Origin of the sequence: Dactylosporangium roseum, from assembly GCF_025264685.1 — a bacterium.
Taxonomy (GTDB): domain Bacteria; phylum Actinomycetota; class Actinomycetes; order Mycobacteriales; family Micromonosporaceae; genus Dactylosporangium; species Dactylosporangium roseum.
Window position 1 is genome coordinate 6,248,680 of record NZ_CP073721.1, and the last position, 55,988, is coordinate 6,304,667.

Here is a 55,988-nt window from a genome sequence, read left to right on the forward strand (position 1 = left end):
ATGGCGTCCCAGACCTGGTCCGGGGTGGCCGCGAGGGTGATGTCGTGGGTCAGCTCGAACGGGTGGCCGGGCGTCGAAGGCGTCGGCTGGTCGGTGGACGGCTCGTGCGCGGTCATCTCAGGACTCCCTGGTCTCGATCTCGGTCTGGGTCTGGTCGGCTTGGGGCTTGATGCTCGGATGGATGGCGACGATGACCCGGTGGTCGCGTCCGCCGGGGGCGTTCTCGTCGTGGTAGCGGCTCACCAGCGCGGTGACGGCCGCGGTCAGTTCCCCGGCGAAGGCGGCCCGGTCCGCGGCGGAGGCGAACCGCACCGTCCCGTCGAGCGTGAACGTGGCGACCGGCTTGCCGGCGCGGGCGGCGCCGGTGATGAGCTGGCCGACCTCCTTGACGAGCCGCGCGGCGACGGCGAGCAGCCAGCGCGCGGACAGCCTGTCGGGTGAGCGGCTGGGATCGGGCTGGACGGCGGCGAGCGCGGCGGGCGAGATCACGAACGACGCGGCGGTCGCCCGCAGCACCCGCTCGGTGACGTTGCCCTTGCGCCGCTCCTCGACCAGCTCGACGAGGCCGTGCGACTCGAGGGTCTTCAGGTGGTAGTTCACCTTCTGCCGAGGCAGACCGACGATCGCCGCGAGGCTCGTCGCCGAGTGCGGCTCCGCCAGCAACGCCAGCAGCCGCGCCCGGATCGGGTCGAGCGCGACCTCCGCCGCCCCGGCCTCTTCGATGACTCCCACCTCGAACATGCCCTTACGCTACGTACCGACAACCAATCTTGTCAAGACAACAAAAGTTGTCGGTGCGCTTTCACTCGGGGATGACTCGCGCCCCGGCCCGATCCCGGAGCGTTTCGGCCGCCTGGACGCAAGGCCGCGACAGCCGAGCCGCGCGATCGCCCGCCCCGGCGTTGCACTACGGAACGGTGACGCACAGTGAGGCCGTGCGGTCGCCGTCCACCCGGCGTTGCACTACCGGACGGTGACGCGCAGTCGTGCGGGCGGCGTCTGCCGCTCACGGTCGCCGCTGGACCGGGGCGGCGACGTTCCGGGCCGGCGACTCCATGACCCCATGATCATGGGAAAGAGCTGGCTATCGGGGCAGCCACATCTTTCCCATGATCATGGGGTCGAGTGGCCTGGCGGCGGGTTGCGGCGGAACGCGCGCCAGGCAGCACACCCCGGCGGCGACATCCCCGAGCCCCGCGCCCGAATTGTCGGTCTTGTTCGGGGCGGCAAGCGCCCGCCGGCTCAACTCGCGGCTTGTGGCTGTCCGACCGAAACACTCCACGACAACGCACCGGACCACCCCGCTCCGTCGCGGTACGCCGACCTCGCCACCGCGCACAAGCGGTCCCGCGAATCGGTGTGTTCTAGGCTCGGTCCGGGCGCTACCGGGGTATAGAGGACGGCAGCGCCCCAATCGAGCACCGAGGAGACGCGCATGACGCACGAGACCGAAAGCTGGGACCCGGATCCGCACGACGAGGGTCAGCTATCCGCCCAGGACACGCTGTCCGACCGCGGGCTCGAGGACTCCCTCGACGAGGGCTACTCGCCGCCGGAGAAGCCGCGTGGTCTCAACACGTTCGGTGTCACGCAGGCGGAGGCTCAGCGGGGCGAGTCGCTGGACCAGCGGATCGCCCAGGAGGAGCCCGACCCGGCCAGCCGGCTCGACCTCGACGAGTACGAGGCCACCACCGAGTCCGGCGAGTTCTTCGACGCCGACCAGGTCGGCGACCGGCGTGCCGGCCGGCTCGTGGCGCCCGACGAGGGCTACGGCGGCGACGAGGAGAAGGACGAGATCGGCTCGGACGTGGGCATCGACGGCGGCGCCGCCTCGGCCGAGGAGGCCGCCATGCACATCGTGGACGACCGTTCCCGCTGAGCCGCACCGACCGCGTCTACCGCCAGGTGCGCGACGCGATCCTCGACGGCCGGCTGCGGCCCGGCGCCATCACGGCCGACGACCTGCCGGTGGCGCTCGACCTGCTGGCGGACGCGCTCGCCTCGTCCGCCCGATCCACTGTCGCCTCGTCCGCTCCGTGCTCGCCCATGGTCCGGACGCCGGACAGCGGACCGCGACCGGGCCCCGCTACGGTGGGCGCATGCTTGTCCGCCGCGCCGTCGTCCTCGCCGCGCTCGCGGCCTCGCTGACCGCCTGCGGGTCGAAGCCCGCCGCCAAGCCGCAGGCCGCCCCGTCGGCGCCGGCCGGGTCCGAGGCAGCCTCGCCGTCGGCACCCGCCGCCGGGGAGTCCGCCCCGCCCGCCGCGCCCGCGGCCACCGGGCTACCGACGATCACGTACACCAAGGCCGCGACCGGCTTCCCGGCCGATCCCGAGCAGTCCTCGACGGCCCAGCTCACCGAGGGCCTGCAGCTCACGGCCAAGAGCCCGGTCTACGACGCGCCCGGCGGGCAGGCGCGGGCCTACCTGACCCCGCATATCAGCGGCGTCGACCTGGTCATGCCGATCGTGGCACGGCGCAATGGCTGGGTCGCGGTCCTCCTGCCCTCGATCAACCGCAGCATCGGCTGGCTCCCCGCCGGCAACTGGGCCACCCGCCCCCTGCGCGACCAGCTCGTCGTGCGCCGCGGCGCGTTCACGCTGACCTGGCTCCGCGACGGCGCCCCGCAGCAGACCTGGACGGTCGCGATCGGCACCGACCGCACCCCGACCCCGCTCGGCCGTACGTTCGTGATCGCCCGGTCGGCCCTGCCGAGCAAGGTCTATGCCGGCCTCGACGTGCTGGCCCTCGGCGCGGTGCCCGACGACAAGGAGGCCGTGGCGGCGGGCCTGGCGGACGCTCACACCGGCATCCACGCCTGGCACCGCAACGAGTTCGGCATCCGCAGCTCCAACGGCTGCGTCCGCATGCCCCCGCCCGCGCAGCAGGTCCTGCTGGCGCAGATCCCGCCCGGCACCAGCGTCGTCGTCCTCCCCTGACCACCGGGCCGCGCACTCCCGGCCGAGGGATCGGCGTCACTGTTCACACGCGCTTCACGTGACGCGGCTTATCGTTGGGTGGGTGATCCGCACAGTGGCACTGATTGGTATCGACGGCGCCGGCAAGAGCACCCAGGCACGGTGGCTCGCCGACTGGCTGGCCGTGACGGGGACCCCGGCGCGGTACCACCGCAACGCGGCCGGCCGGGTCTTCTTCGGCCGGGTGGCGCAGCGGCTGGGCCGCCATGACGCCGAGGACCTGCTCGGCGTGCGGCTCTTCCTGGTCGTCGAGACGCTGCTGCGGTGGCTGGTCATCGCCCGGGCACTGCTCATCTCCCGGCTCACCGGCACGGTCGCGGTGATGGACCGGTATGCCTACTGTCAGTACACGAGCATCACCGTGCGCGGCGGGCGCCAGCGCTGGGCGAGGGTGCTGTTCTCGGTGTTCCCCCGGCCGGATCTCGTCTGCTTCCTGGCCGTGCCGCCCCAGGTGGCCCAGGCGCGGGTCGACGCGCGCGGCAAGGACCACGAGGAGCTCGACTATCTGGCGGCGTGCGATGCGGCATACCGCGCGTTGCCCGAGGCCACCCGGTTCACCGTGATCGACGCGGCGGCCGAGCCCACGGCGGTGCAGGCGGACCTGCGCCGGGCGGTGCTGCACCAGCCGGTCCGGCACACCCCGCGCGCGGCACGGCACCTGCTCCCGATCGGGTGACCCGGCACACCTTCGGGTTCGTGAAGGCGGTTAGCGAACAGACAGGATCGAAAGGACCCGGCTCTTGTTCGCCACCGGTGATGATCTCGCCGCCAGGATGCGGCACGAGCTGCACACGCCGCTGACCTCGATCCTGGCCTGCACGCGCCTGTTGCGCGACGACCAGCCCGGCGACCTGTCGAGCGAGGGCGTGGCGTGTCTCGACGCGATCGACCGGAACGCGATGCGACTTGAGCGGTACGTCGACAGCGTCGTCCTGCCACTCGCCGCCGCCGGCACCGCCGCGCCGCGGGCCGACGCCACGGATCTCGTGGCGGTGCTCCGCGACGTGGTCGACCTGGCCCGCCGGGTGGCGGTCGCGGGCGCCGTGAGTGTCCACGCCGACGCGCCGGAGGCCGTGCCGGTCGCCGTCGACGAGACGGTCTGCCGGCACCTGGTCGGACAGCTCGTCCTCTGGCTGGTCACGGCCGCGCCGCCCCACGCGCACATCGAGATCGCCCTGCGCCGCGACCCGCTGCCGACGATCGCGGCCCGCACCGTCCCGCGCGGCGAACTGACCACCGCCCCGCGCCACCGGCAGAGCGAGGGGGCACGCGACCTGCCGGTGGTGCCCCGCCGCCCGGGCGAGGACCACCGCGAGCTGCCGACCGTCCCACGCCGGCCCGGCGAGGAGCAGCATGCGGTGGCCGGGAACCGGTGGCTCGGCGGTGACGAGCACCGGCCGGCGGATCTGCGGGTCGCGCGGGCGGTGGCCGGCGTGTGCGGCGGCGACGTGCGGGTCGGCGACGCCTCGTTCCGCCTCACCCTGCCCGCGACCGTCCCGGCGCCGTTGCCGCGCTGAGCGCCGCACCGACGCGGCGGGTCACAGGTCGACGATGCCGTCGAGCTCGCCGATGTTCCTGCGCACCGTGCCGCCGTGGGCCGTCAGCAGCCTCGCCTCGTGGCGCTGGGCCTCGGCCACCGCGTGTGCGAGGCCGATGCTGCCGTTGAGGCGCGCCGCGAGCCGGCCCAGGCCGGCCGCGTCGGCGCCGTCGAGGGACAGCACGGTCACCCGCGCCTCGCCCAGCAGCTCGTCGAGGCGGCGCAGCTCCTCGCTGTAGGCGAGCTCACTGCGCGTCTCGGCCAGCGCGACCGCCGGCACGAGGACCTTGCCGCCGTCCGCGACGACGGTCGCGACGAGCTCGTCGACGTCCGCCTTTCCCTGCGTGTACGCCAGGATCGCGGACGCGTCGAGCACCAGCCCCACCGCCGGCCCGGTCATGCCCAGCCCATGATCTCGCGGACCTGCTCCCGCGACTCCATGCGGGACTCCGCGTTGACGCGGGCGGAGGCGTCGTTGAGCCGTTTGCGGGCGCGCAGGCGACGGTGGTCGGCCTCGGCGTCAGGGGTGATCTCCGGCGGGGTGTCGGCCCGGCTGTCGTCCATCGCGCGACCGTACCCCGTTCCATCGATTTCTGCGGTCCCTCGTAGCGACATCGCAATGCGCCGTCCCGAAGCGTGGACCGGACTCACTTGCTGTGCGAGCGGAACGCCACCGGGTCGAAGCGGCCGTGCAGCCGCGGGGCGAGCCAGTGCGCGGCCTCGCGGCGGAACAGCGGCGGGGCCAGGGCGCCGGCCCCGTCGGGCACCGCGCCGGCCAGGTCGCCGGGGAGGTCGTGCAGGTTGGTGCGGTGGACCAGTTCCGGCTCGGCCGGCCACGCGCCGAAGACGACCAGCGCGGGAAGGTCCCGGCGGGCCAGCGCCTCCAGGGTGAGCGCCGTGTGGTTCAGCGTGCCCAGCCCGGCTCGGGCGACCACCACCACCGTGGCGCCGAGGGCCGCCGCGAGGTCGAGGACGGTCCAGCCGCCCTCACCCAGCGGTACGAGCAGACCACCCGCCCCCTCGATCAACATCACGTCGTGGTGTTCGTCGATCGTGCGCAGCGCCAACTGGGCCATGACCGCGGTCAGCGGGTCCTCCCCCGCCACCCGGGCGGCGGCGAGCGGGGCGAGCGGGTCGGGGAAGCTGGCGAGCGTGCGCACCGTGGCCGGCTCGGCCAGCCGGGCGACGGTCACGGCGTCGGGCTCGTCACCCTCGGCGGTGCCGGCCTGCGCCGGTTTGACGACGGCGACACGGTGGCCGGCGGCGGTCGCCGCGGCGGCGATGGCCGCGGTGACGATCGTCTTGCCGACACCGGTGTCGGTGCCCGTGACGACGATGGGTCCGGTGACCGGCACGTCGATGACGTCCGCGTTCTCGAACAGGTCCGTCATGTGTCCTCCGCTTCGCTCCGAATCGGTGTCACGGGCGCTCCTTGACGATGATGTCCAGCGCGTCGTCGAACGCGCCGGCCGGCACCCCGACGTTGATCGTGAGCCGCAGCCGCGACCGACCGTCCGGTGTGGACGGTGGGCGGAAGCAGCCTACCGCCACGCCCCGCTCGCGGCACGCGGCCGCCCAGGCGAACGCCTCGTCGGCGCTCGGCGCGGCGACCGAGACGACGCCGCCGTCGGGTGCGGACACCTCGAGCCCTTCGGCACGCAGCCGCGACACAATCCGTTCGGCCCGGGCCCGCAGCTCGGCACGCAGCGCGTCGCCGTCGGCCAGCAGGCCGAGCGCGGCGAGCGCGCCGGCGGCGACGGCGGGCGGGAGGGCGGTGTCGTAGATGAAGGTCCGGCCGGTGTCGACGAGCTGGCGGTGTAGCTGGCGCGGGCCGGCGACGACCCCGCCGGCGGCGCCGAGCGACTTCGACAGCGTGGCGGTGACCACGACGTCGGGCCGGCCGGACAGGCCGGCGGCGGCGACCCCGCCGGCGCCGCGCGGGCCGAGGACACCGAGCCCGTGCGCGTCGTCGACGAGGAGCAGCGCGCCGTGCGCACGGGTCACCTCGTAGAGCTCGGCGAGCGGTGCCAGGTCGCCGTCGACGGAGAAGACGCTCTCGGTGACGACGACGGCCGGGCGGCCGGGGTGGGCGGCGAGGATCCCGCGGACGGCGTCGGGGTCGGCGTGCGGCGCGATGACGGTGGCGGCCCCTGCGCGCGCGGCCGCCCCGGCACAGGCGAGCCGGCAACCGTCCACGATGGACGCGTGGTTGTGCGCGTCCGACACGATCAGCGTGCCGCCGCGCACGAGCGCCCGGACGGCGCCCAGGTTGGCGAGGTATCCGGAGGAGTACACCAGCGCGGCCTGCGCCCCCAGCAGGCTCGCGAGGCCGTCCTCCAGCGCCCGGTGCGCCTCGGTGGAGCCGCGGACCAGCCGCGAGCCGGTCGCGCCGAGGCCGAAGCCGGCGAGCGCCCGGGAGGCGGCGGCGAGCACGTCGGGGTGGCGGGAGAGGCCGAGGTAGTCGTTGCCGGCGAGATCGATCACCGGATCGTCCGCGCCGGCGCCGCGCGGCCGCAGCTCACGGCGCAATCCCGCGGCTCGCCGCGCTGCGGCCTCGTCGTCGAGTGCCGATAGCCACTCCACGGTGACCTCCCGAAGCCGTTGTAGAACCTCTACGATGCCGGTTGTGCGATGTGCACAACCTAGCCGACCCTCCCGCGGCCGGACAGGCGACCTGAACGCTTCGTAAGGTACGACTATGCTTGATGCTGCCAAGGCGGTCCTGGACACCGGCGTAGGGCTCGACGAAGAGGGCGTGCTCGCGGTCCTGCGCTGCGCCGACGAGGAGCTGCCCGACCATCTCGCCGTCGCGCACGACGTGCGCATGCGCTGGTGCGGCCCGGAGGTCGAGGTCGAGGGCATCGTGTCGCTCAAGACCGGCGGCTGCCCCGAGGACTGCCACTTCTGCTCGCAGTCCGGGCTGTTCACCTCCCCGGTCCGCGCGGTGTGGCTCGACATCCCGTCGCTCGTGGAGGCGGCGAAGCAGACCGCCGCGACCGGGGCCACCGAGTTCTGCATCGTGGCCGCCGTCCGGGGCCCGGACCAGCGGCTCATGGCGCAGCTCGCCGACGGGGTCGCCGCGATCCGCGAGGCCGTGGACATCAACATCGCCGCATCGCTGGGCATGCTCACCCAGGAGCAGGTCGACCAGCTATCGGCGTTGGGGATCCACCGGTACAACCACAATCTCGAGACCGCCCGCTCCTACTTCCCGCAGGTCGTCACGACGCACTCGTGGGAGGAGCGGTGGGAGACACTGCGCATGGTGCGCGACGCCGGCATGGAGGTCTGCTGCGGCGGCATCCTGGGCCTGGGCGAGACCGTCGAGCAGCGCGCCGAGTTCGCCGTCCAGTTGCAGCGGCTCGACCCGCACGAGGTGCCGCTCAACTTCCTCAATCCGCGGCCCGGCACCCCGCTGGCCGAGCAGCCGGTGCTCGACCCGAAGGACGCGCTGCGGGCGATCGCCGCGTTCCGGCTGGCGCTGCCGAAGACGCTGCTGCGATACGCGGGCGGGCGCGAGATCACGCTCGGGGACCTCGGCACGCGCGACGGCCTGCTCGGCGGGGTCAACGCCGTGATCGTCGGCAACTACCTCACGACGCTCGGCCGCTCCCCGTCGGCGGACCTGGCGCTGCTCGACGAGCTGAGCATGCCGGTCAAGGCGCTGTCGGCGACGCTGTGAGCGCCGTCTACTGCGACCGGTGCGGAGAGCCGCTGGAGGGCGGCTCCCACACGGCGTGCGCGGCCGCCCGCACCCTGGAGCCGCCGCGGTTCTGCCCGCGGTGCCGCCGCCGGATGAAGGTGCAGGTGCTGCCGAGGGGCTGGTCCGCGGCCTGCGTGGAGCACGGCGTCCTCACCCGGTAGGGCCGGCCCACTCCGTCGCCGCGGCGGCGGCCTTGTCGAAGACGCCGGACCTGGCCCGGCCGAGACCGGCCAGGCGGCTCTTCGGCTGGAGCGCCGCGCCGGCCTTGCGCGACAGGACCAGCATGCGGGACACCCGGCCCCGGCGCCGCCGGTTGTACTCCTGGAGCGCCGGACCGAGCGGGCCGTTGACGAGCACCGCCTGGAGGGTCGCCACGTCCTCGAGGGCCAGGCAGGCGCCCTGCGCGAGGTGGTGCGGCATGGCGTGAGCGGCGTCGCCGACGAGGGCGTAGCCGCCCGGTCCGGCCGGCACGCCGAACGTCTCCGGCAGCGGCGCCAGCTCCCCCACCGGCTCCTGCACGAGGTCGTCGGGCTCGGTCACGGCGAGCAACTGCGGCACGGGTGCGTGCCAGCCGGCGAACCAGCGCCGCAGGAGGGCGAGTTGCCCCGCCGTCGGCTCGGGCCGCAGCGCGCCGGGCACGGTCGCGACCCACGAGATCCCGCCCCGGGTGGAGCCGCCCTGCTCGCCCAGCGACGTGTAGACGAACCGGTGGCCGGTGCCGAGGGTCTCGCCGTGCGGCGGCAGGTCGGGCGGAAGCTGCGGCGCGCGATACCACGGGATGACCGCACGCCAGGCGGCGAACCCGGCGCTGGCGAAGGTCGTGGCGGTGAGGAGGCGGCGGCGGACCGCGCTGTCGGCGCCGTCCGCGGCGACCACCAGGTCGGCCTCGAAGGTGACCCGGCCGTCGCCGACCGCGGGGCGCTCCCGGGTGACGCGGGCGCTCTGCACCTCGACACCGCCGCGGACGTCGACCTGGTCGCCGAGGCCGGCGATGAACGCGTCGTGCAGGTCCTCGCCGTGCACGACCACCGGCGGCGACTCGAGGCCGGCGGCGCCCGGCCGCACCAGCCACTGGCCGTCGGGGCGGCGGATGCCGGCCGGCGGGATCGGTGTGGAGATGCTGTCGAGACCACCGGCGAGGCCGAGGGCGCGCAGGGCACGCACCCCGTTGGGCCACAGCACGAGCGCGGCACGGCTCGCGCGGAGCCGGTCGTCGCGCTCGAGCAGGGTGACCTTCCAGCCGGTCCGGGCGAGGGCACCGGCCGTGGCGAGCCCGGCGATGCCGGCGCCCACCACGACTGCGGTCCGCATCAGGCCTTACCGCTGGCGCTCGGCGAGTCCTCTTCCGTCTTCTTCTCCTCGGGCGCCTCCTCCGGCTTCTCCTCCGGGGCGGCGGCCGGCTCCTCGGTCGCGGCGGTCTCGTCGGCCGGCGGGGCCTCATCCGGGGTGACGACCGTGATGCGGCCCTGCTCGTCGTACGTCACCCGCTCCTGCGGGCCCTGGACGCGCAGGAAGTACACGAGCGCGGCGGCGAACACGATGATCGACGTCCAGTTGTTGAGGCGCATGCCCAGGATGTGCTGCGCGTCGTCGATCCGCAGCAGTTCGACCCAGAAGCGGCCGACGGTGTAGAGCATGACGTAGAGCGCGAAGGCCCGGCCTCGCCCGAACCGGTACTTGCGGTCGAGCAGCCACACGGCGAGCGCGACGCCGAGGCACCACAGCGACTCGTAGAGGAACGTCGGGTGGAAGACGCCCAGGACGATCGGCTCGCCGGCCACCTCCTGCGCCTGGCCGGCACGGGCGTCCCAGTTGTAGACCTCGAGGCCCCACGGCAGGCTGGTCTCCTTGCCGTAGAGCTCGTTGTTGAACCAGTTGCCCCAGCGGCCGATCGCCTGCGCGACGGGCAGGCCGACGGCGAGGGTGTCGGCCGCCATCGCGAACGGCAGGTTGAGGCGCCGGCACGCGAAGTAGGCGCCGAGGGCACCACCGGCGATGCCGCCCCAGATGCCGAGACCACCCTCCCAGATCTTGAACGCCCGGATCAGCGATCCACCCTCACCGAAATACGCGTCCGGGGAGGTGATCACGTGATAGAGCCGGGCGCCGATGATGCCGGCCGGCACCGCCCAGACGGCGATGTCGAGGACCACCCACGGTGGCGCGCCGCGCGAGCGCATGCGGCGATCGGCGATGAAGCACGCGGCGATGATGCCGAGCACGATGCACAGCGCATAGGCGCGCAAGGGGATCGGACCGATGTCCCAGACACCACGGGTCGGGCTGGGAATCTCGGCCAGCGGGAGAAGGGCAGCATCCACGGGTGCACACGCTACCGCCGTTCCGGCCGGACGTGATGCCCAGCCCTCCCCGATTTGGACCGATCTTCGCCGGAGGGTGCCATTCCGCCGGCCTCCTGACCGGCCCAGATCACCAAAAGCGAAGCTCTCGCGACGGTCCGCACAGAAGCCTAGAGTGCGGTTATGAGCTACTCAGAGTTGAGTAACGGCAGCAAGGTGACGTCAGCGGTCGCCGCGGTCATCGAGGACGCGGCCGGCCGCGTGTTGTTGTGCCAGCAGGCCGGCGGCCACCGGTTGTGGGGCCTGCCCGGCGGCAGGGTCCGGGCGGCGGAGAGCCCGGTGCACGCGGTCATCCGCGACATCCGCGAGGAGACCGGCATGGAGACCGAGATCGTCGAGATCATCGGGATGTACCAGGTGACCGGCGATGGCTGCGGCGAGGCGACGCCCGACCTGTTCGTCCACGTGTTCCGCGGCCGCCTGGACGGCGGCGGTCCGGCGCTCAACGCACCCGGCCGGATCAGCCGCCTGGCGTGGCACGACCCGGACGCGCTGCCCCAGCCGCTGACCGCCACGACGCGGACCGCGATCGCGGACGCTTCGGCCGGCCGGACCGGCATGATCCGCCAGATCGAACGCGACAAGGAACCCGAGGTCGCCGACGCCGCCTAAAAAGCGCGTTGATCTTGCAGTTGTGGTGCCGACGAACCCGGACATCCAGGGAGTGTCGCGGCACCACAACTGCAAGATCAACGCGGGTCTGGCGCGAGGGCGAACAGGCGCTCCAGCGCGGCGAAGTAGACGTGGTCGCCGGAGAGCAGCAGCGGCTCGGCGCCGTGCAGAGCGCTGAAGTCCAGGTCGAGCCGCGTCACGAGCGCGCCGGTGCGCGTGTCGGCGGCGACGAGCTCGGTGCGGTGCCGCGGATCGCCGTCGCGGACATCGAAGTGGTACGCCATGAGGTACACGACGCCGCCGCCGTTCACCGGCGCCCAGTAGCTCGTGCTGGTCTCCCACCCGAGCCCGTAGCCGGACCGCCACCGGACGGTGCCGTCGGCGACCCCGAACGCGGCCAGGTCCCCCGTGCCGCCGACCACGAAGAGCGCCTCGTCGGACACGGTGGCGCGGGACGGGCGCTCCACCGTGGTCGTATCGCACCAGCGCTGCGTACCGTCGGTGACGGAGTAGGCGCAGACGCCCGCCGGCCCGAGGGTGTACACGGTGCCGGACCGCGCGACGAGCTCCGCCCCGCCGGTCGTCCGCTGCCAGGCGAGCGCGCCGGTGGCCACGTCGAAGGCGAGCAGCGCCGGGCCGTCCTCGACGGCCTGGAGGACCAGGCCGCCGTCGAGGACCGGCGGGTGGTAGCCGGGCTCGCCGCCGAGCGGCGCGGTCCAGACCTGGACACCGTCGGTCAGGCGGTGGGCGCTCAGCGTCGCCCCCGCGCTGCGCACGACGAGGCCGCCGCCGATCGTGAAACCGCCGGACACCGCGTCGGCGAGGACGAGTTCCCAGCGGGTCTCTCCGCTCGAGGTGTACGCGCTGAGGTGGCGCCCGGCGGGCACTGCGCCGTACCCCGGGGCGTCGAACGGTACGATGTCCGCCGACTCGACGATCACCGTCCCGTCGACGACGGCGAGCTGGCCGAAGCGCCGCCCCGGGACGTCGACGATCGCGCCGAGGTCATGCCCGGTGATCGCGTCGTAGCGGCGGATCTGGCCGGTGGGGCCGCCGGAGGAGCGGAACAGGGTTCCGTCGACGACGACCGCACCGCCGATCTGCTCGTCCGCCCGGGTCGCCGGCGCGGTCCACCGCCGCTCGAGACGGGTGGCCGCGGCGGCGTCGAGGTCACGGGTGACCGGCTGGTGGCCCGACCGTCCGGGGTCGCCGCCGTCCTGCCGCCAGCTCGCGTCGGCCGTGGCCGTCCGCACCGATCCCACGGGCGACGGCGCCGGTGGTGCCGCCGCCTGCGGGACGATGCCGACGAGGAGCACCGGAAGTACCAAATGGGAAAAACGCCGCACGGGGACTCAACGAGGCCGCCGCGACGGGGTGACTCAGCGGCGGCGCACACCTTCGGCGAGGTCGGCGCTGAGTGCAGCCACCGCCGCGATGCCGTCGGCCCGCGTCGGCGCGTCCAGGAGGCACCGGACCAGCGCGCTGCCGACGATGACGCCGTCGGCGAAGGCGCCGACCTCGGCGGCCTGGTCGCCGGTGGAGACGCCCAACCCGACGGCGACCGGCTGGTCGGAGACCCGGCGGACGCGCTCGACGAGGGCGGGCGCGGCGCTGCTGGTGCGGCTGCGCGCACCGGTGACGCCCATGACGCTGGTGGCGTAGACGAAGCCGCGGCAGCTAGCGGTGGTCATGGCGATGCGCGCGTCGGTCGAGGACGGCGAGACCAGGAACACGCGGTCGAGGTCGTGCGCGTCGGAGGCCGCGAGCCACGGCCCGGCCTCGTCGGGGATGAGATCCGGGGTGATCAGCCCGGCACCACCGGCCGCGGCCAGGTCGCGGGCGAAGCGGTCGACGCCGTAGCGCTCGACCGGGTTCCAGTAGGTCATGGTGAGGATCGGCGCACCGGTCGCGGCGACCGCCTCGACGGTGCGCAGCCCGTCGGCGACGCGGAACCCGCCGCGCAGCGCGGCCTCGGTGGCCCGCTGGATCACGGGGCCGTCCATCACCGGGTCGGAATACGGCAGGCCGACCTCGACAATGTCCACGCCGTTGTCGATCATCGCCTTGATCGCGTCGATCGCACCGTCGACCGTCGGGAACCCGGCGGGCAGGTAGCCGACCAGCGCGCTGCGGCCCTCGGCGCGGGCCTTCTCGAACGCCGTCCTTACGCTCATACGCTGAACCATTCGCGCGCGGTGTCCATGTCCTTGTCGCCCCGGCCGGAGAGGCAGATGACGACGAGCGGCTCGCGGCCGAGCTCGGCGGCGAGCTTCGGGATCACCCGCAGCCCGCCCGCGACCGCGTGCGCGCTCTCGATCGCCGGGATGATGCCCTCGAGCCGGCAGAGCAGCTTGAACGCGTCCATCGCCTCGGCGTCGGTCACGGGCTCGTAGGTCGCCCGGCCGGTGTCGTGCAGGTAGGCGTGCTCGGGGCCGACGGCCGGGTAGTCGAGGCCGGCCGAGATCGAGTGCGACTCGACGGTCTGGCCGTCCTCGTCCTGGAGCAGGTACGTGCGGGCACCGTGCAACACGCCGGTCGCACCGCCGGTGATGCTCGCGGCGTGGCGGCCGGTCTCGACACCGTCGCCGCCGGCCTCGAAGCCGTAGAGCCGGACGCCCCCGTCGGGCACGAACGCGTGGAACGCGCCGATCGCGTTGGAGCCGCCGCCCACGCAGGCGGCGACCGCGTCGGGCAGGCGGCCGGCCTGGGCGAGGATCTGCCGGCGGGCCTCGACGCTGATGCCGCTGACGAAGTCGCGGACCATCGCCGGGAACGGGTGCGGGCCCGCGGCGGTGCCGAGCAGGTAGTGGGTGGTGTCGACGTTGGTCACCCAGTCGCGCAGCGCCTCGTTGATCGCGTCCTTGAGCGTCCGGGAGCCGGTGGTGACGGGCACGACGGTGGCGCCGAGCATGCGCATGCGGGCGACGTTGAGCGCCTGCCGCCGGGTGTCCTCCTCGCCCATGTAGACGACACACTCGAGGTCGAGCAGCGCGCAGGCGGTGGCGCTGGCGACGCCGTGCTGGCCGGCGCCGGTCTCGGCGATCACCCGGGACTTGCCCATGCGCTTGGTGAGCAGCGCCTGCCCGAGGACATTGCGGACCTTGTGGGCACCGGTGTGGTTGAGGTCCTCGCGCTTGAGGAAGATTTGCGCTCCGGCGCGGGCGGAGAGCCGGTCGGCGCGGTAGAGCGGGCTGGGCGTGTTGGCGTAGTCGCGCAGCAGCCGGCCGAACTCGGCCTGGAACGCCTCGTCGGCCTGGGCGTGCCGATAGGCGGCGTCGAGCCCGTCGAGCGCCGCGACGAGGGCCTCGGGGACGAACCGGCCGCCGTAGGTGCCGAAGTGCCCGGAGTGGTCGGGCAGCAGGCCGGCGGCGGACAGGAACGCATTCATCGTGCGGTCCTCGGCGTGGCCGGGTGGCTGCCGGCGGTCACGAGCTCGGCCACGGCCTCGCGGGGGCTCTTCTGGGTGACAAGACCCTCGCCCACCAGTACCGCATCGGCACCGGCGGATGCGTAGCGGATCAGGTCGTGCGGCCCGCGGACGCCGGACTCGGCGATCTTCACGACCTCGGCCGGCAGGCCGGGCGCGATGCGCTCGAACACGGTGCGGTCCACCTCCAGCGTGCGCAGATTGCGCGCGTTGACGCCGATGACCCGGGCGCCCGCCTCCAGCGCGCGGTCGGTCTCCTCCTCGTCGTGCACCTCGACGAGCGCCGTCATGCCGAGACTCTCGATGCGGTCGAGCAGGCCGGACAACGCGTTCTGGTCGAGCGCGGCGACGATCAGCAGGACGAGGTCGGCGCCGAACGCCCGGGACTCGTGCACCTGGTAGGACGAGACCACGAAGTCCTTGCGGAGCAGTGGCACGTCGACGGCCGCGCGGACGGCGGCGAGGTCGTCGAGGCTGCCGCCGAACCAGCGGCCCTCGGTGAGCACGCTGACGCAGCGGGCACCGCCGGCGGCGTACTCCTTGGCGAGCTCCGCGGGATCCGGGATCTCGGCCAACTGCCCCTTGGACGGCGAGGCGCGCTTGACCTCGGCGATCACCCCGACGCCGGGTGCGCGGAGTTTGGCGTAGGCGTCCATCGGCGGCGGCGCTTGCGCGGCTCGCTGCTTGATCTCTTCCAGGGGCACCTGTGCCTCGCGGACGGCCAGGTCCTCACGCACGCCGGCGAGGATCTCGTCGAGCACACGGCCGCTCTCCGCGTTGATCAAGGAGCTCCCCTCTCCGGTGGTCATGCGACCGATGCTAGGAGGCCCCCGGTCAGCGGACGGTCGCGGGGGTATGGCCGACGTCACCTGATGGGCTAGGGCATAATGCGTCGCCGCCGGGTTTTGTCGTACCCCGTATCTACGGTGACGGACATGAGCGTTTCGGCGTGCAACGCATTGACGGCGCGGTGGGCCGCCTCGGCACCGGCACCGGTCTTCGCCGCGGCCGGCGTCTATCCGCTGCTCGCCCTGCTGGCGTCGGTCGCCGACGGGCCGGCCCGCGCCGAGCTCCTCCGGGTGGCGCCCACGCCGCTGGCGCTCCCGGTGCGCGGCGCACTCGGCATCTGGACGCGCGACCGCGTCCCGCTGACGCTGGAGTGGGCGTCACGCTCCGATCCGCGGCTCACCGGCGACCCGTCCGTCGACGGGCCGCTCCTCGACGCGTGGGCGGCCACCCACACGGGCGGGCTGGTCCCGGCGATGCCGGTGACGGTCGGCCCCGACACCGGCCTCGTCCTGGCCTCCGCGCTGGCCGTGGTCACCGACTGGCCCCAGCCGTTCAGCGGCGGGGTCATGCGCCCGCTGAGCGGCCCGTGGGCGGGCCGGCGGCTCGCGTCGCTGCACCGGCGCACCACCGAGCTGGACGCCCTGCGGGTCGTGGCCGGGCCGCTCACGCTCCTCACCGTGGCCGGCTCCGGCGACATCGACGTCGTGCTGTGCACCGGCGACGGCACCCCCGGCAGCGTCCTGTCCGCGGCCGTCGGGGCGCCGGCCGTCGCCGGGCCGGAGCGCAGCGCGGGCCACGTGACCGGCCCCGGCGTCGTGGCGGCCGAGGTCGACGCAGACGACGACGTGCCAGAGCTGGTCGTCAAGGTGCCCCGGTTCACCGCCTCGGCCACGCACGACCTGCTCGCGACGCCCGACGTGTTCGGGCTGGCCGCGGCGGCCACGGTCGGCACGTTCCCCGGCATCAGCCCGGTGGACCTGCGGGTCGGGGCGGCCCGCCAGCAGGCGGTGGCCGCGTTCAGCGCGGAGGGCTTCCGCGCCGCGGCGGTGACCGCGACGGCGCTGGTGCCGGTGGCGTTCCGCCCGCCGCGGGCTCGCAAGCTGCGGCTGACGGTGACGTTCGACCGGCCGTTCGGCTACCTGGCCGTGCACCGCCCGACCGGCCTGGTCCTGGTCGCCGGCTGGATCACCGATCCCGAGCCGGCCCGGGCACGCTAGCGCCCGGTCTGCTCGGTCGTCTCTTCCCGCGCGGGGCGGCGCCAGCGCTCCGGGGTCTCGCCGCGCGACTGCATCTCCTTCCACTTCGCGAAGGGGTCGAAGTCGTGCTCCAGCGGCTCCTGCGGCGGCCGGTCGGCCTCCGGCACGTGCCGCAGGTTGAGCCGGATGCGGAACCACACCGAGTTGATCCCGCGCATCGAGTCGACGAGCACGTCCGCCGGTTCGAGCAGCGGCCACACGGTGGGGTGCCGGGCCTTCCAGCGCTCGAGATCCTCCATCGCCTCCTCCTTGGTGGCGGTGCGCGTGATCTCGATGAGCGGCATCGTCGGCTCGCGCCGTCCGGAGCCCTTCGTCGCCGGGGTCTTCTTCTTGAACGTGGCGGCCAGCTCCAGCAGCGAGTCGAGCGAGCCGCGCGAGTCCTCGACGCCCTCCCAGGCGTCCGGTCCGCCCGGCACGGTGTCGACGGTGTAGGCGGCCGGGTCGCAGCCGGGCACCTCGTCCCAGGCGAGCGGCATCGAGACGCGGGCCTCGTCGGTGGGGCGCACGGAGTAGCCGGAGGCGGTGGTGTGGTCCTTGGCGTTCTGGTTGTAGTCGACGAAGACGCCGTGCCGCTCCTCCTTCCACCAGGCGCCGGTGGCCAGCTCGGGCGCCCGGCGGGCGACCTCGCGCGCGAAGCCCTCCGCGGCGCGGCGGACCTCGGCGAAGGTCCAGCGCGGCTCGATCCGGGCATAGACGTGGAAGCCCCGCGAGCCGGAGGTCTTCGGCCAGCCCCGCAGGCCGTGCTCCGCCAGCACGTCGCGGGCGACGAGCGCGACGTCGACGACCTGCGACCACGGCACCCCCGGCACCGGATCGAGGTCGATGCGCAACTCGTCGGGGTGGTCGATGTCCTCGGCGAGCACCGAGTGGGTGTGCAGCTCGAGGCAGCCGAGGTTGATCACCCAGGCGAGCTGGGCGGCGTCGCGGAGCACGATCTCCTCGGCGGTGCGGCCCGACGGGTAGCGCAGTACGACCGTCTCGATCCAGTCGGGGCGCTTCTCCGGGGCGCGCTTCTGGAAGAACGCCTCGCCGTCGATGCCGTTGACGTAGCGCTTCAGCGCCATCGGGCGGCCGCCGGCCCCGCGCAGGGTGCCGTCGGCGACCGCCAGGTAGTAGCGGACCACGTCCATCTTGGTGCGGCCGGACTTGGGGAAGTACACCTTGTCGGGGTTGGTGATCGTCACCTCACGCCCGGCGACTTCGATCACTTCCTTGGTGCTCGCCATGGCCAGACCCTACGCGCCGCCGTCCCGCGTGGTGGGGTCTTCGCCCCGGTCGAGCGCGTCCCACAGTTCCGCCTGCGACGCCGGCCGCTTCGGTGCACGCTGTTCAACGGTGGTCTTCGGTCGCTCGTAGCGCGCGCCCATCTCCGGCCACGTGCGGCCGAAGCGGATCGTGGCCACGCCCGCCACGGCGACGACCACCGCGGCGACCGTGCACAGCAGCGGCCAGACCACGATCACGTCCTGACCGAGCGTCACCAGGGCGGCGACCGCGATGCCGGCGCCCGAGAGGGCCAGCACCGCGCCGACCACCGCCCGCGCGACGCCCCGCGTGGCCAGCAGCGCCCCGGCGCCGGCGAGCGAGACGGCGCCGAGCGCCGGCAGCCACGGTGCCAGCTCGGTACCGCTGCGGTGACTCGTGACCGGCGGCAGCGGCGCGACGCGCTGCGTCAGCACCTCCTGCCAGCCCCGGGTCGCCGCGAACAGCACCACGGCCGCGCCGGCCGCGCAGGCCAGCGCGGTGACGGTCAGGCCGCGGCGTCCCTCGAGCTTCATCGCGCCGGCCTCAGGGTCTCGGCGGTCGCGATCGCGGCGAGCACGGCCGCGGCCTTGTTCCGGGTCTCGGTCTCCTCGGCGGCCGGGTCGGAGTCGGCGACGACACCGGCGCCGGCCTGCACATAGGCCGTCCGGTCACGCATCAGGGCGGTGCGGATCGCGATGGCGGTGTCCATGTCGCCGCCGAAGCCGAAATAGCCGACGACACCGCCGTAGAGGCCCCGCCGGGTCGGCTCCAGCTCCTCGATGATCTCCATGGCGCGCACCTTCGGGGCGCCCGACAGCGTGCCGGCTGGGAACGTCGCGGCCAGCGTGTCGAAGGCGGTGCGGTCGTCGTTCAGCTCGCCGACGACCGTCGAGACGATGTGCATGACATGGCTGTACCGCTCGACGGTCATGAACTCGGGCACCTCGACCGTGCCGGGTTTGCACACCCGCCCCAGGTCGTTGCGGGCCAAGTCGACGAGCATGACGTGCTCGGCCCGCTCCTTCGGGTCGGCGAGCAGGTCGGCGGCGAGTGCCGCGTCCTCCTCCGGGGTCGCGCCGCGCCAGCGGGTGCCGGCGATCGGGTGCAGCAGCGCCCGGCGGCCGTCGACCTTGACGTGGACCTCCGGCGACGAGCCGACCACGTCGAAGCCGTCGAAACGCAGCAGGTACATGTACGGGCTGGGGTTGGTCGTGCGCAGCACGCGGTACACGTCGAGGGGGTCGGCGTCGGTCGCGCGCTCGAAGCGCTGGGCGACGACGATCTGGAAGCACTCGCCCGCGCGGATGGCCTCCTTGGCGACCTCGACCGCCTTCGGGTACGCCCCCGCCGGCGTCCGGCTGACCACGTCGCCGAGCGGCACATGGTCCACTGTGGACACCAGGGGCGGGGTCGGGCGGGACAGCGCCGTGGTCATCGCGTCCAGGCGGCCGATCGCCTGGTGGTACGCCGCACGGACCGTGCCGTCGTCGGCGCCCGCGACGGGCAGCACCGCGTTGGCGATCAGCAGCGCCGCGCCCTCGAAGTGGTCCAGTGCCACCAGGTCGGTCGCGAGCATCATGCCCAGCTCGGGGTGGCGCAGGTCGTCGATCGCGAGCTCGGGCAGCTTCTCGAAGCGGCGGACCGCGTCGTACGACAGGAAGCCGACCAGCCCGCCCGACAGCGGCGGCAGGTTGAGCTCACGCAGGTCGGCGTCGTCGGCGGTCAGCGCCGCGAGGGTCGCCGCGAGCACCTCGGTCGGCGAGCCCTCGACGGGCAGGTTCGCCGGCGCGGCGCCGAGCCAGTGCGCCCGACCCTCGCGCTCGACCAGCGTCGCCAGGCTGCGCACGCCGATGAAGCTGTACCTCGACCAGACCGCACCGGCGGCTCCGGCGCCCTGCTCGGCCGACTCCAGCAGGAAGGTGCCCGGGCCGCCGGCAAGCTTGCGGTAGACGCCGACGGGCGTCTCGCCGTCGGCAAGCAGGCGCCGGGTGACGGGCACGACACGGCGGGTGCGCGCCAGTTCGCGGAAGGTCGCCTCGTCGGGGGCGACGGCGCCGGTGGTCATCGGATCACCTCCAGCGGGGTGTAGAAGCAGGTGTGCTCGCCGGTGTGGCAGGCGGCGCCGGTCTGCTCGACGGTCACCAGCAGCGTGTCACCGTCACAGTCGATCGCGACCGACCTGACGTGCTGCACGTGACCGGACGTCTCGCCCTTGATCCACAGCTCGTCGCGGCTGCGCGACCAGTACGTGGCCCGCCCGGTCGTCAGCGTCCGATGCAGCGCCTCGTCGTTCATCCACGCCATCATGAGCACCTGCCCGGTGCCGTGCTCCTGCACGATCGCGGGCACGAGCCCGGCGTCGTTCCGGCGGAGGCGCTTCGCGACTTCTGGGTCGAGGTTCGATGACACAGCCGCAATTCTCCCGCACTGCGGACAACCGGCGGTTCGGGGTCTATGGCTGATGGTTTTGGAGGAGTACCTTGACGGTGCGCCGCACGGAAGACTTGCGCGGTCGCCCACCCTTCCCCGCCTGCCGCCGGCCGACCCTACCCGCCCGTATCTTGCTCGGGTTCCGCCGCCGTCGGTTCAGCGGCGTCGGACGGGCACCGTTCGGCCTCCCGGCGTCCGCGACCCCAGCGCTGAGCGAGCAGTCTGAACGGGTGGCAGCCCCGTTCGGACCGAGCGGACGGAGGACCCATCGTTGTCTCCCAACTTCACCCCGCCGAACAACCAGTCGAGCCCATCCCCTGAAGCCGCCGCCCCCGAGGCCAGCCCCGCCGAGGCAGTCGTTCCCGAGCAGCGTCAGCCGGTGGAGGACACCACCCCGCAGGCCGAGGCGACCGAGCAGGCCCCCGAGACGACCGCTGCGGCAGCCCCGTCCCCCGAGCCTCTGGCCGACGCCGAGGCCATCTCGGTCGCCGTGCCGGACGACATCTCCGGCATCGTCGGCCCGGCCTCGGCCTCCGAGGCCGGCGAAACGTCCACCGAGCCCGAGGCGGTCGCGGACGCTCCGGAGGCCGAGGCGGCTGCCTCCGACGATGCCTCGCCCGACGCGGCGGCCGAGCCTGCGACCGTCTCCGAAGAAGCCTCAACGGACGCGGCGGCCGAGCCTGCCACTGCCTCCGAAGAAGCCTCAACGGACGCGGCGGCCGAGCCTGCCACTGCCTCCGAAGAAGCCTCGCCCGACGCGGCGGCCGAGCCTGCCACTGCCTCCGAGGCCGAAGCTGACGCGGACGCCGACCCGGTCGCCGCCGAAGACGCGGAGGTTGTCGCGGACGCCGAGCCCGTCGCTGCCGACGAGGCCGAGGCCGTCACGGAGGCCGAGCCGGTCGCCGAAGAGGCGGAGACCGAGCCGGTCGCCGACACCGGGGCTGCCGCGGACGCCGAGGAGGTCGCGGACACCGAACCGGCTGCGGAGGCGACCGAGGACGCCGAGCCCGTAGCGGAGGGTGAGCAGGCAGACGCCGAACCGGCAGCCGACGAGGCCGAGGCCGTCGCGGACGCCGAACCTGTCGCCGACGAGGAAGCCAGCGCGGAGCCCGTGGCCGCGGACGCCGAAGCCGCCGAGGAGAGCGCGACGGCGGACGAGGAGCCGGCCGCGGCGGCCGAGGCCGGCGAGGACGCTGGGGAAGAGCCGATCGCCGAGCCTGTTGCCGAGGCCACGGAGGACACGGTCGGCGAGGTCGAGGCTGCCGCCGAAGCCGACACGGAGGCCGAGCCCGCTGCCGAAGCCGAGGCGGAGGCGGCTGCGGAGCCGGTCGCCGAGGCAGAGCCGGCCGCGGAAGTCGAGGCGGAGCCGGTGGCGGAGGCCGAACCTGCCGAGGACAGCGCCGAAGCGGGGGCCGTGGCCGAGGAGACCGCCGCAGGAGCCGACGCTGAGGAGGCCGGCGCCGACGAGGAGCCGGCGGCCGAAGCCGACGCCGAGGCCGCAGAGCCGGCTGCTGCCGACGCCGAGGAGCCGGCCGAGGAGCCGGCCGCGGAAGCCGACGGCGACGCCGAGTCGGTCGCCGAGGTCGGCGACGCTGCGGAGGAAGAGCCCGCCGCCGGGGCCGAGGACGCCGCCGCGGAAGCCGAGGAGGCAGGCTCGGAGCAAGCCGAGACAGCGGACGAGGAGCCGGTGGCTGAAGCCGGGGAGGCCGAGGAAGACGCCGCCGACGAGCCGGCCGCGGAAGCGGACGAGGCCGACGAGGCGCCGGTCGATGTGCTTGCCGAGGCTGTCGATGCTGGGGCCGACGACGCCGAGGACGAAGTCGCCGCCGAAGCGGTCAACCTCGTCGCGGACATCGAGGACGTCACCGGAGAAGCCGACACCGAGGAGGCCCCCGCCGACGCCGACGAAGAGGGCGAAGTCGAGGAGCCGGCGGCCGAAGCCGAGGAAGACGACGAAGACGAAGCCGAGGAACCGACCGCTGAAGCCGACGACAACGAGGACGAGGACGAGGAGCCTGTCGCCGAGGCGGACAACGCCGACGAGGACCACGACGAGGACGACGACGAGGACGACGACGAAGAGGCCGAGCTCGCAGCCGCGCCGCTACGGCCCGGTGACGTTGTCGAGGAGCGGATCGTGCTCTGGAAGCCGAAGCGGGCGGACAAGTTCCGGTCGCGGCTGGCGAAGGCCGAGTCGAAGTTCGTGGACGACCCGGTCAAGGCGGTCGCCAAGGCGTCCGCGGTCGTGAGTGACGCGATCGAGACGCTCGCCGAGAAGTTGCAGGACCAGCAGCACGCGATCGACCCGCACAAGTCGTCGAAGCGGCCCGACACCGAGTCCCTGCGGGTCGCGCTCCGGCAGTACAAGGACTTCCTGGAGCGCGTCCTCAAGCTCTAGGCGACCACAGCAGTGCCCCGGGCAGGGGGCGGACCGGCGACGGTCCGCCCCCTGTCGCACTTACCGCGTTGACGGTCGGCCAGGATTTCATTTACCGTTGAGTTCAACAGGTGTTGAGTTTCCGCACAGGTCCGACGAACCCCGGAAGGGGGAACGAGATGAGCAACGCGATCGAGGTCGAGCACCTCGTCATCGCGCGCGGCAAGAGGCGGGTGCTGCACGACCTCACCTGCACCGTGCCCAGCGGCAGCGTCACCGGCCTGCTCGGCCCGAGCGGCAGCGGCAAGACCACGTTCATGCGTGCCGTCGTCGGCGTGCAGAAGGTCGTCAGTGGCACCGTCACCGTGCTCGGCCATCCCGCCGGCGCCAAGCCCCTGCGCAGCCAGGTCGGCTACCTCACGCAGGCCCCGAGCGTCTACGCGGACCTGACCGTGCGCGAGAACGCCCGCTACTTCGCCGCGCTGTACGGGCTGAGCGCCAAAGAGGCCGACGCGGCGGTCTCCGACGTCGGGCTCAGCGAGGCCAAGGGCCAGCTCGTCGGGCAGCTCTCCGGCGGCCAGCACGCCCGGGCCTCCCTCGCGTGCGCGATCGTCGGCCGGCCGCGGCTACTGGTCCTCGACGAGCCGACCGTCGGGCAGGACCCCGTCCTGCGCAACGAACTCTGGCAGCGGTTCCACGCCATGGCGAAGGCCGGGTCGACACTGCTGGTCTCCAGTCACGTGATGGACGAGGCCGGCCGTTGTGACCGGCTCCTGTTGATCCGCGAGGGCCTGCTCATCGCCGACGCGACTCCGGCGGCGGTACGGGAACGCGCCGGCACCGACGACCTCGACACGGCGTTCCTCCGTCTGGTCCAGGCGCAGGAGACCGAGCAGGAGAAGGTGGCCTGACGATGTCTCCCCGCCTGACGTTCACGACCGCCGGCCGGATCCTCCGCCAGCTTCGCCACGACCGCCGGACCATCGCGATGATCCTGGTCGTGCCGACGGTGTTGCTGACGCTCCTGCGGTACCTCTACGACAACAACCCCCCGCTGTTCGACCGCGTCGGCCTGATCATGCTCGGCGTGTTCCCGCTGGTGATCATGTTCCTGCTGACCAGCGTCGCGATGCTGCGCGAGCGGACCAGCGGCACCCTGGAGCGGCTCCTCACCACCCCGATCGGCAAGGTCGACATCCTGCTCGGGTACGGCATCGCGTTCGCCATCGCCGCCGCCGTCCAGGCCTGCGTGGTCTCGGCTATCGCGTTCTGGCTGCTCGGCCTCGACACGCTCGGCCCGGCCTGGCTCGTCGGCGTGCTCGCGGTCGGCAACGCCGTGCTCGGCATGGCGCTCGGCCTGTTCGTGAGCGCGTTCGCGAACAGCGAGTTCCAGGCGGTGCAGTTCATGCCGGCCGTGGTCCTGCCGCAGGTCCTGCTGTGCGGTCTGTTGCAGCCCCGCGACCAGATGGCCGCCTGGATGCAGGCGATCAGCGACGTCCTGCCGATGTCGTACGCCGTGCAGGCCCTCACCGAACTCGGCAGCAACACCGAGCCGACCGGCATCATGTGGCGAGACCTCGCGATCATCGTCGGGTGCGTGCTCGTGGCACTCTTGCTCGGAGCGGCGACACTGCGCCGCCGTACCACTTGATCGGCAGTAGAAAGAGGCACATGGCCCGCACCGGACGACGCCCCGGCAACCAGGACACGCGGACGGCCATCCTGGCCGCAGCCCGTGACGCCTTCGCCGAGCGCGGGTTCGACGGAGCCTCCATCCGCCAGATCGCCACCAGCGCCGGGGTCGACCCGGCGCTGGTGCACCACTATTTCGGGGCGAAGGACAAGCTGTTCCTGGCCACGATGGAGGTGCCGATCGATCCGGGCGAGCTGCTGCCGAAGGTCTTCGGGCCCGGCATCGACGGCGTCGGCGAGCGGCTGGTGCGCACCTTCCTCAGCGTGTGGGACTCCCCTGCCGGCTCGCCGGCGGCGGCCCTGTTCCGCAGCGCGCTGCAGCACGAATGGTCCGCGCGCATGCTGCGTGACTTTCTGATCACGCAGATCCTCCGCCGCGCGATGAGCCAGCTCAAGATCGACCCCGAGGAGGCTCCCAAGCGGGCCTCCCTCATCGCTTCCCAGATGGCGGGAATCGTCATGGTGCGGTACATCCTGAAGATCGAACCGCTGGCCTCGATGCCCGCCGACGAGGTGGTGCGCTACGTGGCGCCGACGATTCAGCGGTACGTCGCGGAGCCGCTGCCCAAGGACGCCTAGCCCAACGCCGCCGGCCGCGGTGTTGCGCTACGGGATGGTGACGCACGGTCGTGCGGGTGGCGCCCGGTCACTCATGGTCGTCGCCAGACCCGGGACGGCGCGCTCCAGACCGGACGACTCCATGATCATGGGAAAGATCCGGCTATCGGGACAGCCATATCTTTCCCATGATCATGAGGTCGAGCGGCACGGCGGCGGATCGCGCCGCAACGCGCGCCGGCCGGCGCACCTCGGCGGCGACACCTCGCGAGCCCCGCGCCCTCGGTGCCGGCCTGCCCGGGTCGGCCAGGGATGTCGGGCTGAACCTCGCGGGCAGGTGCTATTCCTCGTCGATGTCCGCGCAGTGCGTGCGGGCCTGAGGCGTCAACAGCAGGCCCAGCAGCGCGACCGCGCAGCAGGCGGGAACGACCGCGAACGGCAGCGGTGCCGGCAGCAGCCACGTGAGCAGCGGCGCCATCGTGCCGACAAAACCCCAGAACACGAGGCTCGCCAGCCACGCCCAGTGCTCGCCCCGCTTGATCCGCACCCCGAGGAAGACCAGCACGACCGCGAACGGGAACAGGAACAGCACGGCGTTGAAGAACAGGACGAAGTCGAGGTAACCCGTCCCGCCCTGCTGGACGGGGTCGATCTGCATGCCCGAGAGCAGGACCCCGAGTGCGGCGAGGGCGAGTGTCAGCATGACCAGCCCGATAACGTTGAACCCCGTCACCGCGACCCGCACCTGCATCGGCGCGTTTCGGCGCCCCCCGGCTGCCATGCCACCAGCGTAAGCCATCGCCGCCCGGCACCAAGTTGGCCCTCATCGATTTCCGCGCCCAGGACCACTCTTCCGGACCACGGATTTCCGCCAAGGTCAACAGCTTTCGGCCCGGCCCAGGCAGGGCACCGCGTCGGCGTCAGCGGGTTTGTTCGAGCCAGGAGGCGTAGAGGCGGGCGTAGATGGAGCCGGGGTCGGTCACGAGATCGGTGTGGGGGCCGCGCTGGACGACGCGGCCCTTGTCGACCACGATCACCTCGTCGGCGCCCTCCGCGGTCGACAAGCGGTGGGCGATGGCGATCGTCGTGCGGCCCCGCGTCACCGCGTCGAGGGTGCGCTGGAGCCGGACCTCGGTCGCCGGGTCGACGGCGCTGGTGGCCTCGTCGAGGACCAGCAGGTCGGGGTCGGCCACATACGCCCGGGCGAGGGCCACCAACTGCCGCTCCCCCACCGACAGCGCCTCGCCCCGCTCGCCGACCCGCGTCCGCAGGCCGTCACTCAGGCTCTCGACCCAGTCGATCAGCCCCAGCTCGGTGAAGGCCAGCTCCAGGTCGACGTCGCTGAGGTCGGGCCGGCCGAAGCGGACGTTGTCGGCGACGGTCGAGTCGAACAGGAAGCCGTCCTGCGGCACCATGACCACCCGGCTGCGCAGCGAGTCGAAACGCACCTCGGACAGCGGCACCCCGGACAGCAGGACACTACCGCTCGCCGGGTCCATCAGCCGGGTCAACAGCTTGGCGAACGTCGTCTTGCCGCTGCCGGTCTCGCCGACGACCGCGACCCTGGTCCGCGCGGCGACGGTGAGGTGGACGTCGGTGAGCACCTCGGGCCCGCCCGGATAGGCGAAGTGGACGTGCTCGAAGGTCACGTCGATCGGCCCCTCCGGCAGCACCCGGCCCGCGGCGCCCGGGTCGGCGACGTCCGGCTCGGTCTCGATGATGTCGAGGACCCGCCGCCAGCCGGCGATCGCGTTCTGCGCCTCGTTGAGGACCTCGGTGGCGATCTGGACCGGTTGTACGAACAGCGTCGCCAGGAACAGGAACGCGGTGAGCTGGCCGACGGTGAGCTGCCGGTCGGCGCCGAGCAGCGTGCCGACGACCACGACCCCGGCGAGCGCGAGCCCGGCGGCGAGCTCGCCGAAGCTCATGCTGACCACGTTGTTCTTCAGCGCGCGGAACTGGCTGCGCCGGTTGCGCTCGATCGCCTTGTCGAGCCGCTCACTGGTGCGCCGCTGAATGCCGTGGGCCCGCACGACCGGCGCGCCGACCACGCTCTCGGCGATGACGCCGAGCAGCGCGCCGACACTCTCGCGGACCTCCAGGTAGAGCACGCTGAGCCGGCGCTGGAAGTGCCGCACGACGAAGATCAGCGGCGCGAACGCGGCGAAGACCACGAGCGTGAGCTGCCAGGAATAGACCACCATGACGACCGTCGTGACGGTGAGCTGGCCCAGGCTGAGGATGAACAGCAGGCCGCCGAACTGGAGGAACTGGCTGATCTGGTCGACGTCGCCGGTGACCCGCGAGACCAGCGCGCCGCGCCGCTCGGACTGCTGGTGCAGCATGGACAGGTCGTGGATGTGCCGGAAGGTGCGCACCCGGATGCCGGCCAGCGCCGTCTCGCTGACGGTGAACAGCCGGACGTTCATCAGGTAGGCGCTGGCCATCGTCGCGAACAGCACCGCGGCGGTGATCGTCACGATGAGCGTCAGGACGCCGAGGTCAGGGCCGCTCGCGGCCCGGATGCCGCGGTCGATGCCCTGCTGGATGGCGACCGGCACGGCCACCCGGCCGATGGTGGCCATCACGGCCAGGCCTAGGGTGCCGGCGAGCCCGGTGAACAGCTCCGGGGACAGCGCGAGGCCGCGCCGCAGCACACTGAGCCGCTCGGCGCCGGCTTCGGGCACCGCCCCGGTCACGGCGCTGGTCACGCGCTCACTCCCCCTTCGTCGAACGCGTGCTCGCGCTCCCGCTCGGCCTCGGCCTTTTCGTATGCCGTCACCAGGTCGGCGTAGCCGGGTGCGGTTTCCAGCAGCTCCTGGTGCGTGCCGCGGGCGATCACCCGGCCGCGCTCGAGGTAGACGACCTCGTCGGCGAGGGCGATGGTCGCCCGCCGGTAGGCGACGACGAGGATCGATGCCTGCTGGGCGTCGTCCCGCCGCAGCGCGGCGAGGATCGCCGCCTCGACCCGCGGGTCGACCGCGCTGGTCGCGTCGTCGAGCACCAGCAGGCGGGGCGCGCCGGCGAGGGCCCGGGCGATGGTGAGCCGTTGCCGCTGCCCGCCGGACAGCGACGTGCCGCGCTCGCCGACCGTCGTGTCGAGGCCGGCGGCGAGCCGCTCGACGAACTCGTCGGCCTGCGCGAGCCGCAGCGCCGCCCACACCGCCTCGTCGCTCACACCTCGATCGAGGGTGATGTTGCCCCGGATGGTGTCGTCGAAGACGAACGGCACCTGGGCGACCAGCGCGGCCGTGCGCACGAGTGCCTCCTGGGTCAGCTCGCGGACGTCGACGCCGTCGAGCGCCACCGTGCCGGCACGCGGGTCGACGAGGCGGGCCGCGAGCGCGGCGATCGTCGACTTGCCCGAGCCGGTCGGCCCGACCAGCGCGACCGTCCGCCCGGCCGGCACGTCGAACGAGACCCCGGTGAGCACGTCGCCGCCCGGCGGCGCGTCGGCGTCGCCCGGTCGGTATGCGAAGTGCACGTCGTCGAAGCGCAGGGCAGCCGGTTTCTGTTCGTCGCGGAGCTCGGTCGTGCCGTAGACCATGTCGCCCTCGGCGTCGAGCACGTTGCGGATCCGTTCCCAGCCGACGACGCTGCGGGGCAGCTCGGCGAGGACCCAGCCGATCGCGCGGACCGGAAACGCCAGCACGGTGAACAGGAACGCGACGCTGACGACCTCGGACACCTCGGCGGCACCCTGCTGGAAACGCCAGCCGCCGACGACGAGCACGGCGAGCGTGCCGACGCTCGGCAGCGCGTCGAGCATCGGGTCGAACAGTGCCCGGATCCGGCCGACCCGGATGGTGGCGTCGCGCAGCTCGGCCGCCTTCACGGCGAACCGCTCCGTCTCCGCCGTCTCGCGGCCCATCGTCTTGACGACGAGCGCGCCGTCGAAGCTCTCGTGCGCGACCGCGCTGACCTCGGCGCGCAGTTGCTGCGCCCGGGCGACGCGGGGCGCCATGCGCCGCGAATAGGCGACGTTGACCCCGAGCAGCGTCGGGAAGATCGCGACGCCGACGAGGGCCATCGCCCAGTCGGTGACGAAGAGCGAGACGACCGCGGCGACGAGCATCACGGCCGTGCCGACCGCGAACGGGAAGGGCGCGATCGGATACCACGCGGACTCGACGTCGGCGTTGGCGTTGGACAGCAGCGTGCCGGTGGCGTGGCGCTGGTGCCACTCCAGCGGCAGGCGCAGGTAACGGCGGGTCACCGCCTGCCGGTAACGCGCCTGGAGGTTGAACTGCATGGCACCGGCACCGAGGCGGCGGCCGAGGATGCCGACGATCTTGCCGAGGCTGACGGCGAGGACGGCGAGCCCGCCGAGCGCCAGCGCGCCGGTGCCGACGTGACGGCTGTCGATCGTCGGGACGACGATGCGCCCGACGACCTCGCCGGAGACGAAGGCGGTGGCGATGGTGAGCAGGCTGAACAGCACGCTGCCGGCGACGGCGACGGCGAATATGTGAGGCTCGTCACGGATAGCCCTGCCCAGCACTCTGAGGCCCTTCAAGAGCACCTTGCCGCTGGTCACCTTCCGCCCCCTCGGGTCCGCGCCGGTAAGTCGCCCCGACCGCACCGCAACCTTACCGAGGACCCCCGACAAAAAACGGGGCTAGCGTTACGCCCATGAGTTCGTTCGCCCGCGGCGAGCGCGCGGCGCTCGCCGACACACTCCTTGCCGCCGGCCCCGACGCGCCCACGCTCTGCACCGGCTGGGCCACCCGTGATCTCGCCGCGCACCTGGTGCTGCGCGAGCGCCGCCCCGACGCGGCGCCCGGCATCCTGCTCAAGGCCGTCGCCGGGCACACGAAGAAGGTGCAGGACGGTCTGGCCGCCGGTGACTACGCCGAGCTCGTCGGCAAGATCCGCACGCCGCCGGTGTGGCTGCGGCCCGGGTTCGCCGACGAGGCCATGAACCTGATCGAGTTCTTCGTCCACCACGAGGACGTCCGGCGGGCGACGGCCGGCTGGACGCCGCGGCAGCTCGATCCCGGCTACGAGGCGGCGCTGTCGGCTCGTGCCAGGGGATCGGCACGGCTCTCCACCCGGCGGTTCCCGGCCCGCATCGTCGTGAAGGCACCCGGCGCCGAGCCGTTCACCGTCGGCGCGGGCGGTGACGCCGAGCTGGTGGTCGAGGGCGCACCGGGTGAGCTGCTGCTGTTCTTCACCGGACGGCAGGGGGCCGCCGACGTCGAAGTCACGGGCCCGGACGGGCTCGCCGACAGGCTCCGGGGCGCCCACCTGGGACTGTGAGATCCACCCTCCTGAGTCTCGAATCTGGTTCCAGGCAAGGGATTCAGCGTCTACTACGTTTCGGTTGCGGGGCTAGCCGGTGACGGGATCGACGGTTTACCCTCCGGTAACCGACGGGACGTGACGCCGATCACGCGCACGTCCACGCCTGCCGCCGGAGGCCGACTCCATGACCCAGATCCAGCCGCTCGAACTGCCCTACCGCTCGATCCCGGACATGTTCCTGCACCGGGTGGCGGAGACCCCGGACAAGCCGGCGTTCGCCGGTCCGGCGCCCGACGACGCCGGCGACCCGGTCTGGCTGACCTGGCGCCAGGTCGACGTGCGCGCCCGTGCCATCGGCGCCGGGCTCACCACGCTCGGCGTCCAGCCCGAGGACCGGGTCGGCGTCCTGGCCAACACCCGGCTCGACTGGATCCTCGCCGACCTCGGCATCATGCTGGCCGGTGCCGCCACGGCGACGGTCTATCCCACGACGGAGCCGGACGAGGCCGTCTACATCGTCCAGGACTCCGGCTCGAAGGTACTGATCGCGGAGGACCCCGCCCAGGCGGCCAAGCTCCGGGGCGCCGAGCTGCCCAACCTGGTAGCGGTCGTGCTCATCGACGGCGCGCCCACCGGCGACGAGCCCGTCAGGACGCTGTCGCTGGCCCAACTGGAGGCGGCCGGGCGAGCGGCGATCGAGCAGGACCCGCAGCTCATCGACCGGATCGTCGAGGGCATCACCGGCGACCAGCTAGCCACGCTGATCTACACGTCCGGCACCACCGGCAGGCCGAAGGGCGTCGAACTGCTGCACGCCGGCTGGGTCTGGCAGGGCCGCACGCAGTCCGACATCGGCCTGCTCAGGCCCGACGACCTCCAGTACCTCTGGCTGCCCCTCTCCCACTCGTTCGGCAAGACGCTGCTGTGCGGCATCATCTACGTCGGCCTGCCCACCTACGTCGACGGCCGCGTCGACAAGCTGATCGACAACCTGGGCAAGATCCGGCCCACGCTCATGTGCGCCGCGCCGCGCGTCTTCGAGAAGGTCTACAACCGCGTCGTCACCGGCGCGCAGGCCGACGGCGGCGCCAAGTGGAAGATCTTCACCTGGGCGATGGCGGTCGGCAAGAAGGCCTCCGCCGAGCGCCTGGCGGGGCGCCGGCCCGGCGGCATGCTGAAGGCGCAGGCGGCCGTCGCCGACAAGCTCGTGTTCAGCAAGCTGCGGGCCCGCCTCGGCGGCCGGATGCGGGCGATGGTCTCCGGCTCCGCGCCGCTGTCGAAGGACATCGGCGAGTTCTTCTTCGCCGCCGGCCTGCCGATCCTGGAGGGCTACGGCCTGACCGAGACCTCGGCCGGCTCCTACGTCAACCGCGATGACGCTCCCCGCATCGGCACGGTCGGGCAGGCCCTCGGCGATCTGCGGACGAAGCTCGACACCGACGGCGAGGTGCTGCTCAAGGGCACGCCGATCATGCGCGGCTACCACAACCTGCCCGACGAGACCGCCGCCGCTTTCACCGAGGACGGCTGGTTCCGCACGGGCGACATCGGCGAGATCGACGCCGACGGCTACCTGCGCATCACCGACCGCAAGAAGGACCTCATCAAGACGTCCGGCGGCAAGTACGTCGCGCCGAGCTACATCGAGGGCCTGTTCAAGTCCGTCTGCCCGTATACCTCGCAGGCGGTCGTGGTGGGCCAGGCGCGCAACTACGTGACCATGCTCGTGACGCTCGACCCCGACGCGATCAAGGGCTGGGCCGAGGGCACGCCGCTGGCCGGCAAGTCGTACCAGGAGATCGCCTCGTCCAGGGAGGCGGAGGAGCTGATCCGGGGTTACGTCAAGGAGCTCAACACCAGGCTCAACCGCTGGGAGACGGTCAAGAAGTTCACCATCCTGAGCCGCGACCTGTCGATCGAGGACGGCGAGCTGACGCCGTCGCTCAAGGTCAAGCGCCGCGCGGTCGAGAAGTCCTTCGCGCAGGACATCGACAGGATGTACGCCGGGACACTCGCAGAGCTCTAGCGCCCCATAGCGTCGTGGCCCCCGGAAGCCGCCACTTCCGGGGGCCACGACGTCAGGCGACGACCGCGGGCGCCGACCACGCGTGACGGCGCGGCCGGTCGAGGTCGGCGCGGGCCGACGCCAGCCGGCGCACCGCCTCGACGAGCGTGTCCTCGGGCAGCGTGTACGGCATCCGCAGGAACCGCTCCATCGTCCCGTCCGCGCCGAAGCGCGGCCCGGACGCGATCCGCACCCCGAGCTCCTCCGCCGACCGGGCCAGGGCGCTGGAGACCGGGGCGTCGAGCTCCACCCACATGACCATCCCGCCGCGCGGCAGCACGAACCGCCACTCGGGCAGCTCGGCCCGCAGTGCCGCGGCGAGCGTGTCGCGCCGGGCCAGCAACTGCTTGCGACGGGCGGCGACGATCGTCTCGCGGCGCTCGAGGAGTCGCACGGCCACGAGCTGGTCCAGCACCGGCGAGGCCATGTCGACGCCGACCCGGGCGGCGGCGAGCCGGGCGATCAGCGGCGCCGCGCCGCGCACCCAGCCGATCCGCAGGCCGCCCCAGTACGGCTTGCTCATGCCGCCGATGGTGAGCACCCGCGCGGTCCGGTCGAAGGCGGCCACCGAGGGCGGCAGCTCCGGCGCGTCGAGCGCCAGGTCGACGAACGACTCGTCGATCACCAGGTCGGTGCCGGCGGCGTGTGCGGCGGACGGCAGCCGCTCGCGCAGCGACGCCTGCATCAGGTGGCCGGTCGGATTGTGGAAGTCGGGGATCAGGTAGGCCAGGCGGGCCTGCGCGGCCCGTACCGTCGAGAGCACCAGGTCCTCGTCCCACCCGTCGGGACCGATCGCGTAGGCGCTGACCCGGGCGCGGCTCGCGGTGAAGGCGCTCAGGGCGTTGGGATAGGTGGGCGTCTCCACCAGCGCCCGCTGGCCCGGCGCGACGAGCAGCCGCAGCAGCAGGTCGAGCGCCTGCTGCACGCCGCCGGTCACCATCACCTGGTCGGGATCGGTGGGCAGGCCGCGCTCGCTGTAGCAGCGGGCGATCGCCTCCCGCAGCACGAGCAGGCCCATCGGCTGGTAGCCGGCGCCGCAGGTGTACGGCCCCAGGTCGGCGACGGCCTCGGTGGCCGCCTCGGTCAGCTCCGGCGGCGCGGGCATCGCGGCGCAGCCGAGGTCGATGAGGTCCGTGTCGTCGCTCGGCGTCCACAGCCCCGACGTGCCGACCCGATGGCCGGCCGGCAGCGCGGTCCAGCTACCGGCGCCGCGGCGGCTGCTGAGGTGGCCGCTCTCGCGCAACTCGCGATAGGCGGCGGTGACGGTGGTGCGGCTGATGCCGAGGGCCGCGGCCAGCTCACGCTCGGCGGGCAGCCGCACACCCAGGGCCAGCCGGCCGTCGATGAGCAGGCCACGGACCGCGTTGGCGAGCACGACGTATTCGGGCCGGCGCCCGTTGGGGCCGCGCACCCCGACCGCGACCTGCCACGCGTTGAGCATGCGGGCCAGTTGCGCGCCACGGACGATCGCTGACAAGGCCAGTCCCCCTCAATTGGCTCTTTTGGCTCGATGGATTGGCCCTAGGGTGGCATGCATGCACGTCGCCGGCAAGACCAATCCCATGCCCCTGGCCCATCGGTTCGGCCGCCGTTTCGTCCAGTTGCAGCTTGGATTGGTCGTGTACGGGCTGAGCATGGCGATGCTGATCCGCGCCCGGCTGGGCCTGGACCCCTGGGACGTCTTCCACCAGGGCGTCGCCCGCCGCACCGGGCTGAGCTTCGGCACCGTGGTCATCATCACCGGCGCCGCCGTCCTGCTGCTCTGGCTGCCGTTGCGGCAGCGGCCGGGTCTCGGCACGGTCAGCAACGTCGTGGTCATCGGCCTGGCCGCCGACCTCGCGCTGCGCCTGCTGCCCGACGCGGACGCCTGGTGGCTACAGGGCACGCTGGTCGCCGGCGGGATCCTGCTCAACGCGTTCGCGACCGCGCTGTACATCGGCGCGGGCATGGGACCGGGGCCGCGCGACGGCCTGATGACCGGTCTGGCCGGCCGCTTCCCGCGGCTGTCGCTGCGGCTGGCCCGCACCGGGGTCGAGGTGGCCGTGCTCGCCGTCGGTTGGCTGCTCGGCGGGGCGGTCGGCGGCGCCACGGTGCTGTACGCGCTGGGCATCGGCCCGCTCACGCAGTTGTTCCTGCCGTGGCTGTCGGTGCCTCGACCCGTGCCCGCTCCGGCTCCGGCTCCGGCCTGACCTTCGTGGCTCCCAGCAGCACACCGCCGAGGACGGCTGCTCCGCCGATCAGGTCGTACCAGTGCGGCCGCTCTCGCAGGAAGATCGCGGAGGACCCGATCGCGAACACGGGCGCCAGCGCGGCGAAGGGCGCGACGGCACCGGCGCCGTAGCGGCCGATCAGCTTTCCCCACACGCCGAAGCCCAGCAGGGTGCTGAGGTAGGCGATGTACGCGATGGCCGCGACGGCGGTCAGGTCGAGGCCGCGCAGCGTGTGCCACACGGACGACGGGCCGTCGACGGCCAGGCTGAGCAGTGCCAGCAGCGGGGTGGCCACCACGCTGACCCAGACCATGAAGTTCAGCATGTCGGTCCGGCCCGCCTTGCGGATCGCGACGTTGGCCAGGCCCCACGCGGCGCCGGCGGCCAGCACCAGCAGGAACGCGCCGAGCGGGCGGTCCAGGCCGAGCCGCGCCGCGATCAGCAGGATGCCGGCGCCGGACAGGACGACCCCGGCGACGCGCCGCGGGCCCGGCCGGTCCCGCAGCAGGACGGCGGCGAAGGCCAGCGTGAAGACCACCTGGCTCTGCAGGACCAGCGCCGACAGGCCCGCCGGCAGGCCCGCCGCCATCCCGGCGAAGAGCAGGGAGAACTTCACGACGCCGAGCGCGACACCGGTCGCGATCACCCAGCGCCACGGTGCCTGCGGCCGGCCCACGAAGAACACCGCGGGCAGGGCCGCCGCGCCGAAGCGCAGCGCGCAGAACAGCAGCGGCGACATGCTGTCGAGGCCGACGTGGATGACCACGAAGTTCACGCCCCAGATGGCGGCGACGAGCACGGCCAGGGCGAGGTCGCGAGGCTTCATGCCACAGATCGTTCGCGCGCTGTCCGTGAAGCACCATCAAATAGTTCTGCACGATTGCTTTAGTATTGCTTCATGCTTGATCTGACCCGGCTCCAGGCGCTGCGCGCGGTGGCCACGTTCGGCACGGTCACGGCCGCCGCCGGGGCGCTGCACTGCACGCCGTCGGCGATCTCCCAGCACCTCGCCAAGCTGGAGCGGGAGACCAAGGCCATACTCGTCGAGAAGGACGGCCGCACGCTGCGGCTCACCGAGGCGGGCCGGGTGCTGGTCGAGCACGCCGGCCGGGTGCTCGACGCCGTCGAGGAGGCGGAGGCGGCCCTGGCCGCACATCGCGAGACCGTCTCGGGTCACCTGAGCGTCGCGTCGTTCCCGACCGCGTGCCGCGGGCTGCTGCCGCACGCGCTGCGCGCCCTCGCCGTCGACCATCCCGGACTGGAGCCGACACTGCAGGAGTCGGACCGGCAGGCCTGCCTCGACGGGATCGTGCGCGGCACGATCGACGTGGCCCTCATCGACGAGTGGCTGGAGATCCCGGTGCACGTGCCGCCGGGCGTGGCGGTCTCCGAGCTGGGGCTGGACGTCGGCGATCTCATCCTGCCCGCCGGCCACCGGCTCGCGGAGTCCGTCGGGCCGGTGCCGCTGGAGGAGGTCCACGAGGAGCGGTGGATCGGCTCGAAGCCGGGCACCGTCTGCTCCGAGTGGCTACGGCGCATGCTGCCCGGGGTGCACCCGACGATCATGGTCAACGAGTTCGAGACGCAGTTGACGTTCGTCGCCGAGGGCCTCGGGGTCGCCTTCATCCCGAGACTGGCCCGCACGGCGCTCCCCGCCGGCGTGACGGCCCGGCCGATCACGCCCGAGGCGGCCCGGCGGGTGTCGGTGGCGTGGCGCGCGTCAGCCGCCGGGCGGCCGGCGATCGGGGCCACCGTCGCGGCCTTGCGCGACGCCTGGCGGCACCGGGCGATCTTCACGCTTTCGAGCGGGTGGGACGCCGGCCAGGGGGCCGTTCACGTCGTGTGACCCCGGGTCTGGTGGGTGACGCCCCGGGACGACTCCGGCGCGGCCGCCCGGGAGCTGCTGGCCGACGACCTGCCCGCCCTCCTGCTCAGCGGGTCGGGTAGCCGGCGCCGCGCAGAGCGGTCTTGACGTCGCCGATGGCGAAGTCGCCGAAGTGGAAGACACTCGCGGCGAGGACCGCGTCCGCGCCGGCCGCCACCGCCGGGGCGAAGTGCTCCACCGCGCCCGCGCCGCCGCTGGCGATGACCGGCACCGCCACGACCTCGCGGACCGCCTTGATCAGGTCCAGGTCGAAGCCGTCCTTCGTGCCGTCGGCGTCCATCGAGTTGAGCAGGATCTCCCCCGCGCCCAGCTCGGCCACCTCGGCCGCCCACGCCACGGCGTCGAGGCCGGCGCCGCGGCGGCCGCCGTGGGTCGTCACCTCGAAGCCGCTCGGCTGGCCGTCCGCCCGGCGCACGTCGAGCGACAGGGTCAGCACCTGGTTGCCGAACCGCTCCGCGATCTCGGCGATCAGCGCGGGCCGGGCGATCGCGGCGGTGTTGACGCCGACCTTGTCCGCGCCCGCCCGCAGCAGGGTGTCGACGTCGGCCACGCTGCGGACGCCGCCGCCGACGGTCAGCGGGATGAAGACCGTCTCGGCGGTGCGGCGGACCACGTCGAGCATCGTGGCGCGGCCGTCCGACGACGCGGTCACGTCGAGGAAGACCAGTTCGTCGGCGCCCGCCGCGTCGTAGGCCGCGCCCAGCTCGACCGGGTCGCCGGCGTCGCGGAGGTTGACGAAGTTGACGCCCTTCACCACCCGGCCCGCGTCGACGTCGAGGCAGGGGATGACCCGCACCGCGACCGTCATGCCGACGCTTCCAGCGCCTTGAGCGCCTCGGTCACGTCGAACGCGCCCGCGTAGAGGGCCTTGCCGACGATCACGCCCTCGACGCCGGCCGGCTCCAGCGCCGCGAGCTGGCGCAGGTCGTCGAGCTTCGACACGCCGCCGCTGGCGATGACCGGCTTCTTGGTGCGGCCCGTGACCTCCAGCAGCAGGGTCAGGTTGGGGCCGGTGAGCGTACCGTCGCGCATGACGTCCGTGACGACGTACCGCGCGCAGCCGGCCCGCTCGAGACGGTCGAGCACCTCGAAGAGGTCACCGCCCTCCTTGGTCCAACCGCGGGCGGCGAGCTGGTGGCCGCGCACGTCGAGGCCGACGGCGACCTGCTCGCCGTAGGTGGCGCAGACGTGGTCGCACCAGTCCGGGTTCTCCAGCGCCGCGGTGCCGAGGTTGACCCGGGCCGCGCCGGTGGACAGGGCGGCCTTCAGCGAGACCTCGTCCCGGATGCCCCCGGACAGCTCGACCCGCACGTCGAGGCGGCGGACCACGTCGGCGAGCAGTTCGGCGTTGGAGCCACGGCCGAAGGCGGCGTCGAGGTCGACGAGGTGAATCCACTCGGCGCCCTGCCGCTGCCAGGCCAGGGCGGCCTCCAGCGGGTCGCCGTAGGTCGTCTCGCTGCCGGCGGCGCCCTGGACGAGACGGACCGCCTGGCCGTCGGCGACGTCTACGGCGGGCAGGAGCTGTAATGCCATGGTTCAGATCCTTCGGTCCAGGACGAGCACGGTGAGCGCCGGAGTGGCGACGATGATGAGTGCGCTGATGCCGATCCTCGCGGCCACGGAGTCGATCAGCAGCCAGACGAGGGCGAGCGCCACCACCACCAGGGTGGCGATGACCGACCGCTGGGCGCGCGACCGGCGCGCGAAGAGCTTACCCGTCCGGCCGACCTTGACCTTCGGCACCAGCCGCCGGACCGCGGCGCGGCGCTGCCGCTTGCGCTCGGCGCGGCGCATCCGCTCGGCGCGCTCGGCCTCCAGCAACGCCCGCCGGCGGGCCCGCTCCTTGCTCATGCGCGGACGCGTCGCATCACAGGGTGCCCAGCCAGTTGGCGAGCAGGGTCGCCCCGGCGTCACCGGACTTCTCCGGGTGGAACTGCGTCGCCCGCAGTACACCCGCCTCGAACGCCGCCACGAAGGGCGCGCCGTGGATCGTGGTCGCGACCTTGACTCCGGCGGCGGCCTGCGCGTCGACGACGGTCGGCGCGTAGGAGTGCACGAAGTAGAAGCGCGTGTCCGCCGGCAGGCCGGCGCCCAGCACCGTGTCCGCCGGCCACTCGACCGTGTTCCAGCCCATGTGCGGCACGACCGGTGCGCGCAGGATGCTCACCGTGCCGGGCGCCAGGCCGAGGCCCTTGGTGACCACACCGTGCTCCTCCCCGGCGTCGAACAGCACCTGCATGCCCACGCAGATGCCGAGCACCGGCGCACCGGCACGGACCCGCTCGGCGATCGTCGGACCGGCGCCGATCTCGTCGATGCCGGCCATGCAGGCCGCATAGGCGCCGACGCCGGGCACGACCAGCCCGTCGGCGCGGGCGGCCTTCGTCAGGTCGGACGTGACCTCGACGTCGGCCCCGACCCGGGCGACGGCGCGCTCGGCCGAGCGCAGGTTGCCCGAGCCGTAGTCCAGGATGACCACAGACTTCGCCACGTCAGTCCTTCCCGTACAGCCAGAGCAGCCCGCCCGCGGCGGCGATCACGGCCAGGGCCAGCGTGATGCCGAACCCGACCTTGTGGCCCTGCTGCCGCAGCGACAGCGCCCCGCCGAGCAGCAGCCCGGCGAACGCCAGCAGCGCGATGCTCATAGGGCGCCCTTCGTGCTGGGAACGGCGCCGGCGTTGCGCGGGTCGATGGCACACGCCTGGCGCAGCGCCCGGGCGACCGCCTTGAACTGGGCCTCGACGATGTGATGCGCGTCGGGCTGGGCCCCATGCCGGCCGGCCCGCAGGATGCTCACGTGCAGCGTCACCTTCGCGGCGTGCCCGAACGACTCCCAGATGTGCCGGGTGAGGCTGGTCGGGTAGTTGCCGCCGATGTGCGGCGCGATGTTCGCCGGCTCCTCGTGCACCACGTACGGCCGGCCGGACAGGTCGACGACCGCCGACGCGAGCACCTCGTCGAGCGGGACCTGCGCGTGCCCGTACCGCGTCACACCGGCCTTGTCCCCGAGCGCCTCCGCGAACGCGGCACCGAGTGCGAGCGCCGTGTCCTCGACGGTGTGGTGCGCGTCGATCTCCAGGTCGCCGACGGTGTGCACACGCAGGTCGAACCCGCCGTGCTTGGCGATCTGGTTGAGCATGTGGTCGTAGAAGCCCACGCCGGTGGAGATCTCCCCGACCCCGGTGCCGTCGAGGTCGAGCTCGACGGAGACCTTGGTCTCCTTGGTCACCCGCTCGATCCTGGCGGTACGGCTCACAACAGCTCCTCGAGTGCGTTCAGGAAGGCGGTCGTCTCCTCGGGCGTGCCGGCGGTCACGCGCAGCCAGCCGGGGAGCCCGACGTCACGGATCAGCACGCCCCGGTCGAGCAGGGCCTGCCAGGTGCCCTTGCTGTCGCCGCGCGGCGCGCCGAAGAGCACGAAGTTGGCGTCGCTGTCGGCGACCGGCAGTGCCCAGCCGCGCAGCGTGTCGACGATGCGGTCGCGCTGGGCCTTGACGGCGTCGACCGTGGACAACAGGGCCGCCGTGTGCGCGAGCGCCGACCGCGCCGCGGCCTGGGTCAGCGCGCTCAGGTGGTACGGCAGCCGGACGAGTTGCACCGCGTCGACCACGGCGGGATCCGCGGCGAGGTAGCCGACCCGCCCGCCGGCGAGCGCGAACGCCTTGCTCATCGTGCGGGTGACGACGAGCCGGGGGTACCGCTGGATGAGGCTCAGCGCGAAGACCGTGCCCGGCCGGGCGAACTCCGCGTAGGCCTCGTCGACGACGACCATGCCGTCGGTGGCCCCGGCGACCGCCTCGACGACCTCCAGCGGCAGCGCCGTGCCGGTGGGGTTGTTCGGCGAGCACAGGAACACCAGGTCGGGCCGGTGTCGTCGCACCATCTCCACGGCGTGCTCGGCGGTCAGGCCGAAGTCGGCGCCGCGGCGCCCGTCGACCCAGGCGGTGCCGGTGCCGGCCGCGAGGAGGGGATGCATCGAATACGACGGGGTGAAGCCGAGCGCGGTGCGGCCGGGCCCGCCGAACGTCTGCAACAGCTCCTGCTGGATCTCGTTGGAGCCGTTGGCCGCCCAGACGTTGCTCTGGTCGAGGCCGTGGCCGAGATAGGCGGCCAGGTCGGTGCGCAGCGCGACGGCGTCACGGTCCGGGTAGCGGTTGAGCTCGCGCAGCACCGCGGAGAGCGCCTTCTCCATCGCCGCGACCGCCTCGTCGGGCAGCGGGTAGGAGTTCTCGTTGGTGTTGAGGCGCACGGCGACGTCGAGCTGGGGTGCGCCATACGGCGTCATGCCCCGCAACTCGTCCCGCAGCGGCAGGTCGTCGAGCGAGGTCATGCGCCGAACCTCACCTTCACCGCGGCGCCGTGCGCCGGCAGGTCCTCGGCGTCGGACAGGGCGACGACGTGGTCGGCGACCTCGCGCAACGCGTCGTGCGAGTATTCGATGAGCTGAACACCGCGCAGGAACGTCTGCGTCGACAGGCCGGAAGAGTGCCGGGCGCAGCCGCCGGTGGGCAGCACGTGGTTGGAGCCGGCACAGTAGTCGCCGAGCGACACCGGCGACCAGGCGCCGACGAAGATCGCCCCGGCGCTGCGCACCCGCTCGGCCACGGCGCGCGGGTCGCGGGTCTGGATCTCGAGGTGCTCGGCACCGTAGGCGTCCACGACCTTCAGACCCTGCGCCAGGTCGTCCACGAGCACGATCGCCGACTGCGGGCCGGTCAGCGCCTCGGTGACCCGCTGATTGTGCCGGGTCTCGGCGACCTGCTTGGCGACCTCGACCTCGACCGCCTCGACCAACTCCGGCGACGGCGTGACCAGGACGCTCGCGGCGAGCGGGTCGTGCTCGGCCTGGCTGATCAGGTCGGCGGCGACGTGACGGGGGTCGGCGCTGTCGTCGGCGAGGATGGCGATCTCGGTCGGGCCCGCCTCGGCGTCGATGCCGACGACCCCGCGCAGGAGCCGCTTGGCGGCGGTGACCCAGACATTGCCCGGCCCGGTGATCATGTCGACGGGCGCGCAGCCGGGCGCCTCGTCACCGTACCCGTACCCGAACATGGCGATTGCCTGGGCGCCGCCCACCGCATACACCTCGTCGACCCCGAGCAGGGCACAGGCGGCCAGGATGTTGCGGTTGGGCAGGCCGGTGTCCTGCTGCGGCGGGCTGGTGACCGCGATCGACTCGACCCCGGCGGCCTGCGCCGGCACGACGTTCATGACCACGCTCGACGGGTAGACGGCCAGGCCGCCGGGCACGTAGAGCCCGACCCGGCCGACGGGCAGCCACCGCTGGGTGACCGTGCCACCGTCACTGAGGACCGTCGTGACCTCGGTGCGCTGTTGATCGAGATGTACCTTCCGGGCGCGCGCGATCGATTCCAGCAGCGCGGCACGCACCGCGGGGTCGAGCGCCTCCTCCGCCGCCGCGATGGCCTCGGCGGGCACGCGCAGCCGCTCGACCCGCACCCCGTCGAACCGATGTGTCGCCGCCCGGATCGCGGCGGCCCCGTGCTCACGGACCGCTTCGACGGTCGGGCGCACCTGCTCGGTGGCGGCGGAGACGTCAAGGGCGGCTCGGGGCAGCAGACGGCGCGGGTCCTCGACGGAGCCGCGCAGGTCGATCCGGTTCAACACCTGACCGAGTCTATTCGGTCGGGCGAGCGCGTTTCCCCGCCCGTCCCGCCAGTCGGGCCGTTGTGATCCTTCACTGTGACCTGGCCCATCGCCAGTTCAGCTCGCCCCGTCGCGGCGCCGGTCCGGGCAGCGGCCCGGCGTCGTCGCGGTCCATGCCGTCGAGGGCGAGGCCGAGGTACCGTCGGCGCAACTGGGCGGTCCGCTCCCGGTCGGGCAGCCGGATCGCGGCGCACGCCTCGAGCAGCAGCCCGACGTCGGCGACCGCGAAGTCCCGCCGCAGACGACCGCTGGCGTGTGCCCGTTCCACGAGTGCGCCGGCGAGTTCGTTCGCCCGTACGGCGTCGGCCATCATGTCCGCGGTGGGCTCGAACGTGCCGGCCAGGTGGACGGTAAGCGAGTGGACGTCGGCGTCCACGATCCCGCGCAGAAATGTGGTGAACGCCTCCCACCCGTCGTTCACCCCTCCGGCGTCCTCGGCCTCCTGGATGAACGTCTTCAGCCCGTCGTGGCAGAGTTTGCGTAGGAGGTCCTCCTTCGCGGCGTACCTCCGGTAGAGCGCGCTGATCCCGACCCCGGCCCGCTCTGCGACGGCGGCGACCGGCGCCTTGGGATCTTCGAGAAAGACCTCCCGAGCCGCGGCGAGGATGAGCCCGTCGTTCCGAGCGGCCTGCCCCTTCCGCCCCGGCAGTCCCGCCCCACCACGCATGTCGACGTCGCTCATACAGTCCTCTTCAGCTCCGCTTCCTGTATCCGTCCATGATCACTCAAGGCCGCGAAGTTCGGCCCGACAGCCCTTTGCCAAGAACGACAATTCGGACGCGGCGCTCGGAGGTGTCACCGCCGCGGCGTGCCGAGTGCCACGGACCGCCGGACCTCCGCGGGCACCACGGCCGCCGCGGACGTCGCCGATGTCGGACGCCGCTCGCTGTCTCCGCCGTCACATAACCATCCTAACAGTGGAACGGATCGTTCCGCTCTGATAGAGTCCATCTCAGCGGAACGAAGCATTCCGTTCTGACGACAGGAGGAGTCATGACCGAGATCGGCAAGGACGCCGCAGCGGGGACCCGGGAAGGCGAAGGCGTGGCGCAGGTACGAGTCGGCGGCTCGGAAGAGATTCGTCCGTTCCGGGTCTCGGTGCCGCAGGAGGCCGTTGACGAGCTGTATTTCCGGCTGCGGCGGACACTCTGGCCGAACGAGCTTTCCGGGGTCGGCGACTCGTACGGGGTGCCGCGGAGCAGGGTCGAAGAGCTTGCCGCCTACTGGCTCGAACAGTTCGACTGGCGCGCCGTCGAGGACCGCCTCAACAGCCACCCGCAGTTTGTCACCGAGATCGACGGCGAACAGATCCACTTCCTGCACGTCCGTTCACCCAAGCGGGACGCCACACCCCTGATCCTCACCCACGGCTGGCCCGGCTCCGTCGTCGAGTATCTCGACGTCATCGGGCCGCTCTCGAAGGAGTTTCACCTGGTCATCCCGTCGTTGCCGGGCTTCGGGTTCTCCGGCCCGACGCGCGGAACGGGCTGGAACAGGTATCGCACCGCCCGGGCCTGGAACGAACTGATGCGCCGCCTCGGGTACGAGCGGTTCGGCGCCGTCGGCAACGACGCCGGCTCGATGGTCGCCCCCGAGCAGGGCCGCGAAGCCCCGGACCGGGTGATCGGCGTTCACGTCACGCAGCTATTCTCGTTCCCCAGCGGTGATCCCGCCGAGTTCGCGAACCTCACCGAGACCGACCACAAGGCCCTGGCCAAGCTCCAGTGGTTCCACGAAAACCTGATGTCGTTCAACACCCTGCACAGCCAGCAGCCGCAGACCCTGGCCTTCGCGCTCGCCGACTCCCCCACCGGCCTGCTGGCGTGGAACTCGCAACTGTTCGGCGGCAGCCTCGATCCCGACTTCGTCCTCGCCAACGTGTCGATCTACTGGTTCACCGGCACCGCCGCGTCGGCGGCCCGGTTCTACTACGAGGACGCACACGCCGAAGAGCAGCCAGCGGGCCCGACCACCGTCCCGACGGGGCTCGCGATGTTCGCCGGCGACTTCGAGTCGATCCGCCCGTTCGCGGCGCGCGACCACGCGAACATCATCCAGTGGCACACGTACGACCCGGGCATCCCCGCCTTCGGCGGCCGTGACGCGGGCGGCCACTACGCCGCACACGAGGCGACGGAGCTGCTCGTCGACGACATCCGCGGCTTCTTCGGCGGCCTGAGCGCGAACTCGCCGCGGGTCTGAGTGCAACTCGCCGTGCCACGGCCCCGCTCGGCTCGGCTACGCTTCGCCCGTGGAGGCAGCGAACGAACCGGAGCCCAACGGACCGGAGTCGAGCGAGCCCGAATCGCACGACCCTCGATCGAACCAGCCGGAGTCGGACGGCCCGGAGCAGGACGGGCGCACCCTCCTACCCCTCTTTCCGCTCGGCACGGTGCTGTTCCCCGGGCTGGTCCTACCGCTGCACGTGTTCGAGCCCCGGTACCGCACGCTGGTGCAGCACCTCACCGAACTGCCCGCGAGCATGCCACGCGAGTTCGGTGTGGTGGCGATCCGGCGCGGCTGGGAGGTGGGACGCCAGACCGAGTCGGGGGACGCCTCGATCACGGCGGGCGAGTCGCTCTCGCTCTACGAGATCGGGTGCGCCGCCGAGGTCCGGCAGATCACCGAGCTGCCCGACGGCCGGTTCGACCTGATGACCGTCGGGCGGCGCCGGTTCCGGCTGCTCGGCCTGGCCCGCAACGACGCGCCGTACCTGACCGGCGAGGTCGAGTGGCTGCCGGAGCCGAAGGGCGAACCCGAACGAGAGGGCGAGCTGGCCGCGGGGGTGCTGGCCGCCTTCCAGCAGTACCTCCGGGTCATCCGCCGCACCGACGAGGACGACGCCGGCGAGCAGATGCCCGACGACCCGACGGTGCTGTCCCACCTCGTCGCGGCGACGGCCTCGCTGACGCTGGAGGACCGGCAGGCCCTGCTGGCGAAGCCGGACACGATGAGCCGGCTCAAGGCCGAGCGCTCCCTGCTGCGCCGCGAGGCGGCCCTGCTCGGCCAGGTCCGCGCCGTCCCGGTCGCGCTGGCGGAACTCGCGGTCCCGTCCAGCCCCAACTGAAGCGGTCCCGTCCAGCCCCAACTGAAGACGAACGGCCTCACCGAAGCCGAACGGTCCCAACTGAAGACGAACGGGCGATAAGCCCAATGACACCCGCCGCATCCGGCACAGCGTCAACGCTGTTCCGGGTCACCGGCTGGCGGCGGCGGACCGAGAACCGGACCGGCCGGACCGGCGAACCCCTGCGGATGCGGCTGCGCGGCGGCGGGGGCCGGGTCGAGGTACTCCGCCGGCATCGTCTCGTAGCGGAGCGTCGGCGAGGCGTGGAAGCCGGCGAGCCCGGTATAGACGGCGGCGGCGGCCAGCGCCTGGATGAGCATCGTGCCGCGGACCCACGGGATGAAGCCGAACAGCAGGCTCGACTCGCCGGTGCGCAGCTTGACCGGGCGGAGGATGCGCGTGTCCTTCGGCGCGTGCTCGACCAGGTCGAGATAGTGGGCATAGCCGATCTTGTTGCCGAGCCAGGCGGCCAGGACCGAGGCGGCGGCCGACCCGATCACCAGGCCACCCAGCATGATCGCCCCGCGCTGGCGGCGGAAGACCAGCCAAGCAGCGACCGCGACCACGGCGCCCGTCACGAGCGCGATGATGATGAACCAGCCGTCGTCGGCCCAGTATCCTTCCGGTTCACCATCCACCGGATAGGGGCCGAAGTCGGTCTGCACCAGCTCGACCTTGGGCGCCACGACCGACCAGAGCAGGCCGACGGGTGCGCCGAGGGCTGCGACCGCCGCGGCGACGATGAGCGCGAACAGCAACTCGTTGCCCAGCGAGGTGCGCCTGGCGGACAGGGGTCCGCCGAGTGCCGGTTCGCCGATCGGCTCAATCGGGGCGATGCTCACGAACCCCATCCTGCCAGCGCCCGCCGTCAGCCCGCCAAGGAGCCCGGGCCGAGGAGCCGTTCGACCGCGCCCGTCAGCCCCGGGCCGGGCGTGACCCGCTCGGGCCCCAGCCGCAGCAGGGTCGTCTGCGCGCCGTCGACCAGCCGCACCTGCACCTCGGTGTCGCCCGGATGGCGGGTGAGGATCTCGCGGAGCCGCCGGACGAGCGCCGGCGTGCACCGGTCGGGCGGCACGACGATGACGACGGGCCGGTTCTCGGCGGCGGTCAGGTCGGGCAGCCGCAGGTCCATCGCCATCAGTCGGGGCGAGTCCTCGCGGCGGTCCACCCGGCCCTTGACGACGACGACGGCGTCTTCGGCGACGTATTGGCCGACCACCTCGTACGTGCCGGGGAAGAACATCACCTCGATCGACCCGTCGAGGTCCTCCAGCGCCGCCACCGCCCACGGCCGCCCCTGCCTGGTGACCCGGCGCTGGACGCCGGAGAGGATGCCGGCCACGGTGACGACCGTGCCGTCGGGGACGGCGCCCTCCTCGGCGAGCGCGGCGACCGAGCGGTCGGCGGCCCGCCGCAGGACGTGCTCCAGGCCGCGCAGCGGATGGTCCGAGACGTACAGGCCGAGCATCTCCCGCTCGAACGCCAGCCGCTCCGCCTTGTCCCAGTCGGCGGCCGGGATCGGCGGGTCGACCGCGAGCCCGGACCCGACGGCGTCGCCACCGAAGAGGTCGAACTGGCCGGCGGCCTCGTTGCGTTTGGTCTCCAGAACCGCGTCGATCGCGTCGGCGTGGACCGTGAGCAGGCCGCGGCGGGAGTGGCCGAACGAGTCGAAGGCGCCCGCCTTGATCAGCGACTCGACGGTCTTCCTGTTGCAGACGACCTGGTCGACCTTGCGCAGGAAGTCGAAGAAGTCGGTGTAGGCGCCCTTCTCGCGGCGCGACCGGATGATCGACTCGACGACGCTGGCGCCGACGTTGCGCACCCCGCCGAGGCCGAAGCGGATGTCGGCGCCGACGGCCGAGAACCGGCCCTGCGACTCGTTGACGTCGGGCGGCAGGAGCCGGATTCCCATGTGCCGGCACTCCGCGAGGTAGACCGCCGACCGGTCCTTGTCGTCGGCGACCGAGGTGAGCAGGGCGCTCATGTACTCGGCCGGGTAGTTGGCCTTGAGGTAGGCCGTCCAGTACGACACCAGACCGTATGCCGCACTGTGCGCCTTGTTGAACGCGTAGTCGGAGAACGGGACGAGGATGTCCCACAGCGTGCGGATCGCGTCGCCGGAGTAGCCGCGCTCGCGCATGCCGGCCGAGAACGGGCCGAACTCCGTGTCGAGGACCTCCTTCTGCTTCTTGCCCATCGCTCGGCGCAGCAGGTCGGCGGCGCCGAGCGAGTAGCCGGCGACGCGCTGCGCGATCGCCATGACCTGCTCCTGGTAGACGATCAGGCTGTAGGTCTCGTCGAGGATGTCGGCGAGCGGCTCCGCCAGCTCGGGGTGGATCGGCACGACCGGGCGCCGGCCGTTCTTGCGGTCGGCGTATTCGTGGTGGGTGTCGGCACCCATCGGGCCCGGCCGGTAGAGCGCGCCGACGGCGGAGATGTCCGCGAAGGTGTCCGGGGCCATCGAGCGGAGCAGGGCGCGCATCGGCCCGCCGTCGAACTGGAACACACCGAGCGTGTCGCCGCGTGACAGCAGCTCATACGTCGGCTTGTCGTCGAGGGGCACCTCCTCCAGCACGAGGCCGACACCCCGGTTGAGCCGGACGGCCTCGACGGCGTCGTCCAGGATCGTGAGGTTGCGCAGGCCGAGGAAGTCCATCTTCAGCAGGCCGATGGCCTCGCAGGCGCCCATGTCCCACTGGGTGATGATCGCGCCGTCCTGTTCACGCTTCTGGATCGGCAGCACGTCGATCAGCGGCTCGCGGGACAGGATCACCCCGGCGGCGTGCACGCCCCACTGCCGCTTGAGCCCTTCGAGCCCCTTGGCGGTGTCGACGACCGATCGCACGTCGGGCTCCGCCTCGTAGAGCCGGCGGAACTCCGCCGCCTCCGGATATCGCGGGTGGGCCGGGTCGAAGATGCCGGTCAGCGGCATGTCCCGGCCCAGGACGGCGGGCGGTGTCGCCTTGGTAATCCGGTCGCCGAGCGCAAAGGGGTGGCCGAGCACCCGCGCGGCGTCCTTGATCGCCGCCTTGGCCTTGATCGTGCCGTACGTGATGATCTGCGAGACCCGGTCGTCGCCGTATTTCCCGGTCGCATACCGGATCATGTCGCCGCGCCGGCGCTCGTCGAAGTCCATGTCGATGTCCGGCATGGAGATCCGCTCCGGGTTGAGGAACCGCTCGAACAGCAGCCCGTGCGCGAGCGGGTCGAGATCGGTGATGCCGAGCGCGTAGGCGATCAGCGCGCCGGCGGCCGAGCCGCGACCCGGTCCGACCCGGATGCCCTCCCGCCTGGCGTGGGCGACGAGGTCGGCGACGACGAGGAAATATCCCGGGAAGCCCATCTGGCCGACCACCGAGAGCTCGTATTCGGCCTGACGGGCGTGGTCGGCCGGCACCCCGGCGGGGAATCGGCGGGCCAGCCCGCGCCGGACCTCGGCCCGCAGGTGGGAGTCCTCGGTCTCGCCCTCCGGGACCGGGAACCGGGGCATGAGGTTGCGCCGGGCGAACACCTCGCCGTAGTCGCCGATCCGCTCGGCGATCAGCAACGTCGCGTCGCAGGCGCCGGGCACCTCGGCGTCCCAGAGCCGGCGCATCTCGGCGGCGGACTTCAGGTAGAAGTCCTTGGCGTCGAGCTTGAACCGCTTGGGGTCGGCGAGCGTCGTGCCGGACTGCACGCACAGCAGTGCCTCGTGGGCGTCGGCGTCGGACGCGAACGTGTAGTGCAGGTCGTTGGTCGCCACGGCGGTCAGGCCCAGCCGCCTGCCGAGCCGCAGCAGGTCGTCCCGGACCCGGGCCTCGATGTCCAGGCCGTGGTCCATGAGCTCCAGGAAGAAGTTGTCCGGGCCGAAGACGTCCCGCAGCTCGGCGGCCACCGCGCAGGCGCGCTCGAAGTCGCCGATCCGCAGCCAGGTCTGCACCTCACCCGACGGGCAGCCGGTCGTGGCGATCAGGCCCTGCCCGTATCGCCGCAAGAGGTCGCGATCGGCCCGCGGCTTGTAGAAGAAGCCCTCGATGCTCGCCAGCGACGACAGGCGGAAGAGGTTGCGCAGGCCGGCGGCGTCGGCGGCGAGCAGCGTGAGGTGGGTGTAGGCCCCGCCGCCGGAGACGTCGTTCTCCCCGCCGGCGGCCCAGCGCACGCGGGTGCGGTCGCGTCGCTCGGTGCCCGGCGTCAGGTAGGCCTCCATGCCCAGGATCGGCCGGATCCCGGCGCTCGTCGCCTGCTGGAAGAAGTCGAACGCGCCGAACAGGTTGCCGTGGTCGGTCATCGCCAGCGCCGGCTGGCCGAGCCGGGCGGCCTCCGCGAACAGCGGCCGCAGCCGCGCCGCACCGTCGAGCATCGAATACTCGGTGTGCACGTGCAGATGTACGAACGACTCCCCCACGCGGACGAACCTATCGCGGTGTCCGCCGCGATGTCGGCGCTCGCGTCACGGTTCGCCGACGGCGTGCGGCGGGTGGTCGACGACCACCACGAGCAGGTCTTCGCGGAGGCCGTCGCTCAGCTCCGGGCGTAGGGGTCCATCATCACGGCGGCGGCCCGGAGCCAGGCGCGCTTGGTGGCGGGGGCCAGCATCGGATATTCGATGTTGGACCCGCTCTCCAGCGCCGGGTCGTAGGGCACCACGACGACGGCCCGCGTGCGGCTGCGGAAGTGGCCGGCGAGCTCCTCGATGAGCGGTGTCGGGTTGGGCGTCGGGCAGGACAGCAGCGTGACCGCGTTGGCGACCAGCTCCTCCATCCCGGCCTCGTCGAGCAGGTCGAGCATCCAGTCGGCGGTGAACGCGGCGTCCTCGCGCGGCACGCTGGTGACGACGAGCTGGTCGGCGGTCTGCAGGACGGTCTGCCAGTTGGGGCTCTCGACGTTGTTGCCCGTGTCGACGCAAATCACGTCGTGGGTGCGGCGCAGCAGTTCGAGGACCCGCCGGACGGTGTGCGGGTCGAGGCGCTGCGCGAAGCGCGGGTTCTCCTCACCGGCGAGCACGTCGTAGGAGCCGTCGGAGGCGTGCCGCAGGTAGTCGTCGAGGATGTCGTAGAGGTCGTAGCCTGACGCGTTCTCGACCCGCACCAGATCGGCGATGAGGTGCCGGATCGTGCGGGCGTGCCGGGCGCTGCCCGCGCGCAGGCCGAGCGTGCCGCGCAGCTCGTTGTCGTCCCAGGCGATGACGCCCTTGCCACGCACGCTGCCGATCGTCGCGGCGGTCAGCACCGTCGCGGTCGTCTTGTGCACCCCGCCCTTCGGATTGGCGAACGCGAACACCTTCGGCGCCGGGATCTCCTGCCGGAGCACCTGCACCATCTGCTCGGTCGGGTCGGGTGGCCGCTGCTGATACTCGAAGCGTGGCGCGTCGACGCGACGCTGCACGCCGGCGGACCGGGGCGGCGCGTCATACGGGCGGGTGACGTGGGGATGCATCGGCTCGTCATCGTAGGGCCGTGACGGCGGATGCGGCGCTGTGGGGCGCTCGAACCTGCCGTCGTAGTCGAGATCACCCGGATTCGCTCGGCCGGACAGGGCCCGGTCGAGCAGGGAGCGCCACCGGGGAGCCGGCTCCGCCGAGCTGTCCCACCTGGCATCGGCCCGCTCTGCCACCCTGGCCCTCCCTCTCACCCGTGGCGTCACCCGTACCCCAGGCTACGGATCGAACAGTATTCGGACCACTCCCGCAGGCCCATCCCCTGCATCAACTGCACGACACCCCGATGGGATATCGCCTTACGACGGAGTGGGGGACGCGGTGGTACCGGCTGAGGCCTCCATGATCGGCCCGGCGACCGTCGTCTGCTCCGGAAGCGGCGGCAGGAACACGGTGCGATCGAGTCGACGCAGGTCGATGATCGGATCGACGGCCCTGGTCTCGGGGCGCCCGGCGACGGCCCGCAGGACGGCCGGCGGGCCGTAGACGACGGCGGCGTAGACACACGAGCAGTGCTCGCGGTACGCGGTGGCCTCGTTGTCGGCGACGATCGCGCCGGTCACGTAGACCGACCGGACGTCGGCGGGCCTGTCGCCGGCCTTCGTCAGCAGGTCGCGGTAGTGCTGCGCCTCCTGGAGCTTTCGCTGGGCGGTCGCGTCCATCGCGATGATCACGTCGTCGGGCACCCGGTACGCGCCGAGCCGCACCAGCTCGGTCTGCGTGGCCGGCAGCGGCACCCGGGCGAACACGCTGGACGGGGCGGCGTCGCCGAGCACCGGGGCCAGCCGGTCCGGCGCCAGGTAGGCGGTGAACGACACCAGCGCGTACACGGAGTCGTCGCCGGTCAGCGCGGCGAGCTCGTCCTTGCTGCTCTGCACGTACGCCGGGATGGACGCGCCCTCGGACACCCCGACCCGCAGGACGTCGCCCAGGGACGGGTCGCTGCGGCTGTGCTGGTTCGCGTCGTGGAGCACGAGAAGCGTGGCCGTGACCGCGACCACGGCGACGACGGTCGTGAAGACACGCAGGCGCACCGCACCGCGGAAGATGCGAGCGAGGACGTTGCCGACCGGTGGGAGGAGGCGCTGGTCGAGATGCTGAAGGAGCTTCATCGCCCCGCCAGGGTCGCACAGCGTGCTCGGAGCATCACCGACGGGGTCTACACCGTGCTTTGCAGGGTCGTGAGGGCATCGGCGAGATCCGCCGGGTATTGGCTGACGAAGGAGACGTACTCCCCCGTCCGCGGGTGGATGAAGCCCAGCTCGCGGGCGTGCAGCCACTGCCGGCCGAGGCGCAGCCGGGCCGCCAGGGTCGGGTCGGCGCCATACGTGAGGTCGCCCACGCACGGGTGGCGCACGGCCGAGAAGTGGACCCGGATCTGGTGGGTCCGCCCGGTCTCCAGCTTGATGTCGAGCAGGCTGGCCGCGGGGAACGCCTCGATCGTGTCGTAGTGCGTGATGCTCGGCCGGCCGCCGGACACGACCGCGAACTTGTAGTCGTGGGCCGGGTGCCGGTCGATGGGGGCGTCGATCGTGCCGCGCAGGGGATCGGGGTGGCCCTGGACCACGGCGTGGTACCGCTTCTCCACCTCACGGGCCTTGAACGCCCGCTTGAGCGCGCTGTAGGCCGACTCGCTCTTCGCCACGACCATGAGGCCGGTCGTGCCGACGTCGAGCCGGTGCACGACACCCTGCCGCTCGGCCGCGCCGCTGGTGGCCACCGTGTGGCCCATCGCGGCGAGCCCGCCGATCACGGTCGGGCCGGTCCAGCCCGGGCTCGGGTGGGCGGCGACGCCGACCGGCTTGTCGACCACGACGATGTCGTCGTCGCTGTGGACGACGGTGAGCCCGGCGACCGGGACCGCCTCGACCGCCACGACGCTCGGCGGGGCGGGCAGCGTGACCTCCAGCCACGCACCCGCGCTCACCTTGTCCGACTTCGGGCGGACCGCGCCGTCGACGGCCACGTCGCCGGCCTCGACCAACGCCGCGGCGACCGTGCGGCTGAACCCGAAGAGCCTGGTCAGCGCCTGGTCGAGCCGCGTGCCGTCGAGCCCGTCGGGCACCGGTAGCGAACGGACCTCACGCATGCTCGTCCTTCGCCGCGGGAGCCGCCTCTTTCGCCACGGGAGCCGCCTCCCGCTCCTTCGACAGGCGGGTCCCGTCGCGGCGCCGTCCGGTGAACTCGAGCAGCACCGCGAGCGCCACCCCGACCGTCAGGGCGGAGTCGGCGATGTTGAACACCGGGAAATGGCCCGCGTGGTCGTCCAGGAAGCTGAACATGTCGACCACGTGCCCGTGGAACGGCGCGGGCGCCCGGAAGATCCGGTCGGTGAGGTTGCCCGCGGCGCCGCCGAGCACCAGCCCGAGGGCCACCGCCCAGGCGGCCGAGACCGTGCCCCTGATCATCCAGAAGAGCCACCCGACCACGCCGGTCGCGATGATCGGGAAGATCCACGTGTGATCTTCCAGCATGCTGAACGCCGCACCACTGTTGCGCGCGTAGATCACGTAGATCAGCCCGCCGAGCAGCTTGAGCGGCTCGCCATGGGCGATCGTGGACGTCGTCCACTCTTTCACGATCTGGTCGATCGCGATCACCGCGGCCGCGATCACGCCGAACAGCGCCCAAGCGCGGCCGCGCCGAGCGCGGGGGGTGGTCGAGGGGAGATCGTCCTGGGTGGTCAGCGCCGCTCCTCCAACTGCTTGCAGGTGACGCAGAGCGTAGCGGACGGGAACGCGGCGAGCCGCTCCACGGGGATGGCGTTGCCGCACTTCTCACACCAGCCGTAGCCGCCCTCGTCGAGCCGCTCCAGGGCCCGCTCGACCTGGGTGATCCGCTCCAGGATGTTGTTGGCGAGCGTGATCTCCTGCTCGCGCTCGAACGTCTTGGTGCCGGTGTCGGCCTGGTCGTCGCCGGCGGAGTCGGTCAGCCGATGCTGCTGCAGCTCGGCGATCTCCAGGAGCGTCTGGCCGTGCTCGGCCTTCAACTCGTCGCGCCGCTCCATCAGCGCGACGCGGATCTTCTCGGTCTCGGCTGCGGTCCGCGTGCCACGGGCGGGCTTCGCCCCAGCGGTCTTGGCCGCGGCGGTCTTCGGTTCTGCGGTCTTGGCCATCGTGGCTCCCTCGGCCGCAGTCGCGGCAATCGGCGTGGTGGTGTTCGTTCCGGTACGAGCTGAGCCCCGCTCGGCAGGTCCAGCCTTCTTCGCAACCGTGGTGCTCTTCGCCGGCGTGTTCTTCTTCGCCGGCGCGGTCTGCTTCGCCGCGACCTTGGTGGGCGTCGCGCTCGCGGCTTTTGTCGTCTTGCTCCCCACAGAACTCCCCCGCGGGTTCGCCTTCTTCACCCCAGCGGTCGTCCCGGCTTGCCGAGTGGCGGGTTTCTGTGTTGTTGTCACACTGGTCACTCGCGTCACATCGGCGGCCGCACCGCGCCCGGCACCGCTCGCTGCCCGGCCTTTCGGCACGGCATCAGCCCGCTCGGCCATGGCTCCCCCAGATGCAAAATGGGCGCGCGACGCGCCGTCGCGCACTCCAGTGGCTGGCAAGAATACGGAATGTACACGCGTCCGACAAACATGCCACACGCATTCCGACAATTGGATCAGTTATTGGCGCCGGTCCTCGCCATGTTCGGCAAACCATCGGGCAAGTCTTCCGCGCCTGCTCACGGCCCGCAGCCGTCGCTCCGCCACGTCACGCACCTGCTCGGTCGTCACGATCAGGAGGCTGTCGCGGGTCTTCAGGCGGGTCTCGGGCACCGGGACGAACGCACCGCCGTCGCGCAGCACGAGCGTCACGACCGCACCGACAGGCAATCGTAACTCGTCCACATGCACACCGTTGAGCTTCGAGCCGGGTGGTACCTCGACCTGCAGCAGATCGGCACCCATGCGCTCCAGCGGGGCCGCCTCGACCTGCAGATCCGTCGGCTCCGCGGGGGCGGTGACGCCGAGGCGCCGGGCAGCGGGCGGCAACGTCATCCCCTGCGCCGCCGTGTAGATCACCACCAGCACGAACACCACGTTGAACAGGACCTGGGCGCCCGGCACACCGGCCGACAGCGGGATGGTGGCCAGCACGACCGGCACGGCGCCCCGGAGCCCGGCCCAGGACAGGAACCCCTGTTCGCGCAGGGTGAAGCCGTTCGGCCCCAGGCTGAAGGGGGTGACGCTCACCAGCACCGACAGCGGCCGGGCCAGCAGGACGAGCACCAGGCCGACGACCACGGCCGGCAGGACCGCCGCCCCGAACTCGCCGGGCGAGACCAGCAGGCCGAGCAGCACGAACAGTCCGATCTGGGCGAGCCACGCCAGCCCGTCGGCGAAGCCGAGCATCGCCCGGCGGTGCGGGAGGCGGGCGTTGCCGAGGACGACCCCGGCGACGTACACGGCCAGGAAGCCGGAGGCGTGGACGACGGAGCCAGCCGCGTACGCGAGCACGGTCAGGCCGATCGCGGCGAGCGGGTAGAGCCCGGCGGACGGCAGCGCGGCCCGGCGCAGCGCCCACGCACCGCCGAAGCCCGCGACCAGCCCGATCACGGCGCCGGCGATCAACTCGTAGACGACCAGGCCGGCCTGTTCGTACCACGACCCGCCCGCCGCCAGCGGCGCCGACAGCAGCACCACCAGGATGACCACGGGCGCGTCGTTGATGCCGGACTCGGCCTCCAGCAGCGCGGCGAGGCGCGGGCGGACCGGCACCCGGCGCAAGGTGGAGAACACGGCGGCGGCGTCGGTCGAGGAGAGCACCGCGCCGTAGAGCAGGGCCGACTGCCAGCCGATGCCGAGGGCGTAGTGGACGACCACCCCGACGACGGCGACGCTGACCCCCACGCCGACGGTCGACAGCACGACCGCCGGGCCGAGCACCGGGCGCAGGGTCGACCAGCGGGAGGTGAGGCCGCCCTCGGCGATGATCACGACGAGGGCACAGATGCCCAGCGTGCGGGTGAGCTCGGCGTTCTCGAACTGGATCCCGACGCCGGCCTCGCCGAGGATCACCCCGAGCATGAGGTAGACCAGCAGGCTCGGCAGGCCGAGGCGGACCGACAGCCGGACGGCGCCGACGCAGATCAGCAGGACCGCCGCGCCGATGAGCAGCGCGACGTTGAGCTCATGATTCAACGCGTGATCTCCAGCAGCGCCGTGAGGCGCTCCTGGAGTCCTGCCGGCGCGTCGTCGACCTCGACGAGCTTGTCACGGCTGGTGGCGCCGGCCTTGAGCCGGAGGGTGGACGGGCGGACCTTGATCGCGTCGGCGAGGGCGCGCAGCGCCGCCTCGTTGGCCTGTCCCTCAACCGGGCGGGCACCTACCGCGACGACGAGCGCCGGACCATACGGCCCCGGGTAGCTGCCGCCGACCGCGATGCGCGACGCACCCGGCTTGACGCGGATCGCGATGGTGACCACACCTCATTGTGAAGGTTCACCCGATCGAGGACGATCCTCCCTCCGGACCGTCCCACGTTCCGGCACGC

At 72.6% G+C, this 55,988-nt stretch carries 55 protein-coding genes and 2 pseudogenes (1 of these 57 running past the window's edge); 18 read left to right on the forward strand and 39 right to left on the reverse strand.

Going from position 1 to position 55,988, the window contains the following annotated elements; genetic code table 11:
- Together Drose_RS29270 and Drose_RS29275 are read right to left on the reverse strand one after the other, a co-directional pair.
- Positions 1-116: the 5' portion of an SRPBCC family protein gene (locus Drose_RS29270; protein ID WP_260724515.1), read on the reverse strand. It extends 667 nt beyond the left edge of the window; the window shows 116 of its 783 coding nt (coding positions 1-116); its start codon is at positions 114-116; the stop codon falls past the left edge of the window.
- Between the two features lies 1 nt (position 117).
- A complete protein-coding gene (locus tag Drose_RS29275) occupies positions 118-741 on the reverse strand; it encodes an ArsR/SmtB family transcription factor (protein ID WP_260724516.1) in 624 nt (207 codons plus the stop codon).
- A gap of 694 nt (positions 742-1,435) precedes the next feature.
- Between Drose_RS29275 and Drose_RS29280 the strand changes: the two genes are divergently transcribed.
- The 4 genes from Drose_RS29280 to Drose_RS29295 all read left to right on the forward strand — a co-directional run bounded on the left by Drose_RS29280 (position 1,436) and on the right by Drose_RS29295 (position 4,492).
- Positions 1,436-1,879: a DUF5709 domain-containing protein gene (locus Drose_RS29280; protein ID WP_260724517.1), complete on the forward strand. Its 444-nt coding sequence runs from the start codon at positions 1,436-1,438 to the stop codon at positions 1,877-1,879.
- A 220-nt stretch (positions 1,880-2,099) separates the two neighbouring features.
- Positions 2,100-2,936: a L,D-transpeptidase gene (locus Drose_RS29285; protein WP_260724518.1), complete on the forward strand. Its 837-nt coding sequence runs from the start codon at positions 2,100-2,102 to the stop codon at positions 2,934-2,936.
- Positions 2,937-3,018: 82 nt separating this feature from the next.
- Positions 3,019-3,651, forward strand: coding sequence for a dTMP kinase (locus Drose_RS29290; protein ID WP_260724519.1), 633 nt, complete (start codon positions 3,019-3,021; stop codon positions 3,649-3,651).
- 64 nt (positions 3,652-3,715) lie between these two features.
- On the forward strand, positions 3,716-4,492 hold the full coding sequence (locus Drose_RS29295) for a histidine kinase dimerization/phospho-acceptor domain-containing protein (RefSeq protein ID WP_260724520.1): 777 nt from the start codon (positions 3,716-3,718) through the stop codon (positions 4,490-4,492).
- Positions 4,493-4,513: 21 nt separating this feature from the next.
- Here Drose_RS29295 and Drose_RS29300 read toward each other — a convergent pair whose 3' ends face one another.
- The 4 genes from Drose_RS29300 to Drose_RS29315 form a co-directional block, all read right to left on the reverse strand.
- Positions 4,514-4,912 carry a type II toxin-antitoxin system VapC family toxin gene (locus Drose_RS29300; protein ID WP_260724521.1) on the reverse strand — a complete coding sequence of 133 codons (399 nt, stop codon included), beginning with the start codon at positions 4,910-4,912 and terminating at the stop codon, positions 4,514-4,516.
- A complete protein-coding gene (locus Drose_RS29305) occupies positions 4,909-5,076 on the reverse strand; it encodes a hypothetical protein (protein ID WP_260724522.1) in 168 nt (55 codons plus the stop codon). Before Drose_RS29305 ends, Drose_RS29300 begins: the two co-directional genes overlap by 4 nt.
- A gap of 83 nt (positions 5,077-5,159) precedes the next feature.
- A complete protein-coding gene (gene bioD / locus Drose_RS29310; protein ID WP_260724523.1) occupies positions 5,160-5,903 on the reverse strand; it encodes a dethiobiotin synthase in 744 nt (247 codons plus the stop codon).
- A 28-nt stretch (positions 5,904-5,931) separates the two neighbouring features.
- Complete coding sequence (locus tag Drose_RS29315) at positions 5,932-7,095, reverse strand: 8-amino-7-oxononanoate synthase (protein ID WP_260724524.1); 1,164 nt, start codon at positions 7,093-7,095, stop codon at positions 5,932-5,934.
- Between the two features lie 115 nt (positions 7,096-7,210).
- Here Drose_RS29315 and bioB point away from each other — a divergent pair, with 115 nt between their 5' ends.
- Entirely contained in the window at positions 7,211-8,194 is a 984-nt protein-coding gene (bioB, locus tag Drose_RS29320; protein ID WP_260724525.1) for a biotin synthase BioB, read from the forward strand.
- A pseudogene (gene bsaP, locus Drose_RS29325) lies at positions 8,140-8,376 on the forward strand (biotin synthase auxiliary protein BsaP); the annotation flags it as partial. The gene bioB and the pseudogene bsaP, both read left to right, overlap by 55 nt.
- On the opposite strand, the gene Drose_RS29330 reads toward bsaP, so the two are convergent.
- Together Drose_RS29330 and lgt are read right to left on the reverse strand one after the other, a co-directional pair.
- Positions 8,366-9,526 carry an FAD-dependent oxidoreductase gene (locus Drose_RS29330; protein ID WP_260724527.1) on the reverse strand — a complete coding sequence of 387 codons (1,161 nt, stop codon included), beginning with the start codon at positions 9,524-9,526 and terminating at the stop codon, positions 8,366-8,368. The pseudogene bsaP and the gene Drose_RS29330 sit on opposite strands and share 11 nt — an antisense overlap.
- On the reverse strand, positions 9,526-10,536 hold the full coding sequence (lgt, locus tag Drose_RS29335; protein WP_260724528.1) for a prolipoprotein diacylglyceryl transferase: 1,011 nt from the start codon (positions 10,534-10,536) through the stop codon (positions 9,526-9,528). Before lgt ends, Drose_RS29330 begins: the two co-directional genes overlap by 1 nt.
- Positions 10,537-10,698: 162 nt before the next feature.
- On the opposite strand from lgt, the gene Drose_RS29340 reads away from it, so the two are divergent.
- Positions 10,699-11,187, forward strand: coding sequence for an NUDIX hydrolase (locus tag Drose_RS29340; RefSeq protein WP_260724529.1), 489 nt, complete (start codon positions 10,699-10,701; stop codon positions 11,185-11,187).
- A gap of 77 nt (positions 11,188-11,264) precedes the next feature.
- On the opposite strand, the gene Drose_RS29345 is transcribed toward Drose_RS29340, so the two are convergent.
- The 4 genes from Drose_RS29345 to trpC form a co-directional block, all read right to left on the reverse strand.
- A complete protein-coding gene (locus Drose_RS29345; RefSeq protein ID WP_260724530.1) occupies positions 11,265-12,503 on the reverse strand; it encodes a PQQ-like beta-propeller repeat protein in 1,239 nt (412 codons plus the stop codon).
- Between the two features lie 63 nt (positions 12,504-12,566).
- Positions 12,567-13,361, reverse strand: coding sequence for a tryptophan synthase subunit alpha (gene trpA / locus Drose_RS29350; RefSeq protein WP_260724531.1), 795 nt, complete (start codon positions 13,359-13,361; stop codon positions 12,567-12,569).
- Positions 13,358-14,575: a tryptophan synthase subunit beta gene (gene trpB / locus Drose_RS29355; RefSeq protein WP_260724532.1), complete on the reverse strand. Its 1,218-nt coding sequence runs from the start codon at positions 14,573-14,575 to the stop codon at positions 13,358-13,360. Before trpB ends, trpA begins: the two co-directional genes overlap by 4 nt.
- Entirely contained in the window at positions 14,572-15,375 is an 804-nt protein-coding gene (trpC, locus tag Drose_RS29360; RefSeq protein ID WP_260729843.1) for an indole-3-glycerol phosphate synthase TrpC, read from the reverse strand. Before trpC ends, trpB begins: the two co-directional genes overlap by 4 nt.
- Positions 15,376-15,549: 174 nt before the next feature.
- Here trpC and Drose_RS29365 point away from each other — a divergent pair, with 174 nt between their 5' ends.
- Positions 15,550-16,620, forward strand: a complete 1,071-nt coding sequence (locus Drose_RS29365) for a serpin family protein (RefSeq protein ID WP_260724533.1) — start codon at positions 15,550-15,552, stop codon at positions 16,618-16,620.
- On the opposite strand, the gene ligD is transcribed toward Drose_RS29365, so the two are convergent.
- The 4 genes from ligD to hisI are packed head-to-tail and all read right to left on the reverse strand — an operon-like array spanning position 16,617 to position 20,313.
- Entirely contained in the window at positions 16,617-17,885 is a 1,269-nt protein-coding gene (ligD, locus tag Drose_RS29370) for a non-homologous end-joining DNA ligase (RefSeq protein WP_260724534.1), read from the reverse strand. The genes Drose_RS29365 and ligD overlap by 4 nt on opposite strands.
- Positions 17,886-17,894: 9 nt before the next feature.
- On the reverse strand, positions 17,895-18,437 hold the full coding sequence (locus Drose_RS29375) for a Trp biosynthesis-associated membrane protein (RefSeq protein ID WP_260724535.1): 543 nt from the start codon (positions 18,435-18,437) through the stop codon (positions 17,895-17,897).
- Positions 18,434-19,969, reverse strand: coding sequence for an anthranilate synthase component I (locus tag Drose_RS29380; protein ID WP_260724536.1), 1,536 nt, complete (start codon positions 19,967-19,969; stop codon positions 18,434-18,436). Before Drose_RS29380 ends, Drose_RS29375 begins: the two co-directional genes overlap by 4 nt.
- On the reverse strand, positions 19,966-20,313 hold the full coding sequence (hisI, locus tag Drose_RS29385) for a phosphoribosyl-AMP cyclohydrolase (protein ID WP_313899944.1): 348 nt from the start codon (positions 20,311-20,313) through the stop codon (positions 19,966-19,968). The genes Drose_RS29380 and hisI overlap by 4 nt, the downstream gene beginning before the upstream one ends.
- 400 nt (positions 20,314-20,713) lie before the next feature.
- Between hisI and Drose_RS29390 the strand changes: the two genes are divergently transcribed.
- The 4 genes from Drose_RS29390 (at position 20,714) to Drose_RS29405 (ending at position 24,982) form a co-directional block, all read left to right on the forward strand.
- Complete coding sequence (locus Drose_RS29390) at positions 20,714-22,732, forward strand: hypothetical protein (protein WP_260724537.1); 2,019 nt, start codon at positions 20,714-20,716, stop codon at positions 22,730-22,732.
- A 158-nt stretch (positions 22,733-22,890) separates the two neighbouring features.
- Entirely contained in the window at positions 22,891-23,622 is a 732-nt protein-coding gene (locus Drose_RS29395) for an ABC transporter ATP-binding protein (protein ID WP_260724538.1), read from the forward strand.
- Between the two features lie 2 nt (positions 23,623-23,624).
- Complete coding sequence (locus tag Drose_RS29400) at positions 23,625-24,362, forward strand: ABC transporter permease (protein ID WP_260724539.1); 738 nt, start codon at positions 23,625-23,627, stop codon at positions 24,360-24,362.
- 20 nt (positions 24,363-24,382) lie between these two features.
- The gene (locus tag Drose_RS29405; protein ID WP_260724540.1) at positions 24,383-24,982 is read left to right on the forward strand and encodes a TetR/AcrR family transcriptional regulator; all 600 of its coding nucleotides are present in this window, start codon (positions 24,383-24,385) and stop codon (positions 24,980-24,982) included.
- A gap of 319 nt (positions 24,983-25,301) precedes the next feature.
- Here Drose_RS29405 and Drose_RS29410 read toward each other — a convergent pair whose 3' ends face one another.
- The 3 genes from Drose_RS29410 to Drose_RS29420 all read right to left on the reverse strand — a co-directional run bounded on the left by Drose_RS29410 (position 25,302) and on the right by Drose_RS29420 (position 29,483).
- Positions 25,302-25,742, reverse strand: a complete 441-nt coding sequence (locus Drose_RS29410; protein ID WP_260724541.1) for a hypothetical protein — start codon at positions 25,740-25,742, stop codon at positions 25,302-25,304.
- 139 nt (positions 25,743-25,881) lie between these two features.
- Positions 25,882-27,660, reverse strand: a complete 1,779-nt coding sequence (locus Drose_RS29415; RefSeq protein ID WP_390891458.1) for an ABC transporter ATP-binding protein — start codon at positions 27,658-27,660, stop codon at positions 25,882-25,884.
- An 8-nt stretch (positions 27,661-27,668) separates the two neighbouring features.
- A complete protein-coding gene (locus Drose_RS29420) occupies positions 27,669-29,483 on the reverse strand; it encodes an ABC transporter ATP-binding protein (protein WP_260729845.1) in 1,815 nt (604 codons plus the stop codon).
- A 110-nt stretch (positions 29,484-29,593) separates the two neighbouring features.
- Here Drose_RS29420 and Drose_RS29425 point away from each other — a divergent pair, with 110 nt between their 5' ends.
- Positions 29,594-30,220: a TIGR03085 family metal-binding protein gene (locus tag Drose_RS29425; RefSeq protein ID WP_260724543.1), complete on the forward strand. Its 627-nt coding sequence runs from the start codon at positions 29,594-29,596 to the stop codon at positions 30,218-30,220.
- A 169-nt stretch (positions 30,221-30,389) separates the two neighbouring features.
- Positions 30,390-32,231 carry an AMP-dependent synthetase/ligase gene (locus Drose_RS29430; protein ID WP_260724544.1) on the forward strand — a complete coding sequence of 614 codons (1,842 nt, stop codon included), beginning with the start codon at positions 30,390-30,392 and terminating at the stop codon, positions 32,229-32,231.
- 52 nt (positions 32,232-32,283) lie between these two features.
- Here Drose_RS29430 and yczR read toward each other — a convergent pair whose 3' ends face one another.
- Positions 32,284-33,747 (reverse strand): MocR-like transcription factor YczR, encoded by a 1,464-nt coding sequence (gene yczR / locus Drose_RS29435; protein ID WP_260724545.1) that lies wholly within the window; start codon positions 33,745-33,747, stop codon positions 32,284-32,286.
- Positions 33,748-33,805: 58 nt separating this feature from the next.
- On the opposite strand from yczR, the gene yczE reads away from it, so the two are divergent.
- The gene (yczE, locus tag Drose_RS29440) at positions 33,806-34,459 is read left to right on the forward strand and encodes a membrane protein YczE (RefSeq protein ID WP_390891249.1); all 654 of its coding nucleotides are present in this window, start codon (positions 33,806-33,808) and stop codon (positions 34,457-34,459) included.
- Here yczE and Drose_RS29445 read toward each other — a convergent pair.
- Positions 34,389-35,306 carry an EamA family transporter gene (locus Drose_RS29445; protein ID WP_260724546.1) on the reverse strand — a complete coding sequence of 306 codons (918 nt, stop codon included), beginning with the start codon at positions 35,304-35,306 and terminating at the stop codon, positions 34,389-34,391. The genes yczE and Drose_RS29445 overlap by 71 nt on opposite strands.
- Before the next feature lie 72 nt (positions 35,307-35,378).
- Between Drose_RS29445 and Drose_RS29450 the strand changes: the two genes are divergently transcribed.
- The gene (locus Drose_RS29450) at positions 35,379-36,326 is read left to right on the forward strand and encodes a LysR family transcriptional regulator (RefSeq protein WP_260724547.1); all 948 of its coding nucleotides are present in this window, start codon (positions 35,379-35,381) and stop codon (positions 36,324-36,326) included.
- A gap of 85 nt (positions 36,327-36,411) precedes the next feature.
- On the opposite strand, the gene hisF is transcribed toward Drose_RS29450, so the two are convergent.
- From hisF to Drose_RS29495, 9 genes are all read right to left on the reverse strand, one after another.
- Entirely contained in the window at positions 36,412-37,173 is a 762-nt protein-coding gene (gene hisF, locus Drose_RS29455; RefSeq protein WP_260724548.1) for an imidazole glycerol phosphate synthase subunit HisF, read from the reverse strand.
- Positions 37,170-37,898 carry a bifunctional 1-(5-phosphoribosyl)-5-((5-phosphoribosylamino)methylideneamino)imidazole-4-carboxamide isomerase/phosphoribosylanthranilate isomerase PriA gene (gene priA / locus Drose_RS29460; protein ID WP_260724549.1) on the reverse strand — a complete coding sequence of 243 codons (729 nt, stop codon included), beginning with the start codon at positions 37,896-37,898 and terminating at the stop codon, positions 37,170-37,172. The genes hisF and priA overlap by 4 nt, the downstream gene beginning before the upstream one ends.
- A 3-nt stretch (positions 37,899-37,901) precedes the next feature.
- The gene (locus tag Drose_RS29465) at positions 37,902-38,216 is read right to left on the reverse strand and encodes a hypothetical protein (RefSeq protein ID WP_260724550.1); all 315 of its coding nucleotides are present in this window, start codon (positions 38,214-38,216) and stop codon (positions 37,902-37,904) included.
- A 16-nt stretch (positions 38,217-38,232) separates the two neighbouring features.
- The gene (gene hisH / locus Drose_RS29470; protein ID WP_260724551.1) at positions 38,233-38,856 is read right to left on the reverse strand and encodes an imidazole glycerol phosphate synthase subunit HisH; all 624 of its coding nucleotides are present in this window, start codon (positions 38,854-38,856) and stop codon (positions 38,233-38,235) included.
- A 1-nt stretch (position 38,857) separates the two neighbouring features.
- The gene (locus Drose_RS29475; protein ID WP_260724552.1) at positions 38,858-39,010 is read right to left on the reverse strand and encodes a hypothetical protein; all 153 of its coding nucleotides are present in this window, start codon (positions 39,008-39,010) and stop codon (positions 38,858-38,860) included.
- Positions 39,007-39,621, reverse strand: a complete 615-nt coding sequence (gene hisB / locus Drose_RS29480; RefSeq protein WP_260724553.1) for an imidazoleglycerol-phosphate dehydratase HisB — start codon at positions 39,619-39,621, stop codon at positions 39,007-39,009. The genes Drose_RS29475 and hisB overlap by 4 nt, the downstream gene beginning before the upstream one ends.
- Complete coding sequence (locus Drose_RS29485; protein WP_260724554.1) at positions 39,618-40,694, reverse strand: histidinol-phosphate transaminase; 1,077 nt, start codon at positions 40,692-40,694, stop codon at positions 39,618-39,620. Before Drose_RS29485 ends, hisB begins: the two co-directional genes overlap by 4 nt.
- On the reverse strand, positions 40,691-41,992 hold the full coding sequence (gene hisD / locus Drose_RS29490; RefSeq protein WP_260724555.1) for a histidinol dehydrogenase: 1,302 nt from the start codon (positions 41,990-41,992) through the stop codon (positions 40,691-40,693). Before hisD ends, Drose_RS29485 begins: the two co-directional genes overlap by 4 nt.
- Before the next feature lie 70 nt (positions 41,993-42,062).
- Positions 42,063-42,713: a TetR/AcrR family transcriptional regulator gene (locus tag Drose_RS29495; RefSeq protein WP_260724556.1), complete on the reverse strand. Its 651-nt coding sequence runs from the start codon at positions 42,711-42,713 to the stop codon at positions 42,063-42,065.
- A 395-nt stretch (positions 42,714-43,108) separates the two neighbouring features.
- On the opposite strand from Drose_RS29495, the gene Drose_RS29500 reads away from it, so the two are divergent.
- Positions 43,109-44,233 (forward strand): epoxide hydrolase family protein, encoded by a 1,125-nt coding sequence (locus Drose_RS29500; protein WP_260729847.1) that lies wholly within the window; start codon positions 43,109-43,111, stop codon positions 44,231-44,233.
- A 190-nt stretch (positions 44,234-44,423) separates the two neighbouring features.
- A complete protein-coding gene (locus Drose_RS29505) occupies positions 44,424-45,098 on the forward strand; it encodes an LON peptidase substrate-binding domain-containing protein (RefSeq protein ID WP_260729848.1) in 675 nt (224 codons plus the stop codon).
- Between the two features lie 113 nt (positions 45,099-45,211).
- Here Drose_RS29505 and Drose_RS29510 read toward each other — a convergent pair whose 3' ends face one another.
- From Drose_RS29510 to Drose_RS29550, 9 genes and pseudogenes are all read right to left on the reverse strand, one after another.
- Entirely contained in the window at positions 45,212-45,940 is a 729-nt protein-coding gene (locus Drose_RS29510; RefSeq protein WP_260724557.1) for a hypothetical protein, read from the reverse strand.
- A 26-nt stretch (positions 45,941-45,966) separates the two neighbouring features.
- Positions 45,967-49,482, reverse strand: a complete 3,516-nt coding sequence (gene dnaE, locus Drose_RS29515) for a DNA polymerase III subunit alpha (protein ID WP_260724558.1) — start codon at positions 49,480-49,482, stop codon at positions 45,967-45,969.
- Positions 49,483-49,598: 116 nt separating this feature from the next.
- Positions 49,599-50,732: pseudogene (locus tag Drose_RS29520) on the reverse strand (MinD/ParA family ATP-binding protein); the annotation flags it as partial.
- Positions 50,733-50,813: 81 nt separating this feature from the next.
- On the reverse strand, positions 50,814-51,626 hold the full coding sequence (locus tag Drose_RS29525) for a hypothetical protein (protein ID WP_260724559.1): 813 nt from the start codon (positions 51,624-51,626) through the stop codon (positions 50,814-50,816).
- 47 nt (positions 51,627-51,673) lie between these two features.
- The gene (locus Drose_RS29530) at positions 51,674-52,603 is read right to left on the reverse strand and encodes an RluA family pseudouridine synthase (protein ID WP_260724560.1); all 930 of its coding nucleotides are present in this window, start codon (positions 52,601-52,603) and stop codon (positions 51,674-51,676) included.
- Entirely contained in the window at positions 52,596-53,129 is a 534-nt protein-coding gene (gene lspA / locus Drose_RS29535) for a signal peptidase II (RefSeq protein WP_313899945.1), read from the reverse strand. Before lspA ends, Drose_RS29530 begins: the two co-directional genes overlap by 8 nt.
- Before the next feature lie 68 nt (positions 53,130-53,197).
- Positions 53,198-53,629 carry a TraR/DksA family transcriptional regulator gene (locus tag Drose_RS29540; protein WP_260729850.1) on the reverse strand — a complete coding sequence of 144 codons (432 nt, stop codon included), beginning with the start codon at positions 53,627-53,629 and terminating at the stop codon, positions 53,198-53,200.
- Positions 53,630-54,118: 489 nt separating this feature from the next.
- Positions 54,119-55,636 carry a potassium/proton antiporter gene (locus tag Drose_RS29545; RefSeq protein WP_260724561.1) on the reverse strand — a complete coding sequence of 506 codons (1,518 nt, stop codon included), beginning with the start codon at positions 55,634-55,636 and terminating at the stop codon, positions 54,119-54,121.
- The gene (locus Drose_RS29550) at positions 55,633-55,920 is read right to left on the reverse strand and encodes a DUF167 domain-containing protein (RefSeq protein ID WP_260724562.1); all 288 of its coding nucleotides are present in this window, start codon (positions 55,918-55,920) and stop codon (positions 55,633-55,635) included. The genes Drose_RS29545 and Drose_RS29550 overlap by 4 nt, the downstream gene beginning before the upstream one ends.
- Between the last annotated feature and the right edge of the window lie 68 nt (positions 55,921-55,988).

Excerpts from the sequence above, each read along its gene's own strand:
- Drose_RS29280 (WP_260724517.1), top strand. The coding sequence starts at position 1,436 with ATGACGCACGAGACCGAAAGCTGGGACCCGGATCCGCACGACGAGGGT.
- Drose_RS29300 (WP_260724521.1), bottom strand. The coding sequence starts at position 4,912 with ATGACCGGGCCGGCGGTGGGGCTGGTGCTCGACGCGTCCGCGATCCTG.
- Drose_RS29275 (WP_260724516.1), bottom strand. The coding sequence starts at position 741 with ATGTTCGAGGTGGGAGTCATCGAAGAGGCCGGGGCGGCGGAGGTCGCG.
- Drose_RS29430 (WP_260724544.1), top strand. The coding sequence starts at position 30,390 with ATGACCCAGATCCAGCCGCTCGAACTGCCCTACCGCTCGATCCCGGAC.
- Drose_RS29410 (WP_260724541.1), bottom strand. The coding sequence starts at position 25,742 with ATGGCAGCCGGGGGGCGCCGAAACGCGCCGATGCAGGTGCGGGTCGCG.
- trpB (WP_260724532.1), bottom strand. The coding sequence starts at position 14,575 with ATGAATGCGTTCCTGTCCGCCGCCGGCCTGCTGCCCGACCACTCCGGG.
- bioB (WP_260724525.1), top strand. The coding sequence starts at position 7,211 with ATGCTTGATGCTGCCAAGGCGGTCCTGGACACCGGCGTAGGGCTCGAC.
- Drose_RS29540 (WP_260729850.1), bottom strand. The coding sequence starts at position 53,629 with ATGGCCAAGACCGCAGAACCGAAGACCGCCGCGGCCAAGACCGCTGGG.
- Drose_RS29375 (WP_260724535.1), bottom strand. The coding sequence starts at position 18,437 with ATGAAGCTCGAGGGACGCCGCGGCCTGACCGTCACCGCGCTGGCCTGC.
- Drose_RS29395 (WP_260724538.1), top strand. The coding sequence starts at position 22,891 with ATGAGCAACGCGATCGAGGTCGAGCACCTCGTCATCGCGCGCGGCAAG.
- Drose_RS29450 (WP_260724547.1), top strand. The coding sequence starts at position 35,379 with ATGCTTGATCTGACCCGGCTCCAGGCGCTGCGCGCGGTGGCCACGTTC.
- Drose_RS29285 (WP_260724518.1), top strand. The coding sequence starts at position 2,100 with ATGCTTGTCCGCCGCGCCGTCGTCCTCGCCGCGCTCGCGGCCTCGCTG.
- hisF (WP_260724548.1), bottom strand. The coding sequence starts at position 37,173 with ATGACGGTCGCGGTGCGGGTCATCCCCTGCCTCGACGTCGACGCGGGC.
- bioD (WP_260724523.1), bottom strand. The coding sequence starts at position 5,903 with ATGACGGACCTGTTCGAGAACGCGGACGTCATCGACGTGCCGGTCACC.
- priA (WP_260724549.1), bottom strand. The coding sequence starts at position 37,898 with ATGGCATTACAGCTCCTGCCCGCCGTAGACGTCGCCGACGGCCAGGCG.
- Drose_RS29405 (WP_260724540.1), top strand. The coding sequence starts at position 24,383 with ATGGCCCGCACCGGACGACGCCCCGGCAACCAGGACACGCGGACGGCC.
- Drose_RS29475 (WP_260724552.1), bottom strand. The coding sequence starts at position 39,010 with ATGAGCATCGCGCTGCTGGCGTTCGCCGGGCTGCTGCTCGGCGGGGCG.
- Drose_RS29530 (WP_260724560.1), bottom strand. The coding sequence starts at position 52,603 with ATGCGTGAGGTCCGTTCGCTACCGGTGCCCGACGGGCTCGACGGCACG.
- trpA (WP_260724531.1), bottom strand. The coding sequence starts at position 13,361 with ATGAGCGTAAGGACGGCGTTCGAGAAGGCCCGCGCCGAGGGCCGCAGC.
- Drose_RS29330 (WP_260724527.1), bottom strand. The coding sequence starts at position 9,526 with ATGCGGACCGCAGTCGTGGTGGGCGCCGGCATCGCCGGGCTCGCCACG.
- Drose_RS29365 (WP_260724533.1), top strand. The coding sequence starts at position 15,550 with ATGAGCGTTTCGGCGTGCAACGCATTGACGGCGCGGTGGGCCGCCTCG.
- ligD (WP_260724534.1), bottom strand. The coding sequence starts at position 17,885 with ATGGCGAGCACCAAGGAAGTGATCGAAGTCGCCGGGCGTGAGGTGACG.
- Drose_RS29400 (WP_260724539.1), top strand. The coding sequence starts at position 23,625 with ATGTCTCCCCGCCTGACGTTCACGACCGCCGGCCGGATCCTCCGCCAG.
- Drose_RS29485 (WP_260724554.1), bottom strand. The coding sequence starts at position 40,694 with ATGACCTCGCTCGACGACCTGCCGCTGCGGGACGAGTTGCGGGGCATG.
- Drose_RS29305 (WP_260724522.1), bottom strand. The coding sequence starts at position 5,076 with ATGGACGACAGCCGGGCCGACACCCCGCCGGAGATCACCCCTGACGCC.
- Drose_RS29525 (WP_260724559.1), bottom strand. The coding sequence starts at position 51,626 with ATGAAGCTCCTTCAGCATCTCGACCAGCGCCTCCTCCCACCGGTCGGC.
- Drose_RS29380 (WP_260724536.1), bottom strand. The coding sequence starts at position 19,969 with ATGACCACCGGCGCCGTCGCCCCCGACGAGGCGACCTTCCGCGAACTG.
- Drose_RS29425 (WP_260724543.1), top strand. The coding sequence starts at position 29,594 with ATGAGTTCGTTCGCCCGCGGCGAGCGCGCGGCGCTCGCCGACACACTC.
- yczE (WP_390891249.1), top strand. The coding sequence starts at position 33,806 with ATGCACGTCGCCGGCAAGACCAATCCCATGCCCCTGGCCCATCGGTTC.
- Drose_RS29465 (WP_260724550.1), bottom strand. The coding sequence starts at position 38,216 with ATGAGCAAGGAGCGGGCCCGCCGGCGGGCGTTGCTGGAGGCCGAGCGC.
- Drose_RS29495 (WP_260724556.1), bottom strand. The coding sequence starts at position 42,713 with ATGAGCGACGTCGACATGCGTGGTGGGGCGGGACTGCCGGGGCGGAAG.
- Drose_RS29340 (WP_260724529.1), top strand. The coding sequence starts at position 10,699 with ATGAGCTACTCAGAGTTGAGTAACGGCAGCAAGGTGACGTCAGCGGTC.
- Drose_RS29445 (WP_260724546.1), bottom strand. The coding sequence starts at position 35,306 with ATGAAGCCTCGCGACCTCGCCCTGGCCGTGCTCGTCGCCGCCATCTGG.